Origin of the sequence: Rhizobium sp. CF142 (assembly GCF_000281145.1) — a bacterium.
In the GTDB taxonomy this organism is placed as follows: domain Bacteria; phylum Pseudomonadota; class Alphaproteobacteria; order Rhizobiales; family Rhizobiaceae; genus Rhizobium.
Genome location: NZ_AJWE01000107.1, coordinates 1 through 57,671 on the forward strand (window position 1 = coordinate 1; position 57,671 = coordinate 57,671).

General features: G+C 59.6%; 47 protein-coding genes and 1 tRNA gene. 21 read left to right on the forward strand and 27 right to left on the reverse strand.

Annotated elements, in window-relative coordinates; all coding sequences use genetic code 11:
• The 10 genes from PMI11_RS36760 to PMI11_RS24975 all read right to left on the reverse strand — a co-directional run.
• Positions 1–118: glycogen/starch synthase (locus tag PMI11_RS36760; protein ID WP_007822747.1), on the reverse strand; the 118-nt coding region annotated here is incomplete at its 3' end.
• 3 nt (positions 119–121) lie between these two features.
• Positions 122–1,384: a glucose-1-phosphate adenylyltransferase gene (glgC, locus tag PMI11_RS24935; RefSeq protein ID WP_007822755.1), complete on the reverse strand. Its 1,263-nt coding sequence runs from the start codon at positions 1,382–1,384 to the stop codon at positions 122–124.
• A gap of 19 nt (positions 1,385–1,403) precedes the next feature.
• Positions 1,404–3,611: a 1,4-alpha-glucan branching protein GlgB gene (gene glgB, locus PMI11_RS24940; RefSeq protein WP_007822761.1), complete on the reverse strand. Its 2,208-nt coding sequence runs from the start codon at positions 3,609–3,611 to the stop codon at positions 1,404–1,406.
• Positions 3,611–6,070: a glycogen/starch/alpha-glucan phosphorylase gene (locus PMI11_RS24945; RefSeq protein WP_007822766.1), complete on the reverse strand. Its 2,460-nt coding sequence runs from the start codon at positions 6,068–6,070 to the stop codon at positions 3,611–3,613. The genes glgB and PMI11_RS24945 overlap by 1 nt, the downstream gene beginning before the upstream one ends.
• A 282-nt stretch (positions 6,071–6,352) precedes the next feature.
• Positions 6,353–7,546, reverse strand: coding sequence for a vWA domain-containing protein (locus tag PMI11_RS24950; RefSeq protein WP_348257922.1), 1,194 nt, complete (start codon positions 7,544–7,546; stop codon positions 6,353–6,355).
• Positions 7,547–7,660: 114 nt separating this feature from the next.
• Positions 7,661–8,548 carry a transglutaminase family protein gene (locus PMI11_RS24955; protein WP_007822769.1) on the reverse strand — a complete coding sequence of 296 codons (888 nt, stop codon included), beginning with the start codon at positions 8,546–8,548 and terminating at the stop codon, positions 7,661–7,663.
• On the reverse strand, positions 8,545–10,962 hold the full coding sequence (locus PMI11_RS24960; protein WP_037072092.1) for a circularly permuted type 2 ATP-grasp protein: 2,418 nt from the start codon (positions 10,960–10,962) through the stop codon (positions 8,545–8,547). The genes PMI11_RS24955 and PMI11_RS24960 overlap by 4 nt, the downstream gene beginning before the upstream one ends.
• A 14-nt stretch (positions 10,963–10,976) precedes the next feature.
• On the reverse strand, positions 10,977–14,303 hold the full coding sequence (locus PMI11_RS24965) for a transglutaminase family protein (RefSeq protein WP_007822771.1): 3,327 nt from the start codon (positions 14,301–14,303) through the stop codon (positions 10,977–10,979).
• A 108-nt stretch (positions 14,304–14,411) separates the two neighbouring features.
• Positions 14,412–15,794: a sensor histidine kinase gene (locus PMI11_RS24970; protein WP_007822772.1), complete on the reverse strand. Its 1,383-nt coding sequence runs from the start codon at positions 15,792–15,794 to the stop codon at positions 14,412–14,414.
• Positions 15,791–16,468, reverse strand: a complete 678-nt coding sequence (locus PMI11_RS24975; RefSeq protein ID WP_007822773.1) for a response regulator — start codon at positions 16,466–16,468, stop codon at positions 15,791–15,793. The genes PMI11_RS24970 and PMI11_RS24975 overlap by 4 nt, the downstream gene beginning before the upstream one ends.
• A 235-nt stretch (positions 16,469–16,703) precedes the next feature.
• On the opposite strand from PMI11_RS24975, the gene PMI11_RS24980 reads away from it, so the two are divergent.
• From PMI11_RS24980 to PMI11_RS24990, 3 genes are all read left to right on the forward strand, one after another.
• The gene (locus PMI11_RS24980; RefSeq protein WP_007822777.1) at positions 16,704–17,216 is read left to right on the forward strand and encodes a GNAT family N-acetyltransferase; all 513 of its coding nucleotides are present in this window, start codon (positions 16,704–16,706) and stop codon (positions 17,214–17,216) included.
• A gap of 86 nt (positions 17,217–17,302) precedes the next feature.
• Positions 17,303–18,349, forward strand: a complete 1,047-nt coding sequence (locus PMI11_RS24985; RefSeq protein ID WP_037072097.1) for an ABC transporter substrate-binding protein — start codon at positions 17,303–17,305, stop codon at positions 18,347–18,349.
• 452 nt (positions 18,350–18,801) lie between these two features.
• Positions 18,802–20,727, forward strand: a complete 1,926-nt coding sequence (locus tag PMI11_RS24990) for a HAMP domain-containing methyl-accepting chemotaxis protein (RefSeq protein WP_007822780.1) — start codon at positions 18,802–18,804, stop codon at positions 20,725–20,727.
• A gap of 78 nt (positions 20,728–20,805) precedes the next feature.
• Here the strand turns inward: PMI11_RS24990 and PMI11_RS24995 are convergent, their stop codons facing one another.
• Together PMI11_RS24995 and PMI11_RS25000 are read right to left on the reverse strand one after the other, a co-directional pair.
• Positions 20,806–21,639 (reverse strand): class I SAM-dependent methyltransferase, encoded by an 834-nt coding sequence (locus tag PMI11_RS24995; protein WP_007822785.1) that lies wholly within the window; start codon positions 21,637–21,639, stop codon positions 20,806–20,808.
• Between the two features lie 196 nt (positions 21,640–21,835).
• The gene (locus PMI11_RS25000; RefSeq protein WP_007822788.1) at positions 21,836–22,516 is read right to left on the reverse strand and encodes a winged helix-turn-helix transcriptional regulator; all 681 of its coding nucleotides are present in this window, start codon (positions 22,514–22,516) and stop codon (positions 21,836–21,838) included.
• A gap of 327 nt (positions 22,517–22,843) precedes the next feature.
• On the opposite strand from PMI11_RS25000, the gene PMI11_RS25005 reads away from it, so the two are divergent.
• The 4 genes from PMI11_RS25005 (at position 22,844) to PMI11_RS37770 (ending at position 26,351) form a co-directional block, all read left to right on the forward strand.
• Positions 22,844–23,788, forward strand: a complete 945-nt coding sequence (locus tag PMI11_RS25005) for a Bug family tripartite tricarboxylate transporter substrate binding protein (protein ID WP_007822790.1) — start codon at positions 22,844–22,846, stop codon at positions 23,786–23,788.
• Complete coding sequence (locus PMI11_RS25010; RefSeq protein ID WP_007822792.1) at positions 23,785–24,276, forward strand: tripartite tricarboxylate transporter TctB family protein; 492 nt, start codon at positions 23,785–23,787, stop codon at positions 24,274–24,276. The genes PMI11_RS25005 and PMI11_RS25010 overlap by 4 nt, the downstream gene beginning before the upstream one ends.
• A gap of 93 nt (positions 24,277–24,369) precedes the next feature.
• On the forward strand, positions 24,370–25,887 hold the full coding sequence (locus tag PMI11_RS25015; protein WP_007822795.1) for a tripartite tricarboxylate transporter permease: 1,518 nt from the start codon (positions 24,370–24,372) through the stop codon (positions 25,885–25,887).
• Between the two features lie 293 nt (positions 25,888–26,180).
• A complete protein-coding gene (locus tag PMI11_RS37770; protein WP_007822797.1) occupies positions 26,181–26,351 on the forward strand; it encodes a hypothetical protein in 171 nt (56 codons plus the stop codon).
• Positions 26,352–26,479: 128 nt separating this feature from the next.
• Here the strand turns inward: PMI11_RS37770 and PMI11_RS25020 are convergent, their stop codons facing one another.
• Positions 26,480–27,574: a DUF475 domain-containing protein gene (locus PMI11_RS25020; RefSeq protein WP_007822799.1), complete on the reverse strand. Its 1,095-nt coding sequence runs from the start codon at positions 27,572–27,574 to the stop codon at positions 26,480–26,482.
• Between the two features lie 373 nt (positions 27,575–27,947).
• Here PMI11_RS25020 and PMI11_RS25025 point away from each other — a divergent pair, with 373 nt between their 5' ends.
• The 3 genes from PMI11_RS25025 to PMI11_RS25030 all read left to right on the forward strand — a co-directional run bounded on the left by PMI11_RS25025 (position 27,948) and on the right by PMI11_RS25030 (position 29,273).
• Positions 27,948–28,187 (forward strand): hypothetical protein, encoded by a 240-nt coding sequence (locus PMI11_RS25025; RefSeq protein ID WP_007822800.1) that lies wholly within the window; start codon positions 27,948–27,950, stop codon positions 28,185–28,187.
• A 38-nt stretch (positions 28,188–28,225) separates the two neighbouring features.
• Positions 28,226–28,402 (forward strand): hypothetical protein, encoded by a 177-nt coding sequence (locus PMI11_RS37440; RefSeq protein ID WP_007822802.1) that lies wholly within the window; start codon positions 28,226–28,228, stop codon positions 28,400–28,402.
• Between the two features lie 157 nt (positions 28,403–28,559).
• Positions 28,560–29,273 (forward strand): hypothetical protein, encoded by a 714-nt coding sequence (locus PMI11_RS25030; protein WP_007822804.1) that lies wholly within the window; start codon positions 28,560–28,562, stop codon positions 29,271–29,273.
• 33 nt (positions 29,274–29,306) lie between these two features.
• Here PMI11_RS25030 and PMI11_RS25035 read toward each other — a convergent pair whose 3' ends face one another.
• The 3 genes from PMI11_RS25035 to cpdR1 all read right to left on the reverse strand — a co-directional run bounded on the left by PMI11_RS25035 (position 29,307) and on the right by cpdR1 (position 30,530).
• Positions 29,307–29,783, reverse strand: a complete 477-nt coding sequence (locus PMI11_RS25035; RefSeq protein ID WP_007822806.1) for a hypothetical protein — start codon at positions 29,781–29,783, stop codon at positions 29,307–29,309.
• A 225-nt stretch (positions 29,784–30,008) separates the two neighbouring features.
• Positions 30,009–30,083: transfer RNA gene (locus PMI11_RS25040), tRNA-Val, on the reverse strand.
• Between the two features lie 84 nt (positions 30,084–30,167).
• A complete protein-coding gene (cpdR1, locus tag PMI11_RS25045; RefSeq protein WP_003542883.1) occupies positions 30,168–30,530 on the reverse strand; it encodes a response regulator CpdR1 in 363 nt (120 codons plus the stop codon).
• 191 nt (positions 30,531–30,721) lie between these two features.
• Between cpdR1 and PMI11_RS25050 the strand changes: the two genes are divergently transcribed.
• A complete protein-coding gene (locus tag PMI11_RS25050; RefSeq protein ID WP_007822810.1) occupies positions 30,722–31,603 on the forward strand; it encodes an N-formylglutamate amidohydrolase in 882 nt (293 codons plus the stop codon).
• A 146-nt stretch (positions 31,604–31,749) separates the two neighbouring features.
• Here PMI11_RS25050 and PMI11_RS25055 read toward each other — a convergent pair whose 3' ends face one another.
• Positions 31,750–32,436, reverse strand: a complete 687-nt coding sequence (locus tag PMI11_RS25055; RefSeq protein WP_007822811.1) for a hypothetical protein — start codon at positions 32,434–32,436, stop codon at positions 31,750–31,752.
• Between the two features lie 125 nt (positions 32,437–32,561).
• Here PMI11_RS25055 and PMI11_RS25060 point away from each other — a divergent pair, with 125 nt between their 5' ends.
• Both PMI11_RS25060 and hisN read left to right on the forward strand, forming a co-directional pair.
• Positions 32,562–33,380 carry a hypothetical protein gene (locus PMI11_RS25060; RefSeq protein ID WP_007822812.1) on the forward strand — a complete coding sequence of 273 codons (819 nt, stop codon included), beginning with the start codon at positions 32,562–32,564 and terminating at the stop codon, positions 33,378–33,380.
• A 317-nt stretch (positions 33,381–33,697) separates the two neighbouring features.
• The gene (gene hisN, locus PMI11_RS25065; RefSeq protein ID WP_007822813.1) at positions 33,698–34,471 is read left to right on the forward strand and encodes a histidinol-phosphatase; all 774 of its coding nucleotides are present in this window, start codon (positions 33,698–33,700) and stop codon (positions 34,469–34,471) included.
• Between the two features lie 106 nt (positions 34,472–34,577).
• On the opposite strand, the gene PMI11_RS25070 is transcribed toward hisN, so the two are convergent.
• Positions 34,578–35,549 carry an alpha/beta fold hydrolase gene (locus tag PMI11_RS25070; protein WP_007822814.1) on the reverse strand — a complete coding sequence of 324 codons (972 nt, stop codon included), beginning with the start codon at positions 35,547–35,549 and terminating at the stop codon, positions 34,578–34,580.
• Positions 35,550–35,786: 237 nt separating this feature from the next.
• Between PMI11_RS25070 and PMI11_RS25075 the strand changes: the two genes are divergently transcribed.
• Together PMI11_RS25075 and PMI11_RS25080 are read left to right on the forward strand one after the other, a co-directional pair.
• Positions 35,787–36,311 (forward strand): hypothetical protein, encoded by a 525-nt coding sequence (locus PMI11_RS25075; protein WP_007822815.1) that lies wholly within the window; start codon positions 35,787–35,789, stop codon positions 36,309–36,311.
• Between the two features lie 327 nt (positions 36,312–36,638).
• Positions 36,639–37,109 carry an Hsp20 family protein gene (locus PMI11_RS25080; RefSeq protein ID WP_007822816.1) on the forward strand — a complete coding sequence of 157 codons (471 nt, stop codon included), beginning with the start codon at positions 36,639–36,641 and terminating at the stop codon, positions 37,107–37,109.
• A 71-nt stretch (positions 37,110–37,180) separates the two neighbouring features.
• On the opposite strand, the gene PMI11_RS25085 is transcribed toward PMI11_RS25080, so the two are convergent.
• Positions 37,181–38,227, reverse strand: coding sequence for a bile acid:sodium symporter family protein (locus tag PMI11_RS25085; protein ID WP_007822817.1), 1,047 nt, complete (start codon positions 38,225–38,227; stop codon positions 37,181–37,183).
• 51 nt (positions 38,228–38,278) lie between these two features.
• On the opposite strand from PMI11_RS25085, the gene PMI11_RS25090 reads away from it, so the two are divergent.
• The gene (locus PMI11_RS25090; RefSeq protein ID WP_007822819.1) at positions 38,279–39,133 is read left to right on the forward strand and encodes a LysR family transcriptional regulator; all 855 of its coding nucleotides are present in this window, start codon (positions 38,279–38,281) and stop codon (positions 39,131–39,133) included.
• Between the two features lie 67 nt (positions 39,134–39,200).
• Here the strand turns inward: PMI11_RS25090 and PMI11_RS25095 are convergent, their stop codons facing one another.
• Entirely contained in the window at positions 39,201–40,253 is a 1,053-nt protein-coding gene (locus PMI11_RS25095; RefSeq protein WP_007822821.1) for a threonine aldolase family protein, read from the reverse strand.
• A 545-nt stretch (positions 40,254–40,798) separates the two neighbouring features.
• Here PMI11_RS25095 and gltB point away from each other — a divergent pair.
• The 3 genes from gltB to PMI11_RS25110 all read left to right on the forward strand — a co-directional run bounded on the left by gltB (position 40,799) and on the right by PMI11_RS25110 (position 48,097).
• Positions 40,799–45,520 carry a glutamate synthase large subunit gene (gene gltB, locus PMI11_RS25100; RefSeq protein ID WP_007822823.1) on the forward strand — a complete coding sequence of 1,574 codons (4,722 nt, stop codon included), beginning with the start codon at positions 40,799–40,801 and terminating at the stop codon, positions 45,518–45,520.
• Between the two features lie 223 nt (positions 45,521–45,743).
• Entirely contained in the window at positions 45,744–47,198 is a 1,455-nt protein-coding gene (locus tag PMI11_RS25105) for a glutamate synthase subunit beta (protein ID WP_037072102.1), read from the forward strand.
• 257 nt (positions 47,199–47,455) lie between these two features.
• Entirely contained in the window at positions 47,456–48,097 is a 642-nt protein-coding gene (locus tag PMI11_RS25110) for a hypothetical protein (protein WP_007822828.1), read from the forward strand.
• Between the two features lie 96 nt (positions 48,098–48,193).
• On the opposite strand, the gene PMI11_RS25115 is transcribed toward PMI11_RS25110, so the two are convergent.
• Together PMI11_RS25115 and PMI11_RS25120 are read right to left on the reverse strand one after the other, a co-directional pair.
• Positions 48,194–49,405: an SGNH/GDSL hydrolase family protein gene (locus tag PMI11_RS25115; RefSeq protein ID WP_007822830.1), complete on the reverse strand. Its 1,212-nt coding sequence runs from the start codon at positions 49,403–49,405 to the stop codon at positions 48,194–48,196.
• A 189-nt stretch (positions 49,406–49,594) separates the two neighbouring features.
• Positions 49,595–50,818, reverse strand: coding sequence for a lytic murein transglycosylase (locus PMI11_RS25120; RefSeq protein WP_007822832.1), 1,224 nt, complete (start codon positions 50,816–50,818; stop codon positions 49,595–49,597).
• Between the two features lie 204 nt (positions 50,819–51,022).
• On the opposite strand from PMI11_RS25120, the gene galU reads away from it, so the two are divergent.
• The gene (gene galU / locus PMI11_RS25125) at positions 51,023–51,910 is read left to right on the forward strand and encodes a UTP--glucose-1-phosphate uridylyltransferase GalU (RefSeq protein WP_007822834.1); all 888 of its coding nucleotides are present in this window, start codon (positions 51,023–51,025) and stop codon (positions 51,908–51,910) included.
• A gap of 6 nt (positions 51,911–51,916) precedes the next feature.
• Here the strand turns inward: galU and PMI11_RS25130 are convergent, their stop codons facing one another.
• Positions 51,917–53,449, reverse strand: a complete 1,533-nt coding sequence (locus PMI11_RS25130) for an outer membrane beta-barrel protein (protein WP_007822836.1) — start codon at positions 53,447–53,449, stop codon at positions 51,917–51,919.
• A 143-nt stretch (positions 53,450–53,592) separates the two neighbouring features.
• On the opposite strand from PMI11_RS25130, the gene PMI11_RS25135 reads away from it, so the two are divergent.
• The gene (locus tag PMI11_RS25135; protein WP_007822838.1) at positions 53,593–54,588 is read left to right on the forward strand and encodes a KpsF/GutQ family sugar-phosphate isomerase; all 996 of its coding nucleotides are present in this window, start codon (positions 53,593–53,595) and stop codon (positions 54,586–54,588) included.
• On the opposite strand, the gene PMI11_RS25140 is transcribed toward PMI11_RS25135, so the two are convergent.
• The 4 genes from PMI11_RS25140 to hemH all read right to left on the reverse strand — a co-directional run bounded on the left by PMI11_RS25140 (position 54,589) and on the right by hemH (position 57,609).
• Positions 54,589–55,044, reverse strand: a complete 456-nt coding sequence (locus PMI11_RS25140) for an NfeD family protein (RefSeq protein WP_007822840.1) — start codon at positions 55,042–55,044, stop codon at positions 54,589–54,591. It lies immediately after the preceding gene.
• A 3-nt stretch (positions 55,045–55,047) separates the two neighbouring features.
• Entirely contained in the window at positions 55,048–56,073 is a 1,026-nt protein-coding gene (locus PMI11_RS25145; protein WP_007822842.1) for an SPFH domain-containing protein, read from the reverse strand.
• 83 nt (positions 56,074–56,156) lie between these two features.
• Positions 56,157–56,420, reverse strand: a complete 264-nt coding sequence (locus PMI11_RS25150; protein WP_007822848.1) for a hypothetical protein — start codon at positions 56,418–56,420, stop codon at positions 56,157–56,159.
• A 157-nt stretch (positions 56,421–56,577) separates the two neighbouring features.
• The gene (gene hemH, locus PMI11_RS25155; protein WP_007822849.1) at positions 56,578–57,609 is read right to left on the reverse strand and encodes a ferrochelatase; all 1,032 of its coding nucleotides are present in this window, start codon (positions 57,607–57,609) and stop codon (positions 56,578–56,580) included.
• Between the last annotated feature and the right edge of the window lie 62 nt (positions 57,610–57,671).

Consider the following 57,671-nt stretch of genomic DNA (forward strand, 5'->3'; position numbering starts at 1 on the left):
GGGTCTTGGTTTCGACGCCGAAGGATTTGAGGGCTATTGGCAGGGCCCCTGCCACGTCGGCAAGGCCCCCTGTCTTGATCAAAGGGAAGACTTCGGACGAAACCGAAAGAACTTTCATAAGTCAGATATCCAGCTTGTCGATCATCGGTTGCGTGATCAGGCAAATGCCGCTTTCGGTCCGTCTGAAGCGCCGCGCGTCGAGCTCCGGATCCTCGCCGACGACAAGACCTTCCGGGATGACGACACCATGGTCGATCACAACATCTTTGAGCTGCGCGCGCCGGCCGATTTTCACGTTGGGCAGGATGACCGCTCCTTCCAGCTTGGAGAAGGAATTGGCCCGCACGCCGGTGAAGAGAAGGCTCCGGTTGAGGCTTGCACCTGAGATGATGCAGTCGCCGGCGACGACGGACGAGGTTGCCGAACCACGGCGATCTTCGTCGTCATGGACGAATTTCGCCGGTGGAGTGATCTCGGCATAGGTCCAGATCGGCCAGGACTTGTCGTAGATATCGAGGGCCGGGACGATCGCCGTCAGGTCAATATTGGCCTGCCAATAGGCGTCGATCGTACCGACGTCGCGCCAGTAGGGCTCATGCTCGAAATCTGAACGCACGCAGGATTTGGCGAAACGGTGGGCGACCGCTTTACCGTGTTCTACGATATAGGGGATGATATCCTTGCCGAAATCGCGGCTGGAGGTCGGATCGGCGGCATCACGTCGTAGTGCCTCGATGAGGAACTTCGTGCGGAAGACGTAAATGCCCATGGAGGCGAGAGCGAAATCCGGCTTATCCGGAATGCCTGGCGGATCGGCCGGCTTTTCGATGAAGGCGAAGATTTCGTCCTTCTCGTTGACATGCATGACGCCGAAACCGACCGCATCCATGCGCGGGACTTCAAGGCAGCCGATGGTCACGTCCGCGCCGGTATCGACATGCTGCTGCAGCATGTATTCATAGTCCATCTTGTAGATATGGTCGCCAGCCAGGATGACCATGTACTCGACGCCGTAATCCTCGATGATATCGATATTCTGATAGACGGCATCGGCAGTGCCTTCGTACCACTGCGTTTCGGAAACGCGCTGGGAGGCAGGCAGGATGTCGAAGCTCTCGTTGCGCTCCGGCCGGAAGAAGTTCCAGCCACGCTGCATGTGGCGGATCAGTGAATGTGCCTTGTACTGGGTGGCGACGCCGATGCGGCGGATGCCGGAATTCAAGGCATTGGACAATGCGAAATCGATGATGCGCGCCTTGCCGCCGAAATAGACGGCTGGTTTGGCGCGTCGGTCGGTCAGTTCCTTGAGGCGGCTTCCCCTACCGCCGGCGAGAACATAGGCCATTGCATCGCGGGCAAGTGGCTGAATGCGCTTTTCTACCATTTTCTCCTCCCACCAGTCACTAATTCTCAGGTTCAAGCATGATCGTCGCCAACGGCGGCAGGGTTATCGAGCAGCTTATCTCGCCGCCGGCATCGACGGCCTGCACGCGCCCGCCATTGCCTTTTCCGCTGCCGCCATAGATGTCGGCATCGGTATTGAGGATTTCCCGCCAGCGCCCCGGTGAAGGCAGCCGGATCGAATAGTTCTCGCGATAGACAGGCGTGAAGTTGGTGATGACGGCAACCGGCTTCTGGCCGGGCGCCTTGCGCAGCCAGGCGAAGACCGAGTTCTCGTAATCATCTGCGATCAGCCATTCGAAGCCGTCGCCTTCGCAGTCTCGCGCATGGAGCGCCGCCTTGCTGCGGTAGGTGAAGTTCAAGTCGCGCACCAGACGGCGCATGCCTTCGTGCATTCGATATTGAAGGAGGTTCCAGTCGAGCGACTTGTTTTCGCTCCATTCTGCCCATTGCGCAAATTCCTGCCCCATGAACAGCAGCTTCTTGCCGGGATAGCCCCACATGAAGGCGTAATAGGCGCGCAGGTTTGCGAATTTCTGCCAATCGTCACCCGGCATCTTGGCGATCAGCGAACCCTTGCCGTGCACGACTTCGTCATGGGACAGCGGCAGGACAAAGTTTTCCGAATAAGCGTAGAGTAGCCCGAAGGTCAGCTCATTGTGATGATGCTTGCGGTGCACCGGTTCGCGGCTCATGTAGCTCAGCGTGTCGTGCATGAAGCCCATGTTCCACTTGAAACCGAAACCGAGGCCGCCTTCATGGACCGGCTGGGAAACCTTCGGCCAGGAGGTCGATTCCTCGGCGATGGTCATGACGCCGGGATGCTCACCATAGATGCGGGTATTGAGGCTTTGCAGGAAGCGGACGGCTTCCAGGTTTTCATTGCCGCCATACTCGTTCGGGATCCATTCGCCGTGCTTGCGCGAATAGTCGAGATAGAGCATCGAAGCGACTGCATCGACGCGCAGGCCGTCGAGATGGAATTTCTCCGCCCAGTAGAGTGCGTTGTTGACGAGGTAGGAGACGACTTCGGTGCGGCCAAAATTGTAGATCGCCGTATTCCAGTCCGGGTGGAAACCCTTGCGCGGGTCTTCATGCTCGTAAAGCGCGGTACCGTCGAACCAGCCGAGACCATGTTCGTCGGTCGGGAAATGTGCCGGTACCCAGTCGAGAATGACGCCGATGCCGACCTTGTGACAGCCGTTGACGAAGCGGGCGAACCCCTCCGGCTCACCGAAGCGAGCGGTCGGGGCATAAAGACCGGTCGTCTGATAGCCCCAGGAGGGGTCGTAAGGGTGTTCGGTAATCGGCAGGAATTCGATATGGGTGAAGCCCATATCGACGCAATAGGGGATGAGGCTCGAGGCAAGTTCATCCCAGGAGAGCATGGAGCCGTCCTGCCGACGCTGCCAGGAGCCGGCGTGAACCTCATAGATACTGATCGGCTGCCGGCGTTTGTCCGTTTCGCGCCAGTGCTTCAGATGCGGCTCGTCCTGCCAGTCCTGTATAAGCTCGGCTGCGGTCACGGAGGCCGTCTTCGGGCGCAGTTCGCTGCGGCGAGCGAAGGGATCAGCCTTCAACGGCAACAGAACGCCGTCATGACCGCGGATTTCGAATTTATAGGGAACGCCGAGCGGCACGTCGGGAGCGAAGATTTCCCAGATCCCGCTATCGGAACGGAAGCGCATGACATGACGCCGTCCGTCCCAGTTATTGAAATCGCCGACGACGGAAACACGCTGGGCATTTGGTGCCCAGACGGCAAAATGGATGCCGGTCGCGCCTTCATGCTTGATGCGGTGGGCGCCCATCTTGTCGAAGAGCCGCAGATGCGAACCCTGCCGGGCGTAATAATCGTCCATCGGGCCGAGCACGGGGCCGAAGCTGTATGGGTCCGTTACTGCCCATTCGGCGTCGGCGCGCCGGGCGCGATAGCGCACCGGCTGGAATTTTGTGATCGAGACCTGGCCGCCGAAAATACCGTCAGGATGGAGCTGATGGAGATCGCCGATCGGCGTTCCATCCAGCGCCATTGCCGTGACAGCTTCGGCGCCCGGAAGGAAACACCTAGTGATGAAGGTCCCGCCAGCCTGGTGCACGCCCAGGACGGCAAAGGGATTGTCATGCGAGCCACTGAGGATTGCCGCGATTTCGTCTGCCGAAATTTCCCAGGGAAGCTTCACTTCAGGGGCAGCTTTCGGCGGCTTCATCAAGCTCTCCAGATCTCGTCTGCATATTGCCGGATTGTGCGGTCGGAAGAGAACCAGCCCATCCGCGCCGTGTTGTTGATCGTCTTCTCATACCAGGAGGACTGGTTGGTCCAGATCTGGTCGACCTCGCGCTGGGCGGCGGCATAGGCATCGAAATCGCCGGCGACCATGAACCAGTCGTGGGAATAGATGCCATCGATGAGGCCGGTATAGCGGTTGCGATCGTCAGGAGAGAAGACGCCCGAGCTGATGGCGGCAAGCGCCTGTGCCAGCTCACGCGAACCTTCGATGATTGCACGAGGATTGTGGCCCTCGCTGCGGATCTTGGCGACTTCATCGGCCTGCAGGCCAAAGATGACGATATTGTCTTCGCCGACATTATCGCGCATCTCGACGTTGGCGCCGTCGAGCGTGCCGATCGTCAGCGCGCCGTTCAGGCCGAATTTCATGTTGCCGGTGCCTGATGCTTCCATGCCGGCCGTCGAGATTTGCTCGGAGAGGTCGGCAGCGGGAACCATGACTTCGGCAAGCGAGACATTGTAATTCGGCACGAAGACGACCTTCAGCAGGCCGCGGACCGACGGGTCGTTGTTGATGGTGCGGGCGACATCGTTGATGAGCTTGATGATGAGCTTGGCGTTGTAATAGCTCGGCGCCGCCTTGCCGGCGAAGAGTTTTACACGCGGAACCCAATCCAACTCCGGATGCGAGCGGATCTGATCGTAGAGCGCGACGGCTTCAACGATGTTGAGGAGCTGGCGCTTGTATTCGTGGATGCGCTTGATCTGGATATCGAACATGGCCGACGGATCGAGTTTCACACCCATGCGGCTGGCGACGAGATTGGAAAGAGCCACCTTGTTTGCACGCTTCACGGCCGCGAACTTCTGCTGGAAGCTCGGGTCCTTGGCGAATTTGTCGAGCGCGCGCAGTTTCTCGGCGTCATCGAGGAATTCGTCGCCGATCGCTTCGCGCACCAGGCCGGTCAGGCCGGGGTTGCACTGCTGCAGCCAGCGGCGGGGGGTGATGCCGTTGGTCTTGTTGTTGATGCGATCAGGGTAGAGCTTGTGCAGGTCTGCAAAGACCGTAACCTTCATGAGGTCGGTGTGCAGCGCGGAGACGCCGTTGATCGAATGCGAGCCGACGAAGGCGAGGTTGCCCATGCGCACGCGGCGGTCACCGCTTTCATCGATCAGCGAGATCGAACGGATTTCGGTGTCGGAGAAATTCCGCGTCTTGCGCGCTTCGATCAGGATCTTGGCGTTGATCGCGTAGATGATCTGCATATGGCGCGGCAGCAAACGCTCGAATAGCGGAACCGGCCAGCTTTCCAGCGCTTCGGGAAGAAGCGTGTGGTTGGTGTAGGAGAAGGTGCGGCGGGTGATATCCCAGGCCGTATCGAAATCCAGGCCGTGTACGTCACAGAGCAGGCGCGTCAGTTCGGCGACCGAAACGGCCGGATGGGTATCGTTGAGCTGGATCGCCACTTTGTCCGGCAGCGAGGTGAAGTCGTCATATTGCTGCAGGTGACGGCGCAGGATGTCCTGCAGCGAGGCGGAGGAGAAGAAATATTCCTGGCGCAGGCGCAGCTCCTGGCCGGCAGGCGTTGCGTCTGCCGGATAGAGAACGCGGGTCAGGCTTTCAGCCCTGTTGCTCTCGCGCAGCGCGCCGATATGGTCGCCGGCGTTGAAGGCGTCGAGCAGGATCGGGTCGATCGGCTGGGCCGACCAGAGGCGAAGCGTGTTGACGCGCTTGCCGCGCCAGCCAACGACAGGCGTATCGAAAGCAGCGGCAATGACACGCTCGGCCGGCTTCCAGACGTATCGTGGCTGCTCGTCATGGCTGTTGATGACCTCGATCGAGCCGCCGAAGCCGATTTCATAGGCGCTTTCGCGGCGCTCGAATTCCCAAGGGTTGCCGTGCGCAAGCCAGTTTTCCGGCAGCTCGACCTGCCAGCCGTCCGCCATCTGCTGACGGAAAAGGCCGTGGACGTAGCGGATGCCGTAGCCATAAGCCGGAACATCGACAGTTGCCATCGACTCCATGAAACAGGCGGCAAGACGGCCGAGACCGCCGTTGCCGAGGGCGGCATCCGGTTCGAGGCCGGCAATGACGTTGATATCGACGCCGAGCGAAGCGAGCGCATCCCGAACCTCTTCCATCAGGTTGAGGTTGGACACGGCATCGCGCATCAGGCGGCCGATCAGGAATTCGAGAGACATGTAGTAGACGCGCTTGGCGCCGGTTTCATAAACCTTGCGGGTGGACTCCATCCACTTGTCGATGATGCGGTCACGCACCACGAGAATGGTTGCCGTCAGCCAGTCATGCGGCTTGGCGACCTTGGCATCCTTGCCAATGCGGTAGGTCAGACGCTCAATGATTTCCTCAGCGAGGATTTCTGGTCGGGAACTGCGCGGAGCTGGTGAGAGGATGATCGGCTTCGAAACAGTATTCATGTCAGGTCTCGCCAATTTTGATTTGGTTACAGTATCTTACGCCTGATTCAATCGATTTGTCGCTTACACCGACAGGGCAGTTTATGCACCGTTATCACGCACTTGCAACAAGGGAATTGGGCAAACGAAAAATTTGCGGAACCTTCATATTCGACAGGCCCAAGGGACTTGATTTCAATCGGTTTTCCCGATCTGATGGGCCGAATAAAGTTTAAACGAAAAGCCGCCCCGGTTTGTTCCGGAGCGGCTTTTTGCTGGGTTGAAATACAGGCTGCGCGGCCGTCAGTTCGTCAGCAGCGTCAGAGCCTTCGTCGCCTCCTGCGCGATGCTGGTAAAGGAGGCCACCAGTTTCTCCATGGTTTCTGCTTCATAGTAGTTGCCGCCCGGCGAAGCGCAGTATTGAAGCAGGCTCTTGCCCTTGTCTGGAGCCATGAACGCGACGGTGAAGATCTTGATGCCCGCTGTTTTGGTCGCATCGCATTGGTCACGAACATTTTGGTCGTAAGTCTTCTGCCATTCGCCTGTATTGCCCGTCATTTCGCCGTCGGTCATCAGGACGATGTAGCGCGACACGTTTTTGTTGCCCTTGGCCTTGTGTGCCACGCTTTCAACATCAGAACCGTCCTGGGCTTTCTGGACGGAAAGAGTTGCTTGTCTCATCGGTTCGGTGGCATCCGTACCGCCGGTTGCAGTAATGCCGCTTACATAGCTTGCGGTCGTCGCCGTGCCCCACGCCATGCCGCTCATGCTTTTGATCTGGGTCTTATTTGAATTATAGATAAGACCATTATTGTAAGAGTATGCGCCAGTCCGCACGAGGCTGTGATCCGGATCGGCGGTGTTCAATGCCGTAAAGAGAGCATTGGCTGCCTGCTTGAGCGCGTCGATCTTGATAACGTAGGTCTTGCACTTTGTGCCATTATACGTGGCGCAGGTGCTGGTTTTGTCGCCCATCGAGCCGGACTGGTCGAGGACCAGTTCCATCGAAAGGGCGCTCTTGGTATCGTTCGTGCCGCTCGTCGTCGAGCTCGATGCGCCGACATTCATGGTCTTGTAGCCGAGGATGCCCATGAACGGCGTAGTGGCAAGAGCGTAGGAGCTGTTCACCGTAACCTTATAGCTCTTGCTGGTTGCCGTCGTGCTGGTATCGATGTTGACGCTCGTCGCGGCCTTGATACCGTCCATGGCGGCAGTACCGACATAATTGGCCATCTGGCCGCTGACGAAATCCTTCGCAAGAGCTTCGGCGGCAGCGCTGTTAGTGGCCGTTCCGTTGGCAAGTGCGGTTGCTGCTGCAAGAGCGCCGGCGTCCGTCGCTTCCTGAAGCTCACGCTTGGACAAGATCGCGTTCGAATAGTCGATAGCCACGCCCGCAGTGCCGATAAGCACAGGCAGCAAGATGGCCGACATGATACCGAAATTGCCACCACGGTCGCGCCGCAGCCGATCAAGAAGCGAATGCAGGGTGTTCATCATGTCCACCGGTTCAAAGGAGCCCTATTAGGCTCTTGATGGACCAGATGACTTTAATGGATGCTAAAGCCGGTCTCTAAAATTGCAGGCAACTGGCTGTTTTTTCCAATTTCGGGATTATTTGAGCGGAATTACGTCCACCGCTTGCACGGAACGCTGGCTGCCATAACTCTTGAGCACACCGATAACGGGAGCGACATCGGCATAGTCGCGGCCATATGCGACGACGATATGGTCGGTTCCGGCAGGGATATTGTTGGTGGGATCGAGCTCGATCCAGCCGGCCGTCTCGCCGCACCAGACGCGGACCCAGGCATGCATGGCGTCAGCCCCTTCCAGCCGCTCCTTGCCCGGCGGCGGGATGGTGCGCAGGAAACCGGAGACGTAGCCGGCGGGAATGCCGAGGCTGCGCAGCGCGAGGATCATGACATGGGTGAAATCCTGGCAGACACCGCGCTTCAGTTTGAAGGACTCCAGCGGCGTCGTGTCGACGGTCGTCGCCTCCGGATCGTAGGTAAAATCCTTGTTGATGCGGGCGCAAAGCGCATAGGCGATCTGCATGACGGTCAGCGACGGCTGGACACAGGTCTTTGCGTATTCGCTGATCGCCTTCGTTTCGGTCAGGCGCGGACTATCGCCAAGGAAATGGTGGGGCGATTCTGAATCGAGCGACCAGATTCCGGCGACTTCCTCCGGAAGGTCGGCCAGCAGCGGAGAGAAGTCCGCCGACATGACCTGGCTTTCGACCTGCACGCGGGCCTGCATGCGGATATCGAGCGTTTCATGCGGCGAGCGCAGCAGGAAGGATGTTGCCGGATGCTGGAAGAAATCGACGAAATGCGACTGTTCGTCCGGCTGCGGCGAAATGCTGATCGAGCCCGCGACAAGCCGCTGGCGGTTCGCCAGCGAGAGCGGCATGAGGCGCATGATATGGCGCGCTCCTGACGCAGGCGTGTCGTAGGCATAGCCCATATGGAGGGTGAGATCGTAAAGCACCGCCGTCATCCGAGATAGGTCTGCGCCAAGAGGTCGGAGAGGTGTTCCAATTCGCGCTCCAGCCGGTGATAGACATCACCGCTCATCGTCTCCGGCGTCATGACGGCGAGGCCCGAATGCAGACGCATCGCCTCGCGGTAGAAGGGCGACATCTGGCCGTTCATGAAGGCGTTTGGAAGCTGCTCCACCTCGCGATGGATCTCGTTCATCTGGAAGAGGATCGAGCGCGGGTTGAGCGGATCGAGCGCCAGGAGATCGGTGACCGTCAGCCGCGCCGTGTTGACGTTGTAGCGGCGGCGATGGGTCATGACGCTGTCGCCGATTTCGAGCAGCATGTCGAGCGCGCCGTCGGGCGCTTCCGGGCCGGACATGTGGCCGAGCAGCCGCGTCATATGCAGGCCGCGCTCAATGTATCGGCCAAGCGAGAGGAAGCGCCATCCGGTGAAGCGGTACATGTTTTCATGCACGAGACCGGCAAAGCCCGCGAGCTTGCGCAGCAGGATGGTCATCGCGTGGCTGGCATCGTCACCGGCGGTGATAGTCGAGTGGAAGCGGCGGGCGGTCTTGGCGAGGTCGTTCAGCGCCAGCCAGCCATCCGGCGAGAAGCGGTCGCGGATATTGCTCGCCGAATAGACGGCGCTGTCAATATTGCGCAGCAGCGATTCCGGCACCGGCTCGGCGGTGTCGATATCGACGGCGGCAAGATATTCGGTGACGTCGGCAAGCAGCGGCTGGTTCGGGTCGGCCGCCTCGGCGTAACGTGCATGCCAGGCGCGCAGGATGCGCAGCGCCCCTTCGGCGCGTTCAATATAGCGGCCCAGCCAGAAGAGGTTATCGGCCGCGCGGCTCGGCAGGCTGCCCGGCATGTTGCGGGTGAAGCTGCCCTCGGCGGGCAGAAGAGTGTGGCGCTCGACCGGTTTGTCGCTGACGATCCAGACATCGGCCGCCGCGCCACCGGATTGCATGGCGATGGCGGCGACATCGTCTCCCGAGCCGATGCGGGCAAAGCCGCCGGGCATGATCTGCCAGCCATTGGCGGTGCGGGCGGCGAAGACGCGCAGCGACATCGGCCGTGGCGCCAGTTTGCCGTCGACCCAGGCCGGTGTGGTCGAGAGGGTGACGACTTCCTGACCGACAAGTTTTGCGCCGTCGCTCGTCAGCCAGTCCGAAATCGAATTCTTGGCCGTGGCGCGAAGCGACGAGCCGAGAACGGATTCGCCACCGTCATCGAAGAAGGGGGCACGCGAATAGGCCGGGCCGATCACCATCTTCTCGATGTTTGCCGCCACATGGTCGCGCTCATCCTTCTGGCCGCACCACCATGTGGCGATCGACGGCAGGCGAAGATCCTCGCCCAGCAGCGAGCGACAGACGGCGGGCATGAAGGCGAGCAGGGCACGCGTTTCCAGAATGCCGGTGCCGAGCGCGTTGACGATGGTGACGGTTTCGGCGCGCAGCGACTCCACAAGGCCGGGGGTGCCGATATGCGAGTTCTGGTTCAGCTCAAGCGGATCGGCATAGGCGGAATCGAGACGCCGCCACAGCACGCCGATCGGCTTCAGACCGGCGACGGTGCGCACCATGATGCGGCCGTTGACGACAGTCAGGTCTTCGCCTTCCAGCAGCATGAAGCCGAGGTAGCGGGCAATATAAGCGTGTTCATAATAGGTTTCGTTTGCCGGGCCGGGCGTCAGAACCGCGATGCGGTCGTCGCCTGAATGTTTCATCGTCTGCAGTGCATCGCGGAAGGCGCCGAAGAAGGAAGCGAGGCGGTGAACCGGCGTTTCGGCGTAGATATCGGAAAAGGCGCGGGTGGTCGCTACGCGGTTTTCCAGTGCAAAGCCCGCGCCCGAGGGGGCCTGCGTGCGGTCGGCAAGTACCCACCAATTGCCGTCAGGGCCACGGCCGATCTCGAAGGCGCAGAAATGCAAATAATGCCCGGTTGCCGGTTTTACGCCAACCAGAGGTCGCTGGAATTCCGGATTGGCAGCAATGAGGGCGGGCGGGACGATGCCCTCCTCGACGAGTTTGTTGTCGCCGTAGATATCGGCAACCATCGCTTCGAGGAGATTGGCACGCTGCACGAGGCCCGCCGAAAGAGCCTGCCATTCACGCTCGTCGATCAGCACTGGAATGTGGGAGAGCGGCCAGGCACGCTCGCCGCTGCCCTTGGCGCCGTAAGCCCGGTAAAAGACGCCGGCGTCGCGCAGATAGCGGTCGGCGCGGGCGAACCGCTCGGCCAGATCCTTTTCCGGCATGATGTTCAGATGGGCGAGGAAGCGCTGCCAGACCGGCCGGATAGTGCCGTTATTGTCCACCATCTCGTCGGCGATGCCGGGCAAGGGCTCATAGTCGAAGACCGCATCCGCGCCGGCGCGTTCTTCGATTTCGTCCCTCAGTTCCAGTGCAGGCTTCTTGCCCATCAGACCCAGTTTCTTCAAATTCCAGCGGGCCGCCTCAGATCCAGCGTGAGCGGGAATTCAGGCGAAACCGTTTCGGCGCGCGGAATGTAACCACCCGCCGTATGTCCCCACGGTTCGAAACGGGCAAGCCGCCGCGCTTCCGCTTCGTTGCCGTTGACCGGGAAGGTTTCATAATTCCGACCACCCGGATGGGCAACGTGATAGATGCAGCCGCCGATCGAACGTTTCGACCATGTATCATAAATATCAAAAGTCAAAGGCGTATTCACCGGCAGCACAGGGTGCAGGCCGGAAGCCGGCTGCCAGGCCTTGAAACGCACGCCTGCGACGGACACGCCCGATGTGCCCGTCGGCATCAGCGGTACGATTCGGCCATTGCAGGTGACGATGTAGCGCGAGACGTTGTTCGTTTCGAGCCGAACCTGAAGGCGCTCGACGGAGCTGTCGACGTAGCGGACGGTGCCGCCCGGTGCGCCTTCCTCGCCCATGACGTGCCAGGGCTCCAGCGCCTGGCGCAGTTCCAGCTTCGAGCCCTCGTATTCGACCTCGCCGCAGAAGGGGAAGCGGAATTCGAGCTGCGCTTTGAACCATTCGGGGCTGAGGTCGAAGCCATTTTCGCGCAGGTCTGCGAGCACGTCGAGGAAATCGGTCCAGACGAAATGCGGCAGCATGAAACGGTCGTGCAGGATCGTACCCCAGCGGACGAACTTGCCGTCGGCGGGGTTCTTCCAAAAGCGGGCGATCAGCGCGCGCACCAGCAATTGCTGGGCAAGTGACATGCGTGCGTTCGGCGGCATCTCAAAGCCGCGGAACTCGATGAGGCCGAGCCGTCCAGTCGGGCCATCCGGCGAGAACAGCTTGTCGATGCAGATCTCGGCACGGTGGGTGTTGCCGGTGACATCGGTCAAAAGATTTCGAAACAGTCGATCGACGAGCCAGGGCAGCGGCAGTTGACCGCGACCCGGCGCTCCGACCTGCGCCATGGCGATCTCCAGTTCATAGAGACTGTCGTGGCGGGCCTCGTCAATGCGTGGCGCCTGGCTGGTCGGGCCGATGAACATGCCGGAAAAGAGGTAGGAGAGCGAGGGATGGCGCTGCCAGTGGAGAATGATGCTCTTCAGCAGGTCCGGGCGGCGCAGGAAGGGGCTGTTATTTGGATTGGCGGCGCCGACGACGACGTGGTTGCCGCCACCGGTGCCGGTGTGGCGACCATCGACCATGAATTTGTCGGCGCCGAGCCGGGTGGCCCGCGCTTCCTCGTAGATCGCCGTGGTGATGTCGACGCAATCCTGCCAGTTGGAGGCTGGATGGATGTTGACTTCGATCACGCCCGGATCAGGGGCGACGCGGATGACGTTGATGCGCTCGTCCTGCGGCGGCGGGTAGCCTTCGATGTGAACGGGAAGCTTGAGTTCGGCGGCGGCGTTTTCGGCCGCCGCGATCAGTTCCAGATAATCCTCGACACGCTCGACTGGCGGCATGAAGACGCAGAGCCTGCCTTCGCGCGGTTCGACCGACAAGGCAGTGCGCACGGCGCCGCCTATGTCGCCAAGGGTCTGTTCGACACGGACAGCGTGGCTTTCGTCCGTCTGGAACGATGCTTCTGGCATGGCGCGGCCGGCGGGTACGAAGACGTCAGGCAATGGCGGGCGTGGTATCGTCGGATCTGCGGGGTGGATATAGGGATAGCGCGCCGGTGGGATATAGGGCAGCGTGCCGAGCGGCAGGCGATAGCCGATCGGGCTGTCACCCGGTACGAGAAAGATCTTTCCGCGGCGCGTGCGCCATTTTTCGCTGACCCAGGTCCGGCTTGCGGCGGCCTTGGCATTCCATACCTGAACGGGAAGGACATAACCCGTCGGCACGGTGAGGCCGCGGGCGAAGACGCGGGCAATGCGGCTGCGCTCCTCGGGGTCCTTCAGCTTCGAATTCGACGGATCGACATTTTCGGGAAGGCTGCCTTCCTTGATGATCCAGTCTGCAGGATCCTCGTAGGCCGGCTGCACCATGTCGGGCTTGATTGCCAGTTCCCTGGCAATCGCCGTCAGGAGCTTTTCGGCATCCTCGGCCTTGACGCCGGTATCCTTGCCTTCAGCGGCGATCAGATCGAGGTTCTGCCAGATCTGTTTGCCGTCACGGCGCCAGTAGAGAGAGAAAGTCCAGCGCGGCAGGCTTTCGCCGGGATACCATTTACCCTGGCCGTAATGCAGGAAGCCGCCCGGAGCGAAACGCTCCTGCAGCCTGCGGATCAGGCTGTCGGCCTTTTCGCGCTTGGTCGGGCCGACGGCGGCGGTGTTCCACTCCTCGGATTGAAAATCGTCGATCGAGACGAAAGTCGGCTCGCCGCCCATCGTCAGGCGCACATCCTCGGCTTCGAGGACGCGGTCGACCTTCTCACCGAGCTGGTTGAGCTCGTCCCAGCTTTCATCGGAGAAGGGTTTGGTGATGCGCGGGTGCTCGGCGACGCGGGAGACCTTCATATCGAAGGCGAATTCGGTTTCGGCCTCGCCGAAATAACCGCCGGAGATCGGGGCGGCATTGCTGTAATGCGGTGTGGCGGCGAGCGGAATGTGGCTTTCGCCGGTCAGAAGGCCTGATGTCGGATCGAGGCCGACCCAACCGGCGCCGGGCAGATAAACCTCCGCCCAGGCATGCAGATCCGTGAAATCGACCTCGGTACCCGAGGGGCCATCGAGTGCCTTCAGGTCCGGCGCCAACTGGATGAGATAGCCGGAGACGAAGCGGGCGGCGAGCCCGAGATGGCGCAGAATCTGCACGAGCAGCCAGCTGGTGTCGCGGCAGGAGCCCTTGGCGGTTTCCAGCGTCTCCTCCGGCGTCTGGACGCCGGCTTCCATGCGGATGACATAACCGATCTGCCGCTGCAGACGGGCATTGAGACCGACGATCATGTCCACCGTCGGCTGATCGGGCGACCAGTCGAGCGTCGGCAGGAGTGCCTTCAGGCGCGGGCCAGCCGGCTCAGGCATCATGTAGATCGAGAGATCTTCGCGGAGCGATTCCGGGTAGTTGAAGGGCCACTTTGTCGCTTCTTCTTCGACGAAGAAGTCAAAGGGATTGTAGACGGTCATGTCCGCGACGAGATCGACTTCGATCTTGAATTCGGTCACGGGGTCGGGGAAGACGAAGCGTGCGAGGTAGTTGCCGTAAGGGTCCTGCTGCAGGTTCACGAAGTGGTTCGACGGCGTGACCTTCAGAGAATGGCTCAAGACCCGCGTCTTCGAATGCGAGGCCGGCTTAAGGCGGATGATCTGTGGGCCGAGGCGGACCGGTTTGTCATACTGATAATGGGTCAGATGATAGATGCTGGCTTTGATCGACATATTGCTCTTTTTGTCCGCGGGCCGTTGATCGGCTTAGCTGTTCCCAAAGCCAGTGTGTGCAATGCAGCGAAAGAATGCAAGGCGGAAAGGTTAACGCGGTGACGGCTTTCAGGCGGCTCTGTTGAACGTCACTGATGCCTTCAGACCCCTACCGCCGCGGCCCGGTATCAGCACAAGCCTCGCATTGAAAAGATTGGCGATTTCCTCGACGATCGGCAGGCCGAGACCGGCGCCGGGCGCGCCGGTCTCATTGCCGCGGGAGAAACGCTTTCTGACAGCTTCCAGCTTTTCGGGTGGAATGCCGGGGCCGTTATCCTCGACTTCCAGCCTGACCGTTTCCGCATCCTCCATGATACGGACAGTCACTTCCGCGCCCTTGCCGGCATAGGCGATGGCATTGCCGGCGAGATTGCGCAGCATCTCGCCGATCAGCAGCGGCTCGGCGCGGATCATCGCAGGCCCTTCGCCCTCGAAACCGAGATCGATGCCTGCCTCGGCGGCACGCGGGATCTGCTCGCCGGTGATCTCCTGGGCAATGGCAGTGAGATCGATGGCAGCGACCGTCAGCGCTTCCTTGGCGGCCGCGGCATCGATCTTGGCCATCAGCAGAAGCTGGGCAAGGATGCGCTCGGCATGGGCAACAGCCTGATCGCCTTTGAGTGCGGCATGTTGCGCCTCGTCGAGGGAACCGGCGCGAGCTGACAGCGCAAGTTGTGTGCGGATGATCGTCAGCGGCGTGCGGAGCTGGTGGCTGGCATTGCCGGTGAAATTGCGAAGCGCATCAAGCGCCGATTGCAGGCGCACCATGAAGGAGTTGACCGTATCGACAAGTGGCTGCACCTCGCTCGGAACGGATTGCTCGATCGGATGCAGGTCGTTGGGGTTGCGCTCGCCGATAGCGTCGCCGAGCTTGTAGAGCGGCCGTAGCGCCACCGTAACGGAAATCCAGACGATGACGGCGGCACCGGCTATCATGACGGCGAGGCGCAGCGCCGAGCGGACGAGGATTGCCTGCGCCAGATGACGGCGGGCAATGGTGGTTTCGGCGACGGTGACGACGAAGGGCACGGAGCGGATGCCGGTCGAGGCGGAGCGTCCCAATGTCGCCACACGGATCGGTTCGCCGCGGAAAATGTCGTCGGCAAAGGCAGCCGTATCGCCCTGCGTTTCCTTCAATACCGGCAGCGCCTGATAACCGGTGATAAAGTTTCCGGGCGGGCCGTCGACACGGTAGAAGACGCGGTCCTGCGCCGCCGATGTCAGCATTTCCAGCGCGACATAGGGAATATCGACCTCGAGCGTGCCGTCTTCGGCGACGACGACACGTTCGGCAATGGCCAGCGCCGAGCCGGCCAACACGCGGTCGGAAACGATGTTCGAGGTCTGGACGGCTTCGCTCCAGGTATCGGCAAGCGCCAGCGTGCCGATAACGGCGGTGGAGATGAGCAGCCAGAAAAGCAGTCGGCGCCGGAGCGAATAGGCAGCCGTCATGAGGCCTCGGGCAGCTTGTCGAGATAATAGCCGATGCCGCGAGCGGTTTTTACTGTCAGGCCATGCGGCGAAAGCCTTTTTCTCAGGCGGCTGACATATTGCTCGATGGCATTGGCGGAGATGTCGTCATCGAAGGCAGTCAGTGACTGCATGATCGCTTCTTTGGCGACGACCTTGCCTGCGCGCATGAAAAGAATTTCGAGCAAGCCGAGCTCACGGGAGGGGATGTCGAGCGGCGTGGCACCGGCCGAAAAGGCGCGAGAATTCAGGTCGAGTGAGATCGATCCGAAGCTGACTGTCGAGGAATGCAAACCGGCTTGGCGGCGGAGAAGCACGCGCACACGGGCTTCGAATTCGGCGATGTCGAAGGGCTTGATGAGGTAGTCGTCGGCACCGAGATCCAGCCCCTTCACACGCTCTTCCGGCGAGCCGCGGGCCGTCAGGATCAGCACGGCAGCCCGGCTGCCGCGGGAGCGCATGGCGCGCAGCACATCGAGCCCGTCCATTTCGGGAAGGTTCAGATCGAGAATAACGAGATCGAAATTTTCCGCCGCGATGACGGCATTGGCCGAAGCCCCGTCATGGACGACATCCACCGCGTGGCCCGTGCCGCGCAAGATCGCCGACAGGCCGTCGGCCAGCGCGATATTGTCTTCGGTAAGCAGGATGCGCAACGGATGTTTCCCTCGATTTTTTCGGGGAGTTTATCAGGGATGACAGCCCGATGTCACAGCGATTCTGGGAATTGGTGAATGGAGCATGGCAGGATGGTATTTGCTCCTTTCGGCTCGGCGCATCATGGGCCCGACCGCCACGACGCCATGGGCCAGCTTCGATCCGCGCCGAGATGCCGATGGCGGGGCGCAGTCCGTCGTGGTAAGGACAAGGGAGTTCGGGGAGGCTTTGTAGATGGGGAACCTGTCGGTCGGGCTTGCGGAAAGCCCGGAAGAGATCGATGCCGTTCGGCATCTCAGCCGCGCCTTCCGACAATGGCTTTACGACAACTATCCCGACGAGCGGGCGCAGATAGAACTTTACTACAGTCCGGAAAAGTTCGAGGCGATGCTCGCCGACTTGCCGAAGATCCATGCAAGACCACAAGGGGCAATGTTCCTGGCGCAGCTGGATGGAGAGATTGTCGGCTGCGTGATGCAGCACGAGATCGCGCCGGGCATATCGGAGATGAAGCGGCTCTTCGTTTCCGAGCGGGCACGCGGCAGTGGCGCAGCGCAGGCACTCTGCGAAGCGTCCCTTGCACAGGCCAAGAAGGATGGCTACCGGATGATGCGGCTCGATACCGGCCATCGGCAGGTCGCTGCGCAGAAGCTATATCGTTGCCTGGGTTTTCGCGAGCGAGACGCCTATTACGAGATCCCTGATGATCTGAAGCCGATCCTGATGTTCTTCGAGCGCGAGCTTTGAGGACTGGCTGCAGCCACTACTGGAAGCCGACCCTTGTCTGGCTTGAGCGGCTCGGGCATTCTTGCGCGATGAGGAGCCTTTTCATTCTGTTCCTGTCCCTGGTGCCCGGCCTTGCGGCCGCGGATCAGGTCTTCTATCCGGCGAAGTCGGGCAATACCGATGCGCCGGTGCTGACAGTCTATTCCTCGCTCGACGAGCCCTTGGCGCAGCCGATGATCCGCGGCTTCCTGGAAGCCAATCCGGACGTGGCGGTCAAATATGAGGACATGCTGACTGGGGACATCTACGACCGCATCGTCAAGGAGACCGATGCCGGTCACAAAACGGCGGACTTCGCCTTCTCGTCTGCGATGGACCTGCAGGTGAAGCTTTCGAACGACGGCTATGCGCAGGTGAGCAACCTGCCGATGAGCGCCCAATGGCCGAAATGGGCGAACTGGCGCAACACCGCCTATGCGCTGACTTTCGAACCTGCTGTTTTCGTCTATCACAAGCCGAGCTTTGTTCATGAATCCGTGCCGAGTTCGCGGGCGGAATTCGTCGACTATTTGAAGCGTAAGGGCAATGAGGTCTATGGGCGGATCGGGACCTATGACATCGAACGATCCGGTGTGGGCTTTTTATTCATGGCGCGCGATCAGGAGCAGTTCGGCGATATCTGGTCGGTAATCGGGGCGATGGGGGCAGCCGGCGTGAAGCTCTATTCCACGAGTTCGGCGATCCTCGAGAGGGTGGCCGATGGGCGCTTCGTGCTCGGCTACAATATCCTCGGCTCTTATGCGGCCGACTGGGCCTCGCGCCACTCTGACGTCGGCATCGTGTTGCCGAAGGACTATACGGTCGTGATGTCGCGCATCGGTCTGGTGCCGCAGGCTGCCGCCGAGCCGGAACTCGGGCGGCGCTACCTTGCCTTCTTCATGTCGAAGGAAGGTCAGACGATCATGGCCCGAGAGTTGCAGATCCCGGCCGTCAGCCCGGAAGTGGCGGGCGAGAATACCGCCAATACGTTGCAGGAACTGCTCGGCGCACAGTTGCGTCCCGTGCCGGTCAGTCCCGGTCTGATGGTCTATCTCGATCAGGTGAAGCGGGCGCGGCTGATTGCACACTGGAACGAGGTGCTGCGGACGCAGTAAAAACCTTGCTCGCCCAATAGAAAACCTGCGGGCTGACCAAAATAAATCACATGTTCTCAATGACTAAGCGATCTTGATAAGGGATCGCCTCTCACTTTTTGGCCAGAAAAGTCGTCGCAGGGCAAAATATTTTCACGGCGTCGTAATGTCTCTAAAATGGATGCTTCTATTGGAATTTTACACCAATAAGTAATACTTATTGCCGGATTTCGACATGTTGGCGTCGTATTTTTCCAGCTGAAATTACAACTTTTGATTTTTTATTGATAATTGTGCGTGCCGTCATTTAGCGAAAATTAAGCAAAGTCCAGTGGTTATTCCTGGCATGAATTCATCGCGGCAGGCTCATTTCCGAGCGGTTGCGCAAACGGCATGATGTCGCAAACAATCTTTTTCCGGGCCGGAGCGGATGCATCTCCATGCATCTCTCCACATCTAGAGGTTTTATTTTCATGACGCGTCCAAATGTGAAGACGTCGATGATCGGCATATTTTCACTGATTGCCGTTCTGTTCGCACTGTCCGCCTTTATTTCTATTCGTGGCCTGAACACATTCAACGAGAATGCCGACCATTTCGCGACGAGCTTTCTGCCAGGTGTCTCCAAAGCGATGGACATCCAGATCGCGCGTTATTCCTTGCGTGGTTCCTATGGCGACTACGTCATGGGCCGGGCGGAAAACGGCAATGATAGTTATGAGAAAAAAATCAAGTCGAAGCAGGGAGACCTGCTGAAAGCCGTGGCCAGCTACAAGGAGCAGGTCGATACCGATGCCGAGCGCGATGCATTCGCTAAGATCGACGATGCGGCATCCAGATATGCCGCGGCCGGCGATCAGCTGATTGCGCTCGTCAAGGCCGGCGACAAAGAGAAGGCGCTCACCGTCTTCCAGAACGATATCGGTCCGATCGCCGACGATCTTGCAGCGAGTGTCGACAAGGTCGTGAAGTTCAATCAGTCGCTGGCAACCGAAGCAGGCGAGCAGAACCGCGCTGAATTCCAGACAACGCTCTTGCTGCTCACGGTTATCCTCGGCGTTAGCGCTCTACTGGTCTGTGGCGCAGCCTATTTCGGGATCGCCGGCATTGCCAACGCGATCAGCCGCATTACTGGCGCGATGCGCGCACTCGCGGGTGGCGATACGCAGGTCAGGATTGCCGATATGAACCGCGGCGACGAGATCGGTGAAATGGCGAAGGCCGTGGAAGTCTTCCGGCAGGCAGCCATCGAGAACCTGAACCTGCAGGCCGAAGCCGAGAGAAGCCGTAGGCAGGCGGAAGCCGATCGCGCCCGGCTGACACGTGAAGCCGAAGCTGCTGCCCAGGCGCGGCTCATCGAAGCGACCGCCGGCCTGGCATCGGGTCTCAAGCGCCTTGCGGGCGGCGACTTGAGCTTCCAGCTCCACGAAGCCTTCGCACCTGATTTCGAGCCGCTCCGCCACGACCTGAACGGCGCGGTTCTGCAGCTCGGTGACACGATGAAGTCCATCGCTTCGTCCGCCGGATCGATCAACACGGGCTCCCGCGAAATCGGCAGCGGTGCGGATGACCTTTCGCGTCGTACCGAACAACAGGCTGCTTCGCTCGAAGAGACCGCTGCAGCCCTTGATGAGATCACCGTCAATGTCTCCAATTCGTCGAAGCGTGCCGATGAGGCCCGTCAGGTTGCGATCCAGGCGAACGAAAGCGCCACGCGCTCCGGCATGGTCGTCGCCAACGCCATCGACGCTATGCAGAAGATCGAGCAGTCTTCGAACCAGATTTCCAACATCATTGGTGTCATCGATGAGATCGCCTTCCAGACCAACCTCTTGGCACTCAACGCCGGCGTCGAAGCAGCGCGCGCCGGTGAGGCCGGCAAGGGCTTCGCAGTCGTCGCCCAGGAAGTGCGTGAACTCGCCCAGCGCTCTGCGGCAGCCGCAAAGGAGATCAAGGATCTGATCCGCAATTCCTCGGTCGAAGTGCAGGGCGGTGTGCAGCTCGTCCGCGAGACCGGCGATGCGCTGAAGACGATCGAGAGCCTGATCGTATCGATCAACCAGCACATGGACGCGATCGCAACGTCGTCCAGAGAACAGTCGACCGGGCTCAGCGAAGTCAACAGCGCCGTCAACCAGATGGACCAGGTGACTCAGCAGAATGCCGCGATGGTCGAAGAGACGAATGCGGCAAGCGCGACGCTCGCCTCCGAGGCCGGACGCCTTCGCGAGCTGATCTCCAACTTCAAGCTGGCCGGTGGCGATACCCATTCCGCATCCGCCGACGCGGCAGTGCTTCGCCGCACGGCTTCGACGATGGTCCGCGCCAGCCAGAAGCCGGCGCCGACCTATCGCAGCAATGGCAACGCCGCCGTCCAGCAGGAATGGTCCGAGTTCTAAATCGGAAAAACATAAAGGGCGGGGTTTGCTCCTGGCAAACCCCGCCCTTTCGCATTGATGCTGCCACAGCAGCTGCGATCAGCCTTTGTGTATCACCACTTCCAGATATTCAGCCGGCACGACCATGGTGCCGTCCTTGGCGCGGTTGAAGCGGGCGATGAGCGCAAGGAAATCGTCTTCGAGAGCCGCCTTGCCCGGTTGCGGCAGAGCTTCGAAGGCCTTGTGAACAGGGCCGTACCAGGTGCGGAACACTTCCAGCCAGTGGGCGGGTGAGCGGTAGCGGAAATTATATATGCGTGACGTCGCCTCGATGTTGGCCTGGCCGCCGAACATTTCTTCCAGCCTTACCTTCGTGCCCCACAGCGCCGGCGACCTGATGCCCGGCATCGGTGGAATATGCTTGCCTATCGTCTTGAAGACCTGGCCGATGAAGCTCTCCGGCGTCCAGTTCGCCATGCCGATGCGCCCGCCCGTCCGGCAGACGCGCAGCATTTCCTTTGCCGCCTTGTCCTGATCCGGCGTGAACATGACGCCGAAGGTGGAGACGACGACATCGAAGCTTGCATCCTTGAAGGGCAGGGCTTCCGCGTCGGCCTGCTGGAAGTCCACCGCCAAGCCGTTTGCCATCGCCCGCTCGCGGCCGCGCTCCAGAAGTTCCGGCACGTAATCGGTCGAGGTCACCTTGGCCCAGCGCCGCGCAGCGGCAAGCGTCGCATTGCCGTTGCCGGCAGCAATATCGAGAACCTTTTCGCCGGAGCGCAGGTCGAGGGCTTCGCACAGATTTTCGCCGACGATCTGCAGCCGGGCGCCGATGACGGAATAGTCGCCGGAAGCCCAGGCGACCTGCTGGCGCGACTTCAAGGCGGCGAGATCGGGTGAGGGCTGTGTCACGGCATTCGCTGTGGTTTGCATGGCATGTCTCCTCTCATATCGGCAAGCGAAGGCCAGAGCCGCGGTCGCCCGCCGGTTTTCTACTGATATCCAGATATAAGCGCTGCGTTCGATCGGTCTCTTGGAGTGCCCCAGGTCTGCTTGCAGGGGGATCGTGCCTCAGGATGGGAAATTGGCCTAGTGTAGAAAATGGACTGGAGCCGATACAGAAAATGGATCAGGCGGCGTAGGAGCTGCGCACCATCCAGTTTCCGATGCTTGAGGCGAGCGACATGTCGCCGATGAAGGAGATGCGTTCCCTGGCAATCTCGGTATCGAGGCTGGAATGGCCCATCCAGGCCGAGGTCATCGCCTTCAAATCGGCGGTGACGAAGAGATCGACATCGTAACCGGGATCTGTGAGGCAGAGATCCACAGGCGTGCCCAGCCGCGCCACGAGCCAGTAATGCCGTTCGTCGCGCGGCAATTCGGGATAGGTGAACTGGATGACGCTGCGCTTGCGCGAGGGCAGGGCGGCGGCATTGACCTTGCGGCGCATGTTCCACATCAGAATGCGGGCATCGAGCTTTTCGAGCGTTACGTTGGCGTCGATATTGCGATGCGCCCAGATGCCGAGCGCATGCACGATCGGCTCAAGCTCGTTGGCGATCCCGGTGGTCCGATAGACGATCTCGCCGGTTATTCGGTTTTCCGAGCGGGTGACGAGGCCGTTTGCCTCCATCTCGCGCAGCCGCTTTGCCATGAGGGTCGGCGACATTCCCGGTACGCCGCGTCGGATCTCGTTGAAACGTGTGGAGCCGGACCACATTTCGCAGAGCAGCAGCAAGGTCCATCGTGGCTCGAGCAGTTCGCACGCCTTGGAAACCGGACAAAACTGGTTGTAACCGCCATTTGCCATCGGATCGCCCTCCGCGGCCGAGTATCGGCCAAGTTCCCGAGAGCGTCCAGTACAGACAATGTACTAATCCAGTCGCCTTTCGCGGGAAGGTAGTCGAATTACGGCAAAAAAGTGTCTTGCCGCACTGGATATCCCGCCGATGTCAGCTAAATGACAGCTTCATATGATGGCTTGGGCTACTTCCTCTCCGTGGAGGCGGAGAGTTGAAGATTTTCCGGGAGGACTTCCGCTCGCTATCAGGACAATTGCGTCCACCGATCGGTGATCTCTCCTCATTTTCAAAAATAGCACAGGCGGTCCGCTCAGCCGCAGCACGGAGGACACATCGTGAAGCATACTTTCATCGCAACTCTTTTGGCAGCGACCATCGCGCTGCCGGCCTATGCTGCCGACTACACCATCATCGCTCCGGCAGCGCCCGGCGGCGGCTGGGACCAGACGGCTCGCTCGCTGCAGACGGTGCTGCAGCAGGAAGGTATTTCCAAGAGCGTTCAGGTTCAGAACGTACCGGGCGCCGGCGGCTCTATCGGTCTTGCCCAGTTCAGCAGCCAGAGTGCCGGCAATCCGAACGCTCTCATCGTCGGCGGCTACGTCATGGTCGGCGCACTGCTGACCAACAAGTCGGTCGTCACGCTGAAGGACGTCACCCCGATCGCCCGCCTGACCGGCGAGTACGAAGCCATCGTCGTTCCGGCCGCATCCGACATCAAGACGCTGGCCGATCTCGTCACCAAGCTGAAGGCTGATCCCGGCGCCGTTTCCTGGGGCGGCGGTTCTGCCGGCGGCACGGACCACATCGCCGTCGGCCTGATCGCCAAGGCTTCCGGTGTCGATCCGACGAAGATCAACTATGTCGCCTTCTCCGGCGGCGGCGAAGCACTCGCCGCTATCCTCGGCGGTCAGGTCACGGCCGGCATTTCGAGCTACAGCGAGTTCGAATCGCAGGTCAAGGCCGGCACGCTGCGTCTGCTCGGCGTTTCCAGCGATGCCCGCATCGCCGGCGTCGATGCGCCGACCTTCAAGGAAGCCGGTACCGACGTTTCCATCCAGAACTGGCGCATGGTCGCTGCCGCCCCGGGCCTGACCGATGAAGAAGTCGCCTCGATTGCAGCAGACTTCGACAAGCTCCACAAGTCTGCTGCCTGGCAGGAAACCCTGAAGACCAAGGGCTGGGCCGACACCTACCTCGCGGGTGACGAGTTCAAGGCACAGCTCGAAAAGGATGTCTCGGCCACCGAAGGCATTCTCAAAGACATCGGTCTCGTTCAATGAGTGAAGCCGATACCCCATCGGCAACGAAGCGCCGCCCAGATTGGGCGGCGCTGGTCATTGCCGTCTTCCTCATCGCAGTCGCTGTCGTGGTGTTCTGGGACGCCTCGCATCTGAAGACGATTGCGCAATATGACCGCATCGGCCCGTCGACGGTGCCGAAAGTCGTCGCTCTCGGCCTCTTCTGTCTTGGGATCTGGACGGCAATCGAAGCCTGGCGCGGCGATTTTCCGGAACGCGAACATCAGGAAGTGGCACCCGTCATCTGGATCGTCGCAGGTCTTGCCGGGCAGATGCTGCTCCTGCGCATCGCCGGTTTCTCGATTGCGACCGGCGTGCTCTTTGCGCTGACTGCACGCGGTTTCGGCAAGCGCCAGATCTGGTTCTCGCTGCCGATTGGCATCATCATGAGCTTCATCGTCTGGGCGATCTTCTCGCAGCTCCTGCAGCTCACGCTGCCAGCCGGGCCGCTCGAACATCTGTTCTTCTGATAGCGCTCGCCTCGCGCCGGGCGCTTTCAGTTCTCTAGTTTTTGCGCGGACGGTCCTGTGCCCCCCTCAGGAGCCGCCGCTTGGGATAAAACCATGAGCACATTCGAATTCCTCTGGCAGGGCATTCTGGTTGCTGCGCAGCCGATCAACCTGCTCTACGCCTTCATCGGCGTGACCCTTGGCACTGCCGTTGGCGTGCTGCCGGGCATCGGCCCGGCACTGACGGTCGCGCTGCTTTTGCCCGCCACCTACAAGCTCGATCCGGGCGGCTCGCTCATCATGTTTGCCGGTATCTATTACGGCGGTATGTATGGCGGCTCTACGACCTCGATCCTCCTGAATACGCCGGGTGAAAGCGCCTCGATCGTCACGGCGCTCGAGGGCAACAAGATGGCGCGTGCAGGCCGCGGCGGACCGGCGCTGGCGACTGCGGCCATCGGCTCGTTCGTCGCCGGTCTCATCGCCACGCTCGGACTTGCCTTCGTCGCACCTTACATCGTGAAGCTGGCACTGGTTTTCGGTCCACGCGAATATTTCGCGCTGATGGTGCTCGCCTTCGTCACCGTCTCCTCGGCCTTCGGGGATTCGGCGCTGCGCGGTCTCACCTCGCTCTTCATCGGCTTTGCGCTCGCCATGGTCGGCATCGACCAGCAGACGGGCCAGGCTCGCCTTTCCTTCGGCATTCCCGACCTGCTCGACGGTATCGAGGTGACGACGCTGGCTGTGGCCATGTTCGCCATCGGCGAGACGCTCTATATCGCCGCCCAGGGCAACCGTGGCGAGGACAAGGTGGAAGCGGTCCGTGGATCGCTCTGGATGAATGCGCAGGACTGGGCGCGCTCGTGGAAGCCATGGCTGCGCGGCACGATCATCGGCTTTCCCATTGGCGCCATGCCGGCGGGCGGCGCGGAAATCGGCACGTTCCTCTCCTACGCCACGGAAAAGCGCCTGTCGAAGAATCCCGAGGAATTCGGCAATGGCGCCATCGAAGGCGTTGCCGGTCCCGAGGCCGCTAACAATGCTTCGGCTGCCGGTACGCTGGTGCCGCTGCTGACGCTTGGCCTGCCGACGTCAGCAACGGCGGCAATCATGCTCGCCGGTTTCCAGCAATACGGCCTGCAGCCTGGTCCGCTGCTTTTCGCGACCAACCCGCAGCTCGTCTGGGGGCTCATAGCCAGCCTGCTCATCGCCAATGCGATGCTTTTGGTCTTGAACCTGCCGATGATCGGCCTCTGGGTGCGCTTGCTGACGGTTCCAAAGCCGTGGCTCTATGCTGGCATCCTGCTGTTTGCCACGCTCGGCACCATCGGGGCCAACCCTTCGGTCTTCGAGCTCGGCATGCTGCTCGCCTTCGGCGTGCTCGGTTATATCATGCGGATCTTCGGCTATCCGATCGCGCCTGCTGTCGTCGGCCTCATCCTCGGGCCGCTGGCCGAGCAGCAGCTTCGCCGAGCGCTCGCGATCAGCCAGGGTGACGTGACCACGCTCGTCATGTCGCCGATCGCCTGCGGCCTGCTGATCGTTGCAGCTGCGGCCTTCCTCATTCCGCTGATCCTGAGATTGCGTGGCCGCGGCCAGGTTCTCTCTCAGCTTGCGGCAAATGAAGACTAAAACAAAAAGACGACCCCGACCCCTAATTCAGGCCGGCCGTGGCAACATGGCCGGCCTTTTCTCTTGTCTTTTGACAATTTCTTCCAGTCAGAACCTTACGGTTATTTGTATTTATGATATTGAAATTAAAGCCATAAATAAGAATTTCTTGTAAGGTTCTTGGGGCCGTTTTTCGTTTGCCGGCGAAAGAAATATGCGCTTTTTGCATAGCAGCGGTGATTTCCTGCGCGTTGTAGGTGCACGCAGATTTCCCCATCTAGAAAGGGTCAACCAAAGAGCGAGAGGAAAAGAAGATGTCCGCTTTCAGAAAGTCGATCCACAATGGTTTCCTGGCCCGCGCCTTTGCCGCGCTCGGTGCCGCAAACGCAGTCAGCGCCGCCGTCGAAGGTGGCCGCAAGCCGCGCGCACGCGACCTGCAAGAACTCGGTATCGATCCGGTAAGCTTCGGCCGCGTCATCCGGTAAGACTTGGCGGATGCGTAGATTGTATGCCAGATCCGATATTGAATGAATGAGCCCGCAACCGTTGGTCGCGGGCTTTGTTTTTGGGACTATGCGAGCCGCAGCGCCAGACCGCCGCGGCTTTTTGACTATCAGGCGTGCAGGCGCTCCCGCTCGGGGATATCAGCTTCTTTCTGCCGCTCTTGCCTGTTGTAGCGGATCGAGGACCAGAGCGAGATGCCGATCAGGGCCGCGCCGCCCAGGCCGGTGATGACCTCGGGAATGTGCGTCAAGGTTTGGACGTACATTATCACCGAGAGGATCAGGATGGCATAGAAGGCGCCGTGTTCCAGATAGCGGTATTCGGCAAGCGTTCCCTTTTCCACCAGCATGATCGTCATGGAGCGCACATACATGGCGCCGATGCCGAGGCCGATGGCGATGATGAAGAGGTTTTGCGTCAGTGCGAAGGCGCCGATGACGCCGTCGAAGGAGAAGCTGGCGTCGAGCACTTCCAGATAGATGAAGGCACCCAGGCCACCCTTCGCCGCCTCGCTCATCGCACGCTGCGATGCATCGAGAAGGCCGCCGATGACTTCCACCGCCAGGAAGGTCACGAGACCGTAGATGGCACAGTAGACGAAGGTGATCGCGTCTTCACCCTCCAGGAGGTAGGAGAAGAGCAGGATCAGCAGGAGCACGAAGGCGATCTCGATGCCCTTGATGGTCGCCGAACGGGCCATCACTCGCTCCAGCGAGCCGATCCAGTGGACTTCCTTCTCATGGTTGAAGAAGTAGCTGAGGCCGACCATCATCAGGAAGGTGCCACCGAAGGCTGCGATCGGCAGATGCGCATCATTCATGATGCGGGCATATTCGGCCGGCTCACGTGCCGCAAGCACGAGCGCTTCCCATGGGCCGATCTTTGCCGCGATGGCGACGATCGCCAGCGGAAAGACGATGCGCATGCCGAAGACGGCGATGACGATACCCCAGGTGAGAAAGCGATGCTGCCAGACCGGGGTCATTTCTTTCAGCTTATTGGCGTTGACGATGGCATTGTCGAAGGAGAGGGAGATCTCCAGCACGGCCAGCACGGTGCAGACGAAGAAGACGGTGGCCATGCCACCCAGCGTGCCGGTCGACTGCCAGCCGAGAAATGCGCCGAGTGCGAGGCCGAGCGCGGTAATGATGAAGGCCCAGCGGAAATAGCCGAGCGAGGATTTTTGGGATTGAGGCTGGTTCATGGCTGCACCTCGCAGCCGCAAACCGTTTTTGAAGATGGGGTGAAAACAGAAAAACGCATACCGCAACGGGCATGCGCGATTGGCATGGTGAGCTTTTTCATCGATGAAAAATCCGCCGGCTAATTTGCAGGCGGTACCGACATCACGAGAGCGCCGTAAAAACTCTCGCCAGAGGGGCCCGGCACCAGGGTTCCCCCGCAGCCGATGTCTGGATGAGGCGGCGGGTGCATCACTAGGTAGTCATGTTGCTGCATCAATCAAGATGCACGGGCGGGCAAGGTTATCGATTTCTTTGGAACCATACTGGCGCTCACCCGTTCCGTCCTAGCTGAGCCGATGAAAACATCTCAGATACTCTTGAAGGAGGGCGACGATGCATAATTCGACCCATGTTCCCGACAAACGCACGGAAGCGTCGGACCGCATGAAGCGGGCGAAACCCAATCGCATGCAGAGGGCGCAGGTTCTGCCTCCGCACCAGGTGGACCTGACACTGACCCCGGGCGCGATCCACGACATTCATGTGCCGGCGCATATGACCGGCAGCGACCTTTCCAAGGGCGGGCTTGATATCAAGGGCGACGATGCCAACGTCGCAAAGCCCGTGCGCTGAAAACCAGTTCCGCAACCGACAAGACAGGTGAAATACGAATGACGATCAATCTTGTGCCGCGGGATATCTTCATCCAGCACGAATATGAGTGGCAGGCCGTGCGCGAGGCGGCCGAACGCCGGATCGATATCGGCAAGCGCGAGACGCCATCCTTGCAGCCAGGCGGGCAAACCGCAAAGCCCGCTGCTGCACCTTCGGCCGCACAAGGCTGCTGAACACAGGGCAAAGTCTGTACGAGACGCCCGGCCATGCGCCGGGCGTTTTCTTTTCCGACGAGTTCTGGTCTGGGAAAGCGATCCACGGTCATGTCTTGCCAACCTTTCCGAAAGGATTGGGCAGCGATAATCCGGCCCATTCAAGGGAATCGGATCGATGGCCAAGACAGCGACACGCCGCCGCAAAGCGCCGGCAAAAAGGAAGAGCAGCGCGTCCTCCAGCGGCGCGATGCCCTGGATGGTGATCGGCATCGCCGCGGTGGGCGCCATTGCTGCCTATGACAATTGGAAGAGCATCCGCCCGATGCTTGGCAAGGCCCCTGCTGCAGTCATCCGTGAGGCGGCTGAAGCCAAGCCTCAGGCATCCAAGGAGGCGCCGAAGCAGGTCGCCGTTGCAGCTCCTGCTGTCAAGCCCCGCCAGACGAACGATCCAGTACCACCTGCAGCGATTCCCTCGGCTCCAGTGCCGGTGGCAAAGATCGTGCCGGCCTCTATTTCTCCTGCTTCCCCATCCGCATCGGAAACCGCCAAGGCGGCTTTCGGATATTGCGGACAGGGCGAGCATATCAATTGCGTCGGTGACGCCGGCACCTTCTGGTACAAGGGCGAGAAGATCGTCATTGCCGATATGGTCAGCCCGGACGTGGACCGTGCGCGATGCGAAGACGAACGGAAGATCGCCTTTGCCGCCAAGTCGCGATTACTGGCGCTGCTGAATGCCGGTCCGTTCAACATGAATGCCGTCGGCAAGGCAGATGACCGGGGTGCGCCGCGTGTCATTTCGCGCGACGGGCGTTCTTTCGGCACGCGGCTTATCGATGAGGGTCTGGCCAGGAAGCCGGGATCTGCCGGCGGTTCCTGGTGCGCTTGACGCCGCCTGTCTGACGATCGTTTATTTACGCGGTTATTTCCGCGCTGGCGCCTTGCCGCTGGTGCGGAAGCTGCCGGTGAAGGCCGAATCCTTGCTTTCGGCCGTGCATTCGATGGCGGTCGGCTTACCGGAATAAGGATTGCCGAAGGTGCACGAACCGGCAACCTTCACTTCACCTGTCATCTTATTTCCAACGCCCGTGGTGACAAGGCTGAGCGGCAGGCGGGCATTGCCATTGGACGCGGGCTTGATGCCCTTCCCATCGCCCTGGAAGCCCAGCAGCTTGCCATCAGAGGTGAAGATGAAGGTCACAGTGCCGTTGACGAGCGTCACGCTTGCCAGCTCGCCCTTGCAGCCCTTCGTGGCATCGAATTTCGCGACGACCAGCTTCTGGCACTTGCCGCCAAGGGCAATGACGCCGGGTGCACCCGGAAAATTGTCGTCGGCCTGCGCCGCAGCTGCAAAAGCGAGGGTGGAAAAGGCGGCGATGGCAAGCGCAGATAATTTCATTTCGATTCGAACCCCATGTCCTGACGAGGCGAATCAACGCCTCGGGCTCGATTATCGCGCATGGCATGGCTCTGTGTCCGAATTTGGTTTCGATCCCTTCGGATATGATTTGAGGAGAGCCAGCGCAGGTGGCTTGGTCTGGAATGCGAATCCGACAACTTTAAACGGGAAACTAAAGAGGCCTTTCGATTTCTCGAAAGGCCTTTGCTTTTCAGCGAATTAGGATGGTGGGCGTGACAGGGATTGAACCTGTGACCCCTACGATGTCAACGTAGTGCTCTCCCGCTGAGCTACACGCCCATCCGATGGCGGCGCATAGATCACAAAACCTCCGGAGCCGTCAATAGGCTTTTTTGAAGTTTTGTGACGAGCCGCCAAGAAGCCTTATGCTGCAAGCATCTTGTTGACCTCGTCGACGAGATCGCGCAGGTGGAAAGGCTTGGAAAGGACCTTTGCATCCTTCGGAGCCTTCGAATCAGGGTTCAGTGCAACGGCTGCAAAACCGGTGATGAACATGACCTTCAGGTCGGGATCGAGTTCGGTCGCACGGCGCGCCAGCTCGATGCCATCCATTTCCGGCATGACGATATCGGTCAGCAGCAGCGAGAAGGGCTCCTCACGCAGGCGGTCATAAGCGCTAGCGCCGTTGTCGTAGGAAAGGACCTTGTATCCGGCCTTTTCGAGCGCCTTCACGAGGAAGCGGCGCATGTCATTGTCGTCTTCGGCGAGAAGTATCTTCTGAGTCATTAATCCGGACCGCTGATCACTGATGTTTTTATGGGATACCCAGCCGTCTACACTAAACTTCGCCCGGTAAACAACCGGTGAAATCGCCCTAGCCACGACCGCCATCCCTTCTATGTAGTATGGACTTAAGGGCAGGCAACTGGCAACATAGCCGTCATAGCCACTTGATGACATGGTAAAGAGGGCAGAAAGTGCCGGAAATACGCGAATACGAGCTTTTTGAAGTGCATGAGCCCGTGTCGCAGACCATTCCCTTCGTCTACAACTCCCCTCATAGCGGCCGTATTTATCCACCGGAATTCATCGCGCAGTCGCGGCTGGAAGGTATCTCGATACGCCGGTCCGAAGACCACTATGTCGATGAGCTGTTCGGTGCGGCCGTGGACCTCGGTGCGCCACTCCTCCTTGCGAATTTCCCGCGCGCCTACCTGGACGTCAATCGCGAGCCCTATGAGCTCGATCCGCGCATGTTCGACGGGCTGTTGCCGCCCTATGCGAACATCAACTCGCTAAGGGTTGCGGGTGGACTTGGCACCATTCCGCGCATCGTGGCTGAGAACATGGAAATCTACGCGCGCCGGCTGCCCGTTCAGGAGGGGCTGGAACGTGTCGAAAGCGTCTACAAGCCCTATCACTCGACGTTGCGGCGACTGATTGCGCGCACGCATGTACAGTTTGGCTTCGGCGTCCTGATCGACTGCCATTCCATGCCGGGCAATGTGCGCGTTGCCGGCAGCAATGCGCGGCCCGATTTCATCATCGGCGATCGTTACGGCACCAGCGCTTCGGCAGAGCTTTCGCGTACCGCAATCGGCATCCTCGAGGAAATGGGGTTTGCGGCGATCCGCAACAAGCCCTATGCCGGTGGCTTCATCACCGAACATTACGGCCGCCCGTCACGCGGGCTGCATGCGCTGCAGATCGAGGTCAACCGTTCGATCTACGTCGATGAGGTCACGCTGGAGAAGCGGCCCGATTTCGACATCGTTGCAACCGCCGTCACGTCGTTCATGCGGCAGATGGCCGACTACGTCGAGAAATTCTCCGGCGACCGGGCGCTCGCGGCCGAGTAATTTCTACCTTCAGATACCGTTCGGAACCCGCACTTCATTAAACCTTCGAAGGCTTTCCGCTGAATTTCCCATAGTAGCTAAACCTCAAGTTTCTTTGACTTGAGATGATTGTACGTGCGGTGTCGGGCATTGGATATGCTGGGTGGTTAACCATTGGCGTCTTTGAGATAGGGAATAGACTTATCTCTTAGATGCTTGCGAAGGGCTGGGGTCAATTTCGTGCACAGGTCGCGCGACTCTTTGCGGTACGTCGGCAGTAACTCGAATATCGAGTTTGTGAGAGTGTCTAATTCCATAATGATGATCTGAGACGTCACATCAAGTGGTGTGGTGTGGCTCATTATTTCAGGGCCCGTGACGGTTCCTTCGGTCACACGGGTTCGCAGTTCGATCTTTCTATCGTTAAAATCATTGAAAGCATCACAAATTGATTTGTGGCGCATCGTAAGGGTCAGCAATTCTTGTACAAGTTCGTATTCGCGGGCTTCTATGAAAACAAGCAACTCGTCTGGCTCGATCACTATCTGTTCCAATTTTCCAGATATAAGTGGAACACGTGTCCATAGATCTAATTTCGCGCTGGGATTTGTTCCTTTAGCTTTGTTATCTGCGCTTTTGATATGCTTCAACAAGTATGAGAAGCTGTTATTGATCAGTGTGGCTTTGAGAGCAACGGCAATAGCCTCGCTCTTTCTCTTCTTACGATGTTCACGCCCGGCGAAATATCCAGTAGTTGCCATCGTAATCATGCCACCGATTAGAACTCCCCAAACTTCTAAGGGGATAGCTTTCAGCGCCGTAAGCAAAAAATTGGTGACAGCCGCGAAGGTCATAGGTTCCTACCATCAAACACGAATCAAGTGCTTTCGCGATAGCCTAATTGAGTTGTGCATCGCGCTAAACCGCTCTTTAAGTAAGTGTAATAGGTGTTTCTTTGCACCTTTCGGAGACAGCAATTATGGGTCAGTTACCTGATCAACAGACACGCAAGAAGAAAGCGTCAAATAGCGCGACGATTTTCGTTTCCGTGAGTCTCGCCAGTGCGGTCTGGTTGGTAGCCGGGATCGTAGTTCTAGGTCATGTGGCGCAGTCGCCTAGTTCCTGTAACGGCACATTTAGCTGCCTGACGCTGGACGGTTGGGGCACGTACCTATCGGGCGTGTTCGCCCCGCTAGCGTTTTTCTGGCTCGTTGCTACGGTATGGATTCAATCTCGTGAGCTAGCGCAACAGCGCGAAGAACTCGCGCTTACTCGCAAAGAGTTCGAGCACAATCGAGAAGTCATGAAAGCGCAGTCGGATTATGTTGGCGCGCAAACCGATATTGTTGTTCGCGATCAAGCTGATCACGAGCTTTTGATGCTACTTCGATTGTTTCGAACCTGGGCTATGCGCGCCTTGCGTAAGGTGGAACTGTTTTCTGAAAACCGGAAAGACAAAAGTGAATTCACTAGAGAAATGCCAGATGATCCGGTGGACTTCATCGTCGCGCTTACCTCTCGACTGTCTCTACCGATATTCCAGGTTACAATGTTCGAAGACAACGGAGAGTATCTAAATTTATTCAAGCACTTGAACTCTGAAACGATGAATGAGTTAGCTGATCATCTGGACCGGATTATCGCCATGAAACCTCGCGTGAGTCCTTCGAATGCCGCACTCATCGACCATGTTAAAAGCACTGTTTCTACACAAGACATTCGACAGGTGGCGCAAAAGCTCCCGAGCATGATGGACGATCTCTCAAACTTATTTGTCCCTAATGAGAAAGCGACTTGATCCGTTAAAACGCGTATTATTTCACGGATATGCGATGGTGAATGACAGCCAGTCCACCGCACCTAATCAAATGCCTGATTCTAAACAAAAAAAGACCGCCTTTCGGCGGTCCAAGTCTAGGGAGGAAACACCCAAGGAGGGTATTTACAGTCAGAAGACTGTAGGTAAGAAACTACTGCTGCATTGCACAATTGTCAAGCATTATATTGCACTGCAAAATATTTAGGCAGCTAATCGGAAATTGCCTGTTGTGTTTGCATTCCGCCGATTTTTCGCTATGAAAAACGCCATTTCCCGCCAGCTATGTGGATTTCTCCATGCTTCCTGACCGTTCGTTCTTCAACCGTCTCGCCGAAGCTGCCAAGGCGGAAACCCTGCCGCGTTTTCGCTCGGGCATCAATGTCACCAACAAGCTGTCATCCGGCTTCGACCCGGTCACTGAAGGCGACAGGGCGGCGGAGACGGCCATCCGCGCGCTGATCGAGGCGCATTTCCCCGAGCACGGCATTCTCGGCGAAGAGCATGGCAATGTCGGCCTCGACCGCGAGCATGTGTGGGTGATCGACCCGATCGACGGTACGCGCGCCTTCATTTCCGGTGTCCCGGTTTGGGGGACGCTGATCGGCCTGCAGAAGAATGGCCGGGCGGTTGCCGGCATGATCGAGCAGCCTTTCACCGGCGAACGTTACTTCGGCGATGAAAACGGTTCGACCTATAGCGGGCCTGAGGGCGAACGCCGGCTGCAGGTGCGTGATTGCGGCGCTCTTTCCAATGCTATCCTTTTCACCACATCGCCGCATCTCTTCGTCGGCGAGGAGATGGAGAAATATCGCGAGATCGAAAGTCAGGTGCGGCTCTTCCGTTATGGCTGCGACTGTTACGCCTATGCGCTGCTAGCGGCAGGCCATGTCGATCTCGTCATCGAGAACAGCCTCAAACCCTATGATGTCGGTGGGATCATCCCTGTCATCGAGGGCGCCGGCGGAATCATGACCACCTGGGATGGCGGACGGCCGGAAAACGGCGGCTCCATTATCGCGGCCGGCAGCAGGGCGGTCTACGAAGAGGCGATCGCCATCCTGCAGCGCTAACCCATGTCGTTCAAAAGTGTGCAGCGGTTTTGCGATAACGACATGCGTAAAACAAGAAATTTAAGCATGGCGAGCGAATCCTGGAGATCGCTATGGGTTTTTAAGTTCAGACGCCGATTGCCGTCACGTCATCAGTCGCCTCGGCATCGCTGCCGGGAATGAAGGCGTGGAAGGCGGCAAGTGCGGCGGTGCGATACATATCCCTTTCCTGGAATATCTCGTGGCGGGCGCCGTTGATCGGGACGAGCTGACCGGCGCGGAAATAACGCGAAAGCCTCTCCTGCACCGTATAGGGCACCAGCCCGTCGCGTGTCGGGGCAATGACGATAGAGGGAATGGTGATCGAAAATAGATGATAGGGCTGGGTCACCCGGTCGATCGCCTTCATGCATTCATACATCCAGCGCGCGGTTGGCGCTCCCAACGCAAGCTCCGGGTGGGCTTTTGCTATAGCCGCATTACGCTCGAAGCGTGTTTCGTCCGATGTGAGCGGATTATCAAGGAACTGCAATTCCTTCATCTTGCCGAGCGGCAAGCCGCCAAGACCGACGGCGCAGAGCGCTGTCGAAAGCGTGCGGATGACACCCTGCGAAGCTGACTGGCCTATGAGGCCGAGAAAAGGGGCGGAAAGCACCATGCGGTCGATACGCGTAGAGAGATAAGGTGCGGCGGAAAGGGCAATCAACGCGCCTGTGGAATGAGCCAGCATATAGAAGGGCAGGCGGGTATCCGGGAGCACGACCTTTTCGAGGAAGGTATCGAGGTCGCGCTCGTAATCGGAAAAGCGACGGATGTGGCCATGATTGCGCTTCTTGATCAGCCGGGGCGAGCCACCCTGACCGCGCAGATCGAAAGTCGCGACCCAGAGGCCCTTGGCGGTGAGATCGCGGATCGTCTCGAAATACTTTTCGATATATTCGCTGCGCCCGTGCAGGAGGACCACTGTTCCATGAGCGACCGGTGTCTGCGACCGGAAGACGGCATAACGCAACCTATGGCCGTCGTAGGTCTCGAAAAAACCTTCGGTCCGGTTCTCCGGCACCGGATTGTCTGGGGTCGAATAAAGAACCTGTTCCATAGGCAGAATGTTTCTTCGCGTGAGAGATATACTAGGGGATAGCGCAGGGGCCGGGAAAATCAATGACGAAATTGCGGTTTAATATAAGTGAAGTATAATACATTGAGATTTTTCTATACGGCAAGCTTCGCGAAAGCAGAGACACGCTATGGTTAGTGCGAACGAAGGATTTGTCCCGGCATGAGGCCGGTTATCCGCACGTTCATGACTGAAGATTGGGGCGCCGGGAGGCTGGCCATGAGTTCGGTTTCTTCCGTCGGGTCTGTCAATTCCGGCGTCCACCAATCAACCGGTCCGCAGCGACCGGAGTCCATTCTCGACTATCTGCAGTCGAATTATCTCAATATCGATCCGCCGGATATGCATCTGGCGATCCTGAAACTTTTCAGCGATAGTCCGAAGTCACAGGCAGCTTTCACGCGGGAATATGCTGCCGTCATGGCAATGCCGCAGAATGCCGACATTTCGCCGGAAAACGGTCAGTTCCTTGCGCTCGAGCAGATGATCGTTGACAACCGCGACGCCTTTCCGGCGGAGGGTTTCACGATCAGCACAAAGTTGCCGGGCGGCGGTTCCATCGTTGCCGAAGTGCCGCCTTCAAACAGCGGCGGCAAGGAGAGCAGCAGCCCTTTGTCTATATTTTCAAGCAGTGATTCAGCCACGCTGTCGCGCATCGTCAACGCTCTCATGCTGAGCCATCAAGATGCCGGAGCAGACAGGCTGGATGCGACGCAGGATCAGCTTGCAGAGCTTTACGCCTGAAGAAAAGAGGCCGGCGGAGCTGAGGGAGCTCTTGGCCGGCCGAATTTAGGCTGAAGAAGAAGGGACGATACACTTCAGCCTTCGGGCCAGTGTCACCCGATGACTCTATTTCTAGACAGCAGCGCCTGAACCTTCGCCGAACCTGCCGTTCATGCGGGGTTCACGCAGCCATCACGGGTGCTTTGAAAAGGGGCTTGAAGTCTCAGAAAGCCATACCCATCTGAACTTTGCGGACGCCAGAAGGGTCCGCGCAACCGTCCCGAAGCCGCCAAGAACGGGGTTTCAGGGGCATGATATCGCAACCCGTCGCTTCCCTAGGAGGACATCATGCGTCACGTAGACTTTTCTCCCCTTTATCGTTCCACCGTCGGTTTCGACCGCCTCTTTACCATGCTCGACAGCCTCTCCCAGCCGGAGCAGGTTCCGAGCTATCCGCCGTACAACATCGAGCGGACCGGTGAAAACACCTACCGTATCACCATGGCCGTTGCCGGCTTCGACGAAACCGAACTCTCCATCGAATCGCATGCCCACGCGCTCATCGTGAAGGGCGAAAAGCGCGAAGAAAATGCCGATGGCAGCGAGTTCCTATATCGCGGCATCGCAAAGCGCGCCTTCGAGCGCCGCTTCCAGCTTGCCGACCATGTCGAAGTGACCGCCGCTTCCCTGAAGAACGGCCTCCTGCACATCGACCTTCTGCGCAGCATCCCGGAGGCTCTCAAGCCCCGCAAGATCGCTATTGCCGCTGAGCCGGTCGAAGCTCCGAAGGCGATCGAAGCACAGGTCGTCAACAACTAATCCGCTTTGATGGATCAGATGGAAACGGCGCCCTCGCGGGCGCCGTTTTTGTTTGCGGTCATTTTGTTCAATCAGGCTGGGCTTGCCGCTTCTTCAAGCTGCTTTTCGGTTGCCCGGCGGGCTGCGGCTGCCGCATATTTCTGGGCGATGACGGCGCAGACCATCAACTGGATCTGATGGAAGAGCATCAGCGGCAGGACGATTGCTCCGATCGACTGGCCAGCGAAGATGACGTTTGCCATCGGAACGCCGCTTGCGAGGCTCTTTTTCGACCCGCAGAAGGTGATGGTGATCTCATCGGCCCTGTTGAACCCCAACCAGCGGCTGCCATACATGGTGATAACGAGAACGAGCGCCAGCAGCACCATGTCGGCGATGATGACGGCGGCGATGTCGCCGATCGAGAAGGTGTGCCACAAGCCCTCGACGACAGCCGTCGAGAAAGCCAGGTAGACGACCATCAGGATGGAGCCGCGGTCGACCGGCATGAGGATCTTCTTCTTGGAGCGGATCCAGTCGCCGATCCAGGGCTGCAGGATCTGGCCAACGACGAAGGGGGCGAGAAGCTGGAGCAGGATCTGTTCGAGCGCGTCGAAGGAGAAGCCGCCGTGGCCGCCAACCGAAAAGAGCAAGCCGACGAGCAACGGCGTCAGAAACATGCCGAAAATATTGGACGCCGAAGCCGAGCAGATCGCTGCCGGCACATTACCACCCGCCATGGAGGTGAAGGCGATCGAGGACTGCACAGTCGACGGCAGTACGCAGAGGAAGAGGATGCCGAGATAAAGCGGCTGCGGCAGGATCGAATCCGGGATGAAGCCTATCGCCAGGCCGAGGATCGGGAAGAGGCCGAAGGTGGTCAGCAGAATGACGAGATGCAGCCGCCAGTGTAGCAGGCCAGCGATGACGACATCACGCGAGAGTCGCGCGCCGTGCAGGAAGAACAGCAGCGCAATGGCGAAATCAGTCGCCACACCGAACCAGCCGGCAAAGGTGCCGCTTGCTGGGAAGATTGAGGCGAGGATGACGGTGCAGACGAGCAGGATCGTGAATGTATCGGGTAAAAAGCGGCGCATGGCGGTCTCGCTGGAATAATGAGTCATTGTTTTGTCGCTCATTATGATCCAGGATGCAAGGAATAACAGTTATCACGAATATGGATCATATTCATGCTGGATCTCTCGCAGCTACGCAGTTTCGTCACCGTCGAGCAGATGGGCAGCTTCACGCTGGCCGCCGAGAGGCTGGGCCTCGGCCAGTCTACGGTCAGCCAGCATATCCAAAGGCTGGAGACGTCGCTCGGGCGTCGGTTGCTGGAGCGCGATACGCACAAGGTCGTGCTGACCGGTGATGGCGAGACCTTGCTGTCGCATGCGCGGGCGATGCTGTCGATCGAGGGGCAGGTGCAGTCGCTGTTCAAGAGCGGCAGTCTGCGCGGACGCCTGCGGCTCGGCGTTTCCGAGGATTTCGTGACGAGCCAGCTGCCGGCGGTGCTGGAAGATTTCGTGCGATCGCATCCTTCTGTCGATCTGGAACTCACGGTGGCGCTTTCCGGTGTGCTCTACGAAATGCAGGATGCGGGAGCGATCGACTTAGTGCTTGCCAAGCGAAGGCTCGGTGATGAGCACGGAAAGCTCGTTTACCGGGAGCCGCTGGTGTGGCTGGCGCGGGATCCGGAACATGTGCTCGCATCTGGCCCACTGCCCTTGATTGCTTTCCCGCCGCCGAGTGTGACGCGCGCCATTGCGCTGGAAGCGCTCGGCCGGCATGGCGTGGCCTGGCGCATCGTCTGCACCTGCGGCAGTTTGAGCGGGCTGACGGCCGCGGCGCGTGCCGGCATGGGGGTGCTCGTGCAGCCGCGCAGCATGGCGCCCTCGGGGTTGAAGGAAATCGCGCCGGCCCGGCTGCCAGTGCTGGAGGATGTCGAGTTCGTACTGGTACCGCGAAAGGGAGCCGATCAGGCGCTCGTGGCGGCACTTTCGGATGATATTCTGAAGAAGGTCAGAGGCTTGCGGTCGGCCTGAATACTTTCAATCGAAAATCCCGCCGGTAAAGGCGGGATTTTCGTTTTCGAATCCGGCATTTGCGAAATCAGGCCGCCAGACATTTCAGGAAGCCGTCGACGTCGGCTTCGGTCGTTGCGAAGCTGGTGACGAGACGGACAAGAGTTTCGCCCTCTGAAACGAGATCCGGCATGCCGGCCGGGATAGGCCACTCATAGAATTTTGCGCCCTTGCTCTCAGCCGTTTTTGCCGCCGATTTCTGAATGACCGCGAAGACTTCGTTCGAGGCCGTCGGCCAGGCGAGGCGAGCGGAATTGCTGGCGCCGATGCCGGCACGCAGGCGGTCTGCCATGCCGTTGGAATGGCGGGCGAGATCGAGCCAGAGGCCGTTTTCGAAATAGGCATCGAACTGGGCCGAGATAAAACGCGACTTGGAGAAGAGTTGGGCGGCGCGCTTGCGGATGAAGTGCATTTCCTTGGCCTGCTCCGGATTGAAGAAGACGACTGCTTCCGCGCACCAGCAGCCATTCTTCGTACCACCGAAGGAGAGGATGTCGACGCCGCGCTTCCAGGTCATTTCGGCTGGGGTGGCGCCGAGCGCCACCAGTGCATTGGCGAAGCGGGCGCCATCCATGTGGAGCGGCAGGTTGCGCTTCTTCGATATGGCGGCGATCTCGCCGATCTCCGGCAGGGAATAGACGGTGCCGATCTCGGTCGTTTGGGTGATGGTCACAGCGCTGGCGCGGCCATGACGGAGGGCATCCTCGGGGAAGTGCGCGATCCTTGCCGAGAGCCTGCCCGGATCGATCTTGCCGGCTTCGCCGTCGACGGCCATGAGGCGGGCGGAGCCGGAGAAGAATTCCGGCGCGCCGCATTCATCCTCGATAACATGGGCTTCCGAATGGCAGAAGGTGATTCCGCCGGGGCGCTGGACGCTCGCCAGCGCCAGGGAGTTGGCAGCGGTTCCGGTCGCAACGAAGAAGACGGAAACCCCGCGCTCGAAGATTTCCGAAAAGCGGGCTTCCACTTGTCTGTCGAGATCGCTGTTGCCGTAAGCGGCGGCAAAACCGGTGGATTCGGCGAGCAGGCGTTCGGCAATGGATTTATGGGCGCCGGCCCAGTTGTCGGAAGCAAAAAACATGGAAGAAACCATTGAAAATGATGGGGCGGGAGTTCGGAAAGGGACATTACGCCAAAGCTTCACAGGATCAAGCGCGGAAGTCCTGATCCATCACAGAAATTGAATCGCGTAATCAAAAAACAAAATACTTTCTCGATGAGCAATTTTATGTCGCTGTTTTGGCCGATTTGGCAATCTTCCGTCGCAAATTGACGTTTTTTTAAGAGCACGCTCTTGCGAAGAGGAATTGTTTCTGTCATTGAATTGATGAACTAGGACAGGGTTGCTGTCCTATTTTGGCCTTCCCGGCCGGAGAGGCGCCGAAAGCCCTGGAACGGAGCGGCTTTCACGCTATAGTTCTTTCGAGCGCTGAGCCTTCATATGGCGGCGCGCGGAGGCGAATGGCAGGCGCGGAACGCGGCGGTTTGCTTTCCCTGAAAAGCAGACATCTGCGACCGGATCTTCACGATGCAACAGCGCTGTCACGCGCCGGACCTATCTTTAAAGGTACGGTGCGCGACGAAAAGCCGCCCGCAGCCCCGCGGGCTTCGACAGGAGGAAAGACGATGACGAAGACGCCATCCACGCAGATTGACCAGTTCGCAGCAGCAGATGTGCGCGCAACGGCCAATACGCGTAAATCTGCCTCCGGCCTGCCGAAAAAACAGGGGCTCTACGATCCACGCAACGAACATGACGCCTGCGGTGTCGGCTTCGTCGCGCATATGAAGGGCCAGAAGTCGCACCAGATCGTCAAGGACGGTCTCTTCATTCTCGAGAACCTGACGCACCGCGGTGCCGTCGGCGCCGATCCGCTGATGGGTGACGGCGCAGGCATTCTCGTGCAGATTCCCGATCGTTTCTTCCGCGAGGAAATGGCTCAGCAGGGCATCACCCTGCCGAAGGCCGGCGAATATGGCGTCGGCCACATCTTCATGCCGCGCGACGAAAAGCAGATCGAGCACTTCAAGAAGGTGATCAAGGACGTCATCACCGAAGAGGGCCAGGTTCTCATCGGCTTCCGCGACGTGCCTGTTGATAATTCCTCGCTCTCGAAGGCGCCGGCGATTGCCGCGACCGAGCCGCATCACGTGCAGGTCTTCATCGGTGCGGGCAAGGATGCCGCCACGAACGATGAATTCGAGCGCCGGCTCTTCACGCTTCGCAAGGTGATCTCTAACCGGATCTACGATGAGTTCGACGGAGAGGAGAGCCACTTCTATCCGGTGTCGCTGTCGAGCACGACCGTCGTCTACAAGGGCATGTTCCTGGCCTACCAGGTCGGTGCCTATTATAAGGACCTGTCGGACCCGCGCTTCGAGAGCGCCGTGGCACTCGTACACCAGCGTTTCTCGACCAACACCTTCCCGTCGTGGAAGCTTGCGCACCCGTACCGCATGGTCGCCCATAATGGCGAAATCAACACGCTGCGTGGCAACGTCAACTGGATGGCGGCGCGCCAGGCCTCTGTCTCGTCTCCGCTGTTCGGCGAGGATATCTCCAAGCTCTGGCCGATCTCTTATGAAGGCCAGTCGGACACGGCCTGTTTCGATAACGCGCTCGAATTCCTCCTGCGCGGCGGCTATTCGCTTTCGCATGCGGTCATGATGCTGATCCCGGAAGCCTGGGCCGGCAACCAGTCCATGTCGCCGGAGCGCAAGGCATTCTACGAATATCATGCCGCCCTCATGGAGCCGTGGGATGGACCGGCTGCCGTCGCCTTCACCGACGGCAAGCAGATCGGTGCGACGCTCGACCGCAACGGCCTGCGTCCTGCCCGTTATCTCGTCACCGACGACGATCGCGTTATCCTCGCCTCCGAAGCCGGCACGCTGCCGGTTGCCGAAGAGAGCATCATCCAGAAGTGGCGCCTGCAGCCGGGCAAGATGCTGCTGATCGACATGCAGGAAGGCCGCATCATCTCCGACGACGAGGTGAAGGCGCAGCTTGCGAACGCGCATCCCTATCGCAGCTGGCTGAACCGCACGCAGCTCATCCTTGAAGACCTGAAGCCGGTCGAACCGCGTGCGCTGCGCCGAGACGTCTCGCTGCTCGATCGCCAGCAGGCCTTCGGCTACACGACGGAAGACACCAAGATCCTGATGTCGCCGATGGCGACGACGGGTCAGGAAGCGATCGGCTCGATGGGCACGGATACGCCGATCTCGGCCATGTCCGAGAAGTCGAAGCTGCTCTACACCTACTTCAAGCAGAACTTTGCGCAGGTGACGAACCCGCCGATCGATCCGATCCGCGAAGAGCTCGTCATGAGCCTCGTCTCCTTCATCGGCCCGCGTCCGAACATTCTCGACCACGAAGGCATGGCAAACGCCAAGCGCCTCGAGGTGCGTCAGCCGATCCTGACCAATGGCGATCTCGAAAAGATCCGCTCGATCGGTCACACGGAAGACCGTTTCGACACCAAGACGCTTGACTTCACCTATGATGTGGAGCGCGGCGCCGAAGGCATGCCGGAAATGCTCGACCGTCTCTGCGAGCGGGCGGAAGCGGCCGTCAAGGGCGGTTACAACATCATCGTGCTTTCTGACCGCCAGATCGGCCCTGATCGTATCGCGATCCCGGCGCTGCTCGCGACCGCTGCCGTGCACCATCACCTGATCCGCAAGGGGCTGCGCACCTCGGTCGGTCTCGTCGTTGAAACCGGTGAGCCGCGTGAAGTGCACCATTTCTGCCTGCTGGCCGGTTATGGTGCCGAAGCGATCAACCCCTATCTCGCCTTCGACACGTTGCTCGACATGCATGCCAAGGGCGAATTCCCGAAGGAAGTCGACGCCAGCGAAGTCGTCTACCGCTACATCAAGGCTGTCGGTAAGGGTATCCTGAAGGTCATGTCCAAGATGGGCATCTCGACCTATCAGTCCTATTGCGGCGCGCAGATCTTCGATGCGATCGGCCTGCAGTCGGAATTCGTCGACAAGTATTTCTTCGGCACGGCGACGACCATCGAAGGAGTCGGTCTGGAAGAAATTGCCGACGAGACGGTCATTCGCCACAAGTCGGCCTTCGGCCGCGACCCGATCCTGGCGAGCAACCTCGATATCGGCGGCGAATATGCCTACCGCATGCGCGGCGAAAGCCATGCCTGGACGCCGGATGCCGTGGCTGCCCTGCAGCATGCGGTTCGCGGCAATGCCGAGGATCGCTACCGCGAATTCGCCGAGATGGTGAACACGTCGGCGCTGCGCATGAACACGATCCGCGGCCTCTTCAAGATCAAGAGCGCCGAGGCACTCGGCCGCAAGCCGGTGCCGGTCGACAGCGTCGAGCCGGCGGTCGATATCGTCAAGCGCTTCTCCACGGGCGCCATGTCCTTCGGCTCGATCAGCCGCGAGGCGCATACGACGCTCGCCATCGCCATGAACCGGATCGGCGGCAAGTCGAACACTGGTGAGGGTGGCGAAGAGAGCGATCGCTACATGCCGCTGCGGGATGGTTCCTCGAACCCCGAGCGTTCGGCCATCAAGCAGATCGCGTCCGGTCGCTTCGGTGTGACGACGGAATATCTCGTCAATGCGGACGTGCTGCAGATCAAGGTTGCGCAGGGCGCCAAACCCGGCGAAGGCGGCCAGCTGCCCGGTCACAAGGTCGATGCAGTCGTTGCCAAGACCCGTCATTCGACCCCGGGTGTCGGCCTGATTTCGCCGCCGCCGCACCACGACATCTATTCGATCGAAGATCTGGCGCAGCTGATCTACGACCTGAAGAATGTCAACCCGACCTCGGATGTCTCGGTCAAGCTTGTCTCGGAAGTCGGTGTCGGCACGGTTGCCGCCGGTGTCGCCAAGGCGCGCGCCGACCACATCACGGTTGCCGGTTTCGATGGCGGTACGGGCGCTTCACCGCTCACCTCGCTGAAGCATGCCGGCTCTCCCTGGGAAATCGGCCTTGCCGAAACCCAGCAGACGCTGGTGCTGAACGGTCTGCGCTCGCGCGTTGCCCTGCAGGTTGACGGTGGTTTGAAGACCGGCCGCGATGTCGTCATCGGCGCGCTGCTTGGCGCCGATGAATTCGGCTTCGCGACGGCTCCGCTGATCGCTGCCGGCTGCATCATGATGCGCAAGTGCCATCTCAACACCTGTCCGGTCGGCGTGGCGACGCAGGATCCCGTCCTGCGCAAGCGCTTCAAGGGCACGCCCGAGCACGTCATCAACTACTTCTTCTTCGTCGCCAACGAAGTGCGCGAAATTCTGGCCTCCCTCGGCTTCACCAGGCTCGATGAGATCATTGGCGCTTCGGAGCTGCTCGAGAAGGACGAGATGCTGGCGCACTGGAAGGCTAGGGGACTCGACTTCGCGAAGATCTTCCACAAGGTCGATGCACCGAAGGAAGAGACCTACTGGACGACGCGCCAGAAGCACCCGATCGACGACATTCTCGATCGCAAGATGATTGCGGCTGCCGAGCCTGCGCTGGTATCGAAGACGCCGGTCGCCTTCGAAATCGACATCAGGAACGTCGACCGTTCGGCCGGTGCGATGCTCTCGGGCGAGGTGGCCAAGCGTTATAACCATCGCGGTCTCAAGGAAGACACGATCAACGTCACCCTGAATGGAACAGCAGGCCAGAGCTTCGGTGCCTTCCTGGCACGCGGCGTGACCTTCAACCTGATCGGCGACGGTAACGACTATGTCGGCAAGGGCCTCTCGGGCGGCAAGATCATCATCCGTCCGCCGGAAAACTCGAGGATCGTCGCGGAGAACTCGATCATCGTCGGCAATACCGTTCTCTACGGCGCGACCGAGGGCGAGTGCTACTTCCGCGGTGTCGCAGGTGAGCGTTTCGCAGTTCGTAACTCCGGTGCGATCGCCGTCGTCGAAGGCGTGGGCGATCACGGCTGCGAATATATGACGGGCGGCGTGGTTGTCGTGCTCGGCGGAACGGGCCGCAACTTCGCGGCCGGCATGTCCGGCGGCGTGGCCTATGTTCTCGACGAGACCGGTGATTTCGCCAGCCGTTGCAACATGGCCATGGTCGAGCTCGAGCCGGTTCCGGAAGAGGACGACATGCTGGAGAAGCTGCACCATCACGGCGGCGACCTCATGCACAAGGGACGCGTCGACGTCTCCGGCGATATGACGCGCCACGACGAGGAGCGCCTCTACCAGCTGATCTCCAACCACCTGCACTACACGGGCTCCACCCGCGCCAAGGAAATCCTTGAGCACTGGGCTGACTACCGCCCGAAATTCCGCAAGGTCATGCCGGTTGAATACCGTCGCGCACTTGAGGAAATGGAGCGCAGCCGGATGGGCATCGCTGCCGAGTAATTGCACCGAACAATCCGCCACGCCTGAAAAGCGCGTGGCGGGTGACTGAAATATCTCAATGACACACGACGATGAGCCACGAGCTTGAAGCTTGTGCAACTGCGTGGATGGCGACAGGGGATATGTTCTGATGACGGTCAAAAGAAACAACCTGCCTCCGCGATCGAGGCTGAACAGACAACTGGCCGCGGGCGAGGCGGTCATGAGGGTAAGGGACGAAAATATGGGTAAGGTTACAGGTTTTCTGGAAATCGACCGGCAGGTAGCGAAGTATCAGCCGGCGTCGGATCGCATCCGTCATTTCCGCGAATTCACAATCCCGATGTCGGACCCGGAAGTGCAGAAACAGGCAGCGCGCTGCATGGACTGTGGCATCCCCTATTGCCACGGCCCGACCGGCTGCCCCGTGCATAACCAGATTCCGGACTGGAACGATCTCGTCTACAACAACAACTGGGAAGCGGCGATCCAGAACCTGCATTCTACCAACAACTTCCCGGAATTCACCGGCCGCGTCTGCCCGGCGCCTTGCGAGGAAGCCTGCACGCTGAACCTCGAGGATGCGCCGGTCGCCATCAAGACGGTCGAGCAGGCGATTGCCGACAAGGCCTATGAACTCGGCTTCATCCGTCCGCAGCCGGCGACGATCCATACCGGCAAGAAGGTTGCGATCATCGGCTCCGGCCCTGCCGGCATGGCGGCGGCCCAGCAACTCGGCCGCGCCGGCCATGACGTGCATGTCTACGAGCGCGAGACGAAGCCCGGCGGCCTGCTGCGTTACGGTATTCCGGACTTCAAGATGGAGAAGAACTTCATCGATCGCCGCGTAGAGCAGATGAAGGGCGAGGGCGTGACGTTCCATTGCGGCGTCAATGTCGGCGTCGACGTCAAGGTCGAGCAGTTGCTCGTGGATTATGATGCCGTGCTTTACTGCGGCGGCTCCGAGACGCCACGCGCTGCCGGCATTCCGGGCATCGATCTCGCCGGTGTTCACGATGCGATGCCGTATCTGGTTCAGCAGAACAAGCGCGTCGGCCGCGAGAACATCGACAGCACCGGTTGGCCATCTGATCCGATCCTGGCCGGCGCCAAGCATGTCGTCGTTGTCGGCGGTGGTGACACGGCGTCGGACTGCGTCGGCACGGCCTTTCGTCAGGGTGCGGTCAAGGTGACCCAGCTCGACATTCGTCCGCAGCCACCGGAAAAGGAAGACAAGCTCGCCGTCTGGCCATTCTGGGCCACGAAGATGCGTACCTCCTCTTCGCAGGCCGAAGGCGCGATTCGCGAATTCCAGGTCGCGACGCTCGAATTCGTCGGCGAAGATGGTGTCCTGACAGGCGTGAAGTGCTGCGAAGTCGATGAGCGCCGCCGCCCGGTTCCGGGTACGGATTTTGTCATCAAGGCGGATCTTGCCTTCATCGCTATCGGCTTCAGCGGTCCGTTCAACGACAGCGTGCTGAAGGAGCTCGACGGCAAGCTGACCCTCAATATCGACAAGCGCGGATCGACCAACGTCGTTGCCAACGACCGTGACTACAAGACCTCGATCGACAAGCTCTGGACGGCGGGCGACGTGCGCCGCGGCCAGTCGCTGGTGGTCTGGGCAATCCGCGAAGGCCGCCAGGCTGCACGCGCGATCGACGAGGCGCTGATGGGCTCCACCGTCCTGCCGCGCTGATCGGCCTCAAACAATTCGTCGAGCAGTAAAAACTCCGCCGCATTCCGGCGGAGTTTTTCGTGGTGCGACCGGTTGACGCGCCGCGGCTTCCGGCAAGCTTCATGCAATTCCCGAGCTGCAGTTTTCCTGCGTATGCAGGCCCGAACCGGCCTGCGGCGACTGGCCGGACATGCCCCCGCCCGTTCAGTCGTGAGGCGTTTCACTGTTGGCCGCGGCGCAAGGGACATGGTTGCTGCGGCCATCACAAAGGACAAACCATGGTTTCCGCAATCGACAGTACACGGCTGGTCTCAGCCCAATACGCCCTGAAGAACCTGCGCGGTTCCGATGACGACAGCAGTCAGAGTGCAACCGATTCCTCCAGCGCTGCCAGCATTCTCAGCAGCTACGGTCTGGACCCGGACACGTCTTCGCTGCTTTCCAACAATGCGCTTGCAAGCCTGCTCGACACGCTTTCGACGCAGAACGATCAGACCGACGAGACGACGGACACATCGAGCGAAAATCCCGATATGACGAGTTCCTCCTTCATGGCCATGCTCAAAAAGCAGCTTGAAGAGGCGGCCCAGCAGGAAGGCACTGACGGTACGGCGCATGACATGCTGGCTGCTCTTGAAAACGGTACGCTGACGGTCTCCGATCCCACGCAGGGCGTTTCCATCACCGCCTGGGATGTCGAAAATCCGGATGAAGCGAATACGGACAGCAAGCCCGGCACCGATATCGACGCCAGCGGTTGGAACGACTTTCTCAACGCGCATTTGAAGCGCGGCGATGATGCCTCTTTCGTCAAACAGGCCGGTCACTATGTGGATAAGGTCGACAACAGCAATGCCTATTTCGGCCAGATCGGCTCTGACTTCTACTATCTGACTTGGCCGCAGGCGACAGCCAAGTAATTCCAGATCTCCGATCGAGGGCCGATGCGTAAATTCAAAGAGTTAGAGCGTCCTTAGTGCGTCCGAATGGACGCACGGCGCTCTAACGGCCCTTTCTCATTTCACGGAAACTTCCGCCGTCGTCTTCAGCGTCGGCATGCGATAGTCGTCGATACGGCCTGCCGGCGCAGGTGCCATCTCTCCCTGTTCGACCAGCAGATCACGTGGCGATTTGGTCAGTGTTATCGGCGGCGTCTTGCTGGCGCCGAGCAGTTCCGCTCCGCCATCGAGGTTCGGGTCGGACAGGCTGATCGGCTGCGTGTGTTCCACCGGATTGGTGGGCAGCGTCAGCGCAGGCAGATTGCCGGGGTCGAGGCGCACGAGATCGGGACTTGCCTGGGTGCCAAGAAGGCGGCGCGCTGGCTTCTCCACATAGAAGGCAAGCTTGCGGCGGCCGGCCTGGGTGAGGTTGATGCCGTCAGTGGTACGCAGGCGCACCTGTTGGCCGTTGACATCGGAGCCGGTGACGATGAACTTGCCGTTTTCGTCCACGAAACCGTCCCAGATGTCGACGAATTCGCCACCGATGCTTTCCATCTGGTTGCGGTAGAGCTGGTTCATCTGAACGGCATCGGCGGTCATCGAATCGGATTCGAAAGCGGGAAGTCCGACCCAGAGCAACGGGATCTTGCGGCTCGTGATCTCTTTGCCAAAGGCCAACACGCGGCGCTGATACTCGGTAAACCAGCCGTCGGTCCGAAATTTTTCCTTGCCGGCATCGGTCACCATCTGCTGGCGATCATTGGCGCCGATCATGACGACGACCATTGCCGGCTTCAGCTCGTCGATCATCGTCGGCAATTCGCCGGGCCAGTTGTAATAGTCGTCGCGCACGAGGCCGGATGAGACATTGCTGCGGGCTTCGACCACGACGCCGGGCGAGGTTTCGAAGGCGGCGGTGAGGCCGTCGCCCAGGCCACCGGCGAGAAAGTCGCCGACAACAAGGATTTTCTGGGCGTTGTCCAGCTTTTGGACCACGGGCTCAGCGGGGGCGACAGGCGCCGTACGCATTGGCGTAACTGCCTTCTGCGCGGGTGGGCGCTTACGTTGCTGCTGTTGCCGCCGCGGTTGACCGCGCATTTCGGGCTGAGGATTCTCATCGATGTAACGGCGGCCGAGAAAGAAATCGAGGATGGAGCGGCGTTGATAGCGAAGCTCCTGTGCCTCGGCATAGTCGGCCGGCAGCATCGAACCAAGGCAAAGGGAAAGCGTGGCTGCAGCAAGCGCAAGCCCACGAATCCATCGGGTCCGGTCAATTTTTCTCGTCATCGGGCAGTTCCGCATCTGCCGGGCATCTTGCATAGGCAGCGGCTTTCCGTCCACACCACCGATATTATTTAGGTCAGGCTTTCCCCGCTTCTACAGCATCGACCCGAAAATCGGAATCGATTTTCGGAAAGCGCGATGCGTAGATTCAAGGAGTTAGAATGTCCTTTGTCCGAATGGACGCACGGCGCTCTAACGGCGCAGCGCGTCGAGGAGCGAAAGTGAAGGCTCACCATCCGGCTGCATGCCGATGCGCTCCTGAACAGCGGCGATGGCTGCCTTCGAGCCGGAGCCGAAATTGCCGTCGACATCACCACTGTAGTAGCCGAGCGTCTTCAGGCGCGTCTGCAATTCGAACTTCTCGGTGATGTCGAGCGCACCTTCCGGACGCGGCCAGCGCTGCTGCATGCCGCCAAAGCCGGCAATCTGGTCTGCAAGCAGGCCGACGGCGAGCGCATAGCTGTCGGAGGCATTGTAGTTCTTGATGGTGAAGAAGTTCGCCGTCATCAGGAAGCCCGGACCATCGCTACCTGCCGGCATCTTCAGCATGGCGCGGGTGTCGCCATCCTTGAAAGGCTTGCCATTCGGACGCTTCAGACCGAGGGCTGCCCACTGGGCGAGCGTGCGCGTCTTACCGACCTGCTGTGCGGCAGATGCCGGTACTGCGACCTCGTAGCCCCAGGTTCTGCCGGCGTCCCAGCCGTTCTTCATGAGAAGGTTAGCCGAGGTCGCCAGCGCGTCGGGCACGGAATTCCAGATGTCGCGATGGCCGTTGCCGTCAGCGTCCACCGCATAAAGAAGATAGCTCGTCGGGATGAACTGGGTGTGGCCCATGGCGCCAGCCCAGGAGCCAGTCATTTCCTTGGCCGGCACGTCGCCGTTCTGCAGGATCTTCAGGGCTGCGATCAACTGCTTCTTGGCATATTTGGCACGCTTGGGATCGGCAAAGGCAAGCGTTGCCAATGCGCGCGGCACATAGTGAAGGCGCTCATCCTTAGCGAGAACTGCGCCGTAATTTGATTCCATCGACCAGATGGCGAGCAGAATCGATTTGTCGACGCCGAAGTGGCGCTGGATCACATCCAGCGTCTTGGCATGCTTGGCGGCCATCTTGCGGCCGATTTCCACAGTGTAGGGATTGACGCGGGAATCGACGTAATCCCAAATTTTTGATGTGAATTCAGGCTGATAAGTCGCCTTTTCCAGCACTGTGGGGTCAGGTTCACTTACCCCAGAAAAGGCTTTCTGATAGGTTGCCTTACTGATGCCACTCTGCGCGGCAGTTTGGTAGAAATCCGCGATCCATTTCTGGAACCGGGCATCAGCTTTTGCGTTATTGGGGGCCAGTCCGGTCGCGGTGGCGACAACGAGGGCGAGAGCAAGACCACGAAGGGAGTTCATATATTTCTGGGTCATCGGCAGTCGTATCCGTCATCTTCAGTTTTAGCCTGGGCGGTACGTCATGTCCGTCCTACGCCGAAATTACAGGAACGGAGTCAACAAATTCTTTACCATGCCTGGCCGGTCCAGTCACCATTTGCAAAACGGTAGCAATTCTATACTAGTTCAAATCGATGTAGCGTTTCGTTAAAAGCGGTATAGTCAAAACAGGAGGTCGATGTGGCTCTGAATAAGAAAGTTCGCAAGGCAGTATTTCCAGTCGCAGGTCTGGGAACGCGGTTCCTTCCAGCCACTAAAGCGGTTCCAAAGGAAATGCTGACGGTCGTCGATAAACCAATCATTCAGTATGTTGTCGACGAAGCACTTGAAGCAGGCATTGAACATCTGGTTTTTGTTACTGGTCGTAACAAGCATGTCATCGAAGATTACTTCGATATTCATTTCGAACTTGAGCAGACGCTCAAGGAGCGCGCCAAGAAGGCGGAGATCACCCTGCTGCAGCAGCAGCTTCCCAAGGCAGGCACGGTGAGCTTTACCCGTCAGCAGGAGCCGCTCGGCCTCGGCCACGCCGTCTGGTGCGCCCGCGAGATCGTCGGCGACGAACCTTTCGCACTTCTTCTGCCCGACATGATCATGAAGGACGAGAAGGGTTGCATGAAGGGCATGATCGAACTTTATGAGCACAGCGGCGGCAACATCATTGCCGTTGAAGAGTGCGCTCCCGACCAGGCTCACAAGTACGGTATCGTCGGCGTTGGTGATGCGATCGGCGAAGGTTTCCGCATCACCGGCATGGTCGAAAAGCCGGCCAAGGGCACGGCCCCTTCCAATTTCTTCATCAACGGCCGCTACATCCTGCAACCGGAGATCTTCAAAATCCTGGAAACCCAGGAACGCGGCGCAGGTAACGAAATCCAGCTCACCGACGGCATGCTGAAGCTGCTCAAGGAGCAGGATTTCGCGGGTTACCACTTCAAGGGTGCGACCTATGACTGCGGTGCCAAGGACGGCTTCATCCTCGCCAACGTCGCCTTCGCTCTCGAGCGCGCGGATATCCGTCCGACGGTTGAGGGCGGCTTCAGGGACCTTCTCGCCAGCCTGAGCTAAAGCTCATCAGCGCTTCACCTTGAGACCGACGCCGGCTCGCCATTGCTGCGAGTCGTCGCCTTCCTTGCGTGTCGTCAGCTCGTAGCCAAGCGTGCTGGTGAAGTCGAGGTAGCGGTTGATGTTCCAGACAAGACCTGTCGAGGCGGTGTACACCGTCTCGTCGTTTATCGTGCTGCCGCTCGGATAATCGCGTAGCGTCACGCCGCCGATGACCGTCGCTACCAGATTGTCGCGCAGCTGATGATCGACGGTAGACGTCAATTGATGTGAGACATAGCCGCTTTCACCCGCTGCGGTGGAAGGCTGGATGCTGGTCTGGAGGTCCAGATTGACATTCGTTCCGCGGATCGGCGACCAGAGCAGGCTGGCATCGAGTGTTGCCGTATCGATCGATTTCAGCCTGTCATCATCGAAATCCGCCGTCGCATAACCGACCGCGACCTCGCCTTTGAGCTTTTCGCCCATATCGACCTGAACGCCGCCCTTGGCGCCGTAGCTGTCCCCCGAACGCTGATAACCCGAGGAATCGGTGCGTTCATCATAGTTGGTTTTGCCAACTGACGCTTCGATGAAGGGAATGAGTGCCGGCGACAGTTCATAGCCGATGCGGCCGCGCACCGTTCCTGTCGTCTGGTTGCGGTCACTCATGGAGACTGTCGTGCCGTTCGAGAGTTCGGCATCGGAATAGATCGAGCGCGAAAGCGCAACGGCGGCGGTTCCACGCAGGATGCCGAAGTCGTGCTCGATGGAGGCGCCGCCGGTAAATTCCTGCACATCGGATTGCTGATCGGCGTTGGTGATCGCATCCGGATCATCCGTATCCTCGCGGTAGAAATTATAGCCACCAGTGATGTGGCCGACGGTATCGCGCGTCAGGTCCAGGCGCAGATCGCCATTGATCTTGAAGGACGGCTGTTCTTCACCCTCGCCGCTGATGTTCTTTTGCCAGGCGCCCTCGGAGGTGACGGTCAGCTGATGCCTGCCCCAGTCGGAGGTCAACGTCGCGCCCATATCGGTTTCGAGGAAGCCACGGCTCTTTTTCGTGCCACCGTCTTTCGTGGTCTCGGTGTTGATCGTTTGAGTGACGCTCGGGCGCAGGACAAAGCTGCCGAGAGGGATGCCGGGCGTCTGCTCGGTCGAGATACTTTCCGGCACCTTGCGCGCCGGCGTTTCGTCCAGGCGCGGTTCGCGGGTGTTCAGCCTGCGCATATCCTCGTCGAGGATCGCGCCGGTAACCTCGTCGTCGGGCTGTATTGTTGGGATGGGGGCAGCCGCTGTGCCCGAATCCTGATCCCGGACATTGTTGGCAGGAGTGGTCGCGGTATCGCCCGTATCGCCGAAATCCGGCGCCGCATTGTTCATGGCTGCGCGTTGCGTGGCCGTGGTGCGGGAATTTGCCGTGCTTGCCGGTTCTTGTTGAGACGTCGTCTGCTGTGCGAAAGCGGCGGGCACGACCAGCAGGCCGATAGCCGCGATGGAGACGGCACGGCTCATGGCGCGGAGCGGCGTCACACTGCTCGTCTGTTTTCCCTGGCCCATTCAATCCGCGCCTGAAATGCTTCGAAGTCTTACCCAAGCGTAAAGCCTTGTGGTTAACCATTCGTTGCCGTGCGGGCCGCGCGTTCATACATAGGAAACATTGTCGGGTGGACAGCCAAAGTGAAAAGGTCTAACGCATTGCCATGATCAGGAGAGCGGTAAAACTCGTCGAAAACAGCGTGCTGGAGTCGGGCAAGCGCACCGTCAGCATCGAAAGGCGCGCTCTCGAAGCACTCGAACGTGCCTTCGATGATGGGCTAGCCGGCCCCTTTACTCGTGCGGTCGAGATGATTGGCGAGAATACTGGCCGCGTGATCGTGACCGGCGTCGGCAAGAGCGGCCATATCGGCACGAAGATCGCCGCCACCTTCGCTTCAACGGGAACGCCCGCGTTTTTCGTACATGCAGCGGAAGCCAATCACGGCGATCTCGGCATGATCGCCGGCGACGACGTCGTGCTCGCGATTTCCAAGGGCGGCGAGAGCGCGGAACTGAAGAGCATCATTTCCTACACGCGGCGTTTTTCCATTCCGCTGATCGCGATGACCTGCAGCCCGCAGTCCTCACTTGCGACGGCTGCAGATATCGCGCTTTTGATCCCCAATGAGGAGGAGGCCTGTCCCAACGGGCTGGCACCAACCACATCGACGATGATGCAGCTTGCGCTCGGCGATGCACTGGCGATTGCGCTTCTGGATGCGCGTGGCTTCACGGCGACGGATTTCCATGTTTTCCATCCTGGCGGCAAGCTGGGCGCGAGCCTGATGCATGTTGCCGACATCATGCATACCGGTGACCGCCTGCCGCTGGTCGCGAAAGGCACGTCCGTGCCTGACGCAATCAAGGTTCTGTCGCACAAGCATTTCGGCTGTGTCGGCGTGCTGGATCCGGAGGGCCGGCTTTGCGGCATCGTCACTGATGGTGACATGTCCCGAAACCTCAGCCGCAATCTAGCGGAGCTGACAGTCGACGACATCATGACGCGCGCGCCGAAGACGGTCAGGCCGACGATACTGGCGACTGCGGCCCTGGCGCTGCTCGAGCAATATAAGATCGGTGCGTTGCTCGTCATCGATGACGAGCAGCGGCCAATCGGGCTCGTTCACTTCCACGATCTCCTGCGGATCGGTGTGGCCTGATCAGGTTGGCTCGACCGTCAGGTCGCGGCCGTTGCTCGAAACCACTTTGACCTGCGTTCCCGCCGGAAGATCCGGCCCCATGACCTGCCACGTCGTGTCATCGAGCCGAATGCGGCCGCGGCCTTCGCGGATCGGCTCGCGCAGCGTCGCGGTACGGCCAACGAGGCTCGCGCCGCGCTGATTGAGGAACGGCTCATCCGTCGTGGCGTTGTGCAGTGTCAGCCGCCGGCCGATAAGCGTGGCTGCGACCGCGAGGATGGCGAAGAGGATCGCCTGAAGCTCCCAGATCCAGAAGGCGGCATCCCAGAAGAGCAGCGACAGAACACCGACGGCAAGTGCGGCAAGCCCGATCCAGACCAGGAAGAAGCCGGGCACGACCATCTCGGCGGCGAGCAGCACGAGACCTGCCACCCACCAGCTCCACGGTCCAAGTTCGCCGACGATCTTCGCCAGCATGGCTTATCGCTCCGGATTGGGATTGAAGGGATTGACCGGAGCCGGGCCGACCGACGGCGTGGAGCGTGCTGGATCTGCCCGCGGACGCGGCGGAGGCGGCGGATTGTTGCCTTCCCCAAAGACCTCCCGGGCAATCGCGCCGATGCCGCCAAGTGAGCCGAGAATGGAAGACGCTTCCATCGGCATCATGACGATCTTGGAATTGGGCGCCGAGCCGATCGAAGCGAGCGCCTCGGTGTATTTCTGGGCAACGAAATAGTTGATTGCATGGATGTCGCCGGCGGCGATCGCTTCCGAGACCATCTTCGTCGCCTTGGCTTCGGCCTCGGCCAGGCGCTCGCGGGCTTCGGCATTGCGGAAGGCGGCTTCGCGCTGGCCTTCGGCCTGAAGGATGGCGGACTGCTTGGCGCCTTCGGCTCTCAGGATCTGCGCGTTGCGCGAACCTTCAGCTTCCAGCACCTGGGCACGCTTCTCGCGCTCGGCCTTCATCTGGCGGGCCATCGCGTCGACGAGGTCGCGCGGCGGCTGGATATCCTTGATCTCCACGCGGGTGACCTTGATGCCCCAAGGCTGCACGGCTTCGTCCACGACACGCAGCAGCCGGTCGTTGATCGCATCGCGATTGGAGAGCAGCTCATCGAGATCCATAGAGCCCATGACGGAGCGAATATTGGTCATGGTGAGGTTCAGGATAGCATTTTCCAAATTGGAGACCTGATAGGCGGCCTGAGCGGCATTCAGCACCTGGTAGAAGGATACGGCATCAGCCGAAACCGAGGCATTGTCCTTGGTAATCACCTCCTGGGTCGGCACGTTCAGCACCTGCTCCATCACGTTCATCCTGGCGCCGACGCGTTCGATGAAAGGGGTGATCAGGTTCAGGCCGGGTTCCAGTGTGCGCGTATAACGGCCGAAACGCTCGATCGTATAACGGTAACCCTGTGGAACCGTCTTGATGCCCGCAAAGAGCACCAGGATGACAAAAACCACCAATACGATCACGACGATATCGAAGCCGCCCAGCAGCATGTATTCCTCCCTAAGCCCACCTATCTGACGTGGTGAGTTAGCACGTTCTTTGCAAGGAAGGAATGACGGCCTAGCCTGTCAAATCAGGGTGATAGGCCGGCATCATCGAGGTCGCTCTTTGTGATGTAGCCGCCCATCAGGCAATTAGTGAGAAACGGCTGATCGTCCGGCTTCAGATTGCTGGTTTTGACATCGCGGAGGCGAAGCTGACACGCGACCTGACCGACGATGCCTTTGGGAGGGGCGTTTGCATTGACCCGCTGATAGCGCTCCCACGCGAGATAACCGCCACCTGCGATCACGAGCAAGCAGGCGAGGACAAGCAATTTTCTGAAACCCGAAGTCATAAAGTACGTCCAGATCAATAAAGCAGCAGCCCGCGAATCTGCGTGCCGCAGCCGCGCCTCTGGCGTGATTGCGATCGCCTATCGGCCATTCTTTGGATCTGGCGTGCGGGACGTTTTTATCTATTGCAGGGCGCCAGAAAATCTGGCGCCGCGTCAATTATGCCCAGCCCAGCAGCTCACGGCGCACGACTTTTTCCAGCACCTGCATGCCGTCCTCTCCGTCATTCAGGCAGGGAATATGCGTGAACTGCTCGCCGCCATTGTGTTTGAAAGAATGGGCGGCCTGTTCGGCAATCTCTTCCAGCGTCTCCAGACAGTCGGAAACGAAGCCGGGATTCATGACGGCGATGCGCTTGACGCCGTCCTGCGCCAGCTTCTCGACGGTCTTGTCGGTATAGGGCTGCAGCCATTCCTCCGGTCCGAAGCGGGACTGGAAGGTGACCATGAAATTTTCCTTTGTCAGCCCGAGGCGCTCGCGCAGCAGGCGGCCGGTCTTCTGGCACTGACAGTAATAGGGATCGCCCTGCTGGAAATAGGAGAGCGGAATGCCGTGGAAGGAGGCGAGTAGCATCTCGGGTTTCCAGTCGAGGGTGGCAAGGTGCTGCTCGACGGATTTGGCGAGCGCTTCGATATAGGTCTCGTCGTCGTGATAGTCGGGCACCGTGCGCAAAGCCGGCTGCCAGCGCATGGTCAGAAGCTTCTGGAAGGCCTTGTCGTTGACGGTCGCGGTGGTAGCTGCCGCATATTGCGGATAGAGCGGGAAGAGCAGGATACGGTCACAACCCTCGTCCTTCAGCGCTTCGATACGCGAAGGGATCGATGGCGTGCCATAGCGCATTGCCCAGTCCACCTTGACATCAGGCAGGTCCTTAAGGCGCTCGGCCATGAAATCAGACTGGTTGCGGGTATAGGTGCGCAGCCAGCTTTCATTCAGATCCTTGTTCCAGATCGTCTCATAGGCCTTGCCCACCTTCTGCGGGCGTGTGTTAAGGACGATGCCGAACAGGATCGGATACCACTTCCAGGGCGACCATTCGATGACACGCTTGTCGGTCAGAAATTCGCGCAGGTAGCGGCGCATGGAGGTGTAATCAGTACCATCAGGCGTACCAAGATTGACCAGCAGGACGCCGACCTTGCCGAATTTGACGGCGGGATGATCCGCCGGGCGGAGTGTAGTATCTGTCATTCTGGCCCCAACGCGCTTTCGTGTCTCGCCGGCTCATACGCAGCCGGCCGATCACGGTTCAC

What these genes read in the sequence shown, in the direction of transcription:
- glgC (WP_007822755.1), bottom strand. Translation starts at nt 1,384, where the DNA reads ATGGTAGAAAAGCGCATTCAGCCACTTGCCCGCGATGCAATGGCCTAT.
- glgB (WP_007822761.1), bottom strand. Translation starts at nt 3,611, where the DNA reads ATGAAGCCGCCGAAAGCTGCCCCTGAAGTGAAGCTTCCCTGGGAAATT.
- PMI11_RS24945 (WP_007822766.1), bottom strand. Translation starts at nt 6,070, where the DNA reads ATGAATACTGTTTCGAAGCCGATCATCCTCTCACCAGCTCCGCGCAGT.
- PMI11_RS24950 (WP_348257922.1), bottom strand. Translation starts at nt 7,546, where the DNA reads ATGATGAACACCCTGCATTCGCTTCTTGATCGGCTGCGGCGCGACCGT.
- PMI11_RS24955 (WP_007822769.1), bottom strand. Translation starts at nt 8,548, where the DNA reads ATGACGGCGGTGCTTTACGATCTCACCCTCCATATGGGCTATGCCTAC.
- PMI11_RS24960 (WP_037072092.1), bottom strand. Translation starts at nt 10,962, where the DNA reads ATGGGCAAGAAGCCTGCACTGGAACTGAGGGACGAAATCGAAGAACGC.
- PMI11_RS24965 (WP_007822771.1), bottom strand. Translation starts at nt 14,303, where the DNA reads ATGTCGATCAAAGCCAGCATCTATCATCTGACCCATTATCAGTATGAC.
- PMI11_RS24970 (WP_007822772.1), bottom strand. Translation starts at nt 15,794, where the DNA reads ATGACGGCTGCCTATTCGCTCCGGCGCCGACTGCTTTTCTGGCTGCTC.
- PMI11_RS24980 (WP_007822777.1), top strand. Translation starts at nt 16,704, where the DNA reads ATGGGGAACCTGTCGGTCGGGCTTGCGGAAAGCCCGGAAGAGATCGAT.
- PMI11_RS24990 (WP_007822780.1), top strand. Translation starts at nt 18,802, where the DNA reads ATGACGCGTCCAAATGTGAAGACGTCGATGATCGGCATATTTTCACTG.
- PMI11_RS24995 (WP_007822785.1), bottom strand. Translation starts at nt 21,639, where the DNA reads ATGCAAACCACAGCGAATGCCGTGACACAGCCCTCACCCGATCTCGCC.
- PMI11_RS25000 (WP_007822788.1), bottom strand. Translation starts at nt 22,516, where the DNA reads ATGGCAAATGGCGGTTACAACCAGTTTTGTCCGGTTTCCAAGGCGTGC.
- PMI11_RS25010 (WP_007822792.1), top strand. Translation starts at nt 23,785, where the DNA reads ATGAGTGAAGCCGATACCCCATCGGCAACGAAGCGCCGCCCAGATTGG.
- PMI11_RS25015 (WP_007822795.1), top strand. Translation starts at nt 24,370, where the DNA reads ATGAGCACATTCGAATTCCTCTGGCAGGGCATTCTGGTTGCTGCGCAG.
- PMI11_RS37770 (WP_007822797.1), top strand. Translation starts at nt 26,181, where the DNA reads ATGTCCGCTTTCAGAAAGTCGATCCACAATGGTTTCCTGGCCCGCGCC.
- PMI11_RS25020 (WP_007822799.1), bottom strand. Translation starts at nt 27,574, where the DNA reads ATGAACCAGCCTCAATCCCAAAAATCCTCGCTCGGCTATTTCCGCTGG.
- PMI11_RS25025 (WP_007822800.1), top strand. Translation starts at nt 27,948, where the DNA reads ATGCATAATTCGACCCATGTTCCCGACAAACGCACGGAAGCGTCGGAC.
- PMI11_RS37440 (WP_007822802.1), top strand. Translation starts at nt 28,226, where the DNA reads ATGACGATCAATCTTGTGCCGCGGGATATCTTCATCCAGCACGAATAT.
- PMI11_RS25030 (WP_007822804.1), top strand. Translation starts at nt 28,560, where the DNA reads ATGGCCAAGACAGCGACACGCCGCCGCAAAGCGCCGGCAAAAAGGAAG.
- PMI11_RS25035 (WP_007822806.1), bottom strand. Translation starts at nt 29,783, where the DNA reads ATGAAATTATCTGCGCTTGCCATCGCCGCCTTTTCCACCCTCGCTTTT.
- cpdR1 (WP_003542883.1), bottom strand. Translation starts at nt 30,530, where the DNA reads ATGACTCAGAAGATACTTCTCGCCGAAGACGACAATGACATGCGCCGC.
- PMI11_RS25055 (WP_007822811.1), bottom strand. Translation starts at nt 32,436, where the DNA reads ATGACCTTCGCGGCTGTCACCAATTTTTTGCTTACGGCGCTGAAAGCT.
- PMI11_RS25060 (WP_007822812.1), top strand. Translation starts at nt 32,562, where the DNA reads ATGGGTCAGTTACCTGATCAACAGACACGCAAGAAGAAAGCGTCAAAT.
- hisN (WP_007822813.1), top strand. Translation starts at nt 33,698, where the DNA reads ATGCTTCCTGACCGTTCGTTCTTCAACCGTCTCGCCGAAGCTGCCAAG.
- PMI11_RS25070 (WP_007822814.1), bottom strand. Translation starts at nt 35,549, where the DNA reads ATGGAACAGGTTCTTTATTCGACCCCAGACAATCCGGTGCCGGAGAAC.
- PMI11_RS25075 (WP_007822815.1), top strand. Translation starts at nt 35,787, where the DNA reads ATGAGTTCGGTTTCTTCCGTCGGGTCTGTCAATTCCGGCGTCCACCAA.
- PMI11_RS25080 (WP_007822816.1), top strand. Translation starts at nt 36,639, where the DNA reads ATGCGTCACGTAGACTTTTCTCCCCTTTATCGTTCCACCGTCGGTTTC.
- PMI11_RS25085 (WP_007822817.1), bottom strand. Translation starts at nt 38,227, where the DNA reads ATGAGCGACAAAACAATGACTCATTATTCCAGCGAGACCGCCATGCGC.
- PMI11_RS25090 (WP_007822819.1), top strand. Translation starts at nt 38,279, where the DNA reads ATGCTGGATCTCTCGCAGCTACGCAGTTTCGTCACCGTCGAGCAGATG.
- PMI11_RS25095 (WP_007822821.1), bottom strand. Translation starts at nt 40,253, where the DNA reads ATGTTTTTTGCTTCCGACAACTGGGCCGGCGCCCATAAATCCATTGCC.
- gltB (WP_007822823.1), top strand. Translation starts at nt 40,799, where the DNA reads ATGACGAAGACGCCATCCACGCAGATTGACCAGTTCGCAGCAGCAGAT.
- PMI11_RS25105 (WP_037072102.1), top strand. Translation starts at nt 45,744, where the DNA reads ATGGGTAAGGTTACAGGTTTTCTGGAAATCGACCGGCAGGTAGCGAAG.
- PMI11_RS25110 (WP_007822828.1), top strand. Translation starts at nt 47,456, where the DNA reads ATGGTTTCCGCAATCGACAGTACACGGCTGGTCTCAGCCCAATACGCC.
- PMI11_RS25115 (WP_007822830.1), bottom strand. Translation starts at nt 49,405, where the DNA reads ATGACGAGAAAAATTGACCGGACCCGATGGATTCGTGGGCTTGCGCTT.
- PMI11_RS25120 (WP_007822832.1), bottom strand. Translation starts at nt 50,818, where the DNA reads ATGACCCAGAAATATATGAACTCCCTTCGTGGTCTTGCTCTCGCCCTC.
- PMI11_RS25130 (WP_007822836.1), bottom strand. Translation starts at nt 53,449, where the DNA reads ATGGGCCAGGGAAAACAGACGAGCAGTGTGACGCCGCTCCGCGCCATG.
- PMI11_RS25135 (WP_007822838.1), top strand. Translation starts at nt 53,593, where the DNA reads ATGATCAGGAGAGCGGTAAAACTCGTCGAAAACAGCGTGCTGGAGTCG.
- PMI11_RS25140 (WP_007822840.1), bottom strand. Translation starts at nt 55,044, where the DNA reads ATGCTGGCGAAGATCGTCGGCGAACTTGGACCGTGGAGCTGGTGGGTG.
- PMI11_RS25145 (WP_007822842.1), bottom strand. Translation starts at nt 56,073, where the DNA reads ATGCTGCTGGGCGGCTTCGATATCGTCGTGATCGTATTGGTGGTTTTT.
- PMI11_RS25150 (WP_007822848.1), bottom strand. Translation starts at nt 56,420, where the DNA reads ATGACTTCGGGTTTCAGAAAATTGCTTGTCCTCGCCTGCTTGCTCGTG.
- hemH (WP_007822849.1), bottom strand. Translation starts at nt 57,609, where the DNA reads ATGACAGATACTACACTCCGCCCGGCGGATCATCCCGCCGTCAAATTC.